General features: G+C 42.5%; 45 protein-coding genes and 1 pseudogene. 25 read left to right on the forward strand and 21 right to left on the reverse strand.

The features are described 5' to 3' along the window. Positions 1–173: 173 nt before the first annotated feature. A complete protein-coding gene (locus EYW48_RS16495) occupies positions 174–785 on the reverse strand; it encodes a glutathione S-transferase (protein ID WP_171981142.1) in 612 nt (203 codons plus the stop codon). 105 nt (positions 786–890) lie between these two features. Between EYW48_RS16495 and EYW48_RS16500 the strand changes: the two genes are divergently transcribed. Continuing rightward, on the forward strand, positions 891–1,478 hold the full coding sequence (locus EYW48_RS16500; protein ID WP_171981143.1) for a TetR/AcrR family transcriptional regulator: 588 nt from the start codon (positions 891–893) through the stop codon (positions 1,476–1,478). Continuing rightward, positions 1,472–1,864, forward strand: coding sequence for a PPC domain-containing DNA-binding protein (locus EYW48_RS16505; RefSeq protein WP_053312069.1), 393 nt, complete (start codon positions 1,472–1,474; stop codon positions 1,862–1,864). Before EYW48_RS16500 ends, EYW48_RS16505 begins: the two co-directional genes overlap by 7 nt. Positions 1,865–2,264: 400 nt before the next feature. Here EYW48_RS16505 and EYW48_RS16510 read toward each other — a convergent pair. The 3 genes and pseudogenes from EYW48_RS16510 to EYW48_RS16520 form a co-directional block, all read right to left on the reverse strand. Further along, positions 2,265–2,946 (reverse strand): annotated as a pseudogene (locus tag EYW48_RS16510) (EAL domain-containing protein). A gap of 223 nt (positions 2,947–3,169) precedes the next feature. Continuing rightward, positions 3,170–3,685: a lipocalin family protein gene (locus EYW48_RS16515; RefSeq protein WP_176314026.1), complete on the reverse strand. Its 516-nt coding sequence runs from the start codon at positions 3,683–3,685 to the stop codon at positions 3,170–3,172. A gap of 129 nt (positions 3,686–3,814) precedes the next feature. Beyond that, the gene (locus EYW48_RS16520; protein ID WP_176314027.1) at positions 3,815–4,258 is read right to left on the reverse strand and encodes a MarR family transcriptional regulator; all 444 of its coding nucleotides are present in this window, start codon (positions 4,256–4,258) and stop codon (positions 3,815–3,817) included. Between the two features lie 145 nt (positions 4,259–4,403). Between EYW48_RS16520 and EYW48_RS16525 the strand changes: the two genes are divergently transcribed. From EYW48_RS16525 to EYW48_RS16540, 4 genes are all read left to right on the forward strand, one after another. After that, entirely contained in the window at positions 4,404–4,826 is a 423-nt protein-coding gene (locus tag EYW48_RS16525; protein ID WP_053312065.1) for an organic hydroperoxide resistance protein, read from the forward strand. A 235-nt stretch (positions 4,827–5,061) separates the two neighbouring features. After that, positions 5,062–5,658: a hypothetical protein gene (locus EYW48_RS16530; RefSeq protein WP_176314028.1), complete on the forward strand. Its 597-nt coding sequence runs from the start codon at positions 5,062–5,064 to the stop codon at positions 5,656–5,658. Positions 5,659–5,841: 183 nt separating this feature from the next. Continuing rightward, complete coding sequence (locus EYW48_RS16535) at positions 5,842–7,464, forward strand: ABC-F family ATPase (protein WP_277432691.1); 1,623 nt, start codon at positions 5,842–5,844, stop codon at positions 7,462–7,464. A 167-nt stretch (positions 7,465–7,631) separates the two neighbouring features. Next, complete coding sequence (locus EYW48_RS16540) at positions 7,632–7,964, forward strand: PBPRA1643 family SWIM/SEC-C metal-binding motif protein (protein WP_176247063.1); 333 nt, start codon at positions 7,632–7,634, stop codon at positions 7,962–7,964. Between the two features lie 275 nt (positions 7,965–8,239). On the opposite strand, the gene EYW48_RS16545 is transcribed toward EYW48_RS16540, so the two are convergent. After that, on the reverse strand, positions 8,240–8,488 hold the full coding sequence (locus EYW48_RS16545; protein ID WP_171981150.1) for a DUF3297 family protein: 249 nt from the start codon (positions 8,486–8,488) through the stop codon (positions 8,240–8,242). 326 nt (positions 8,489–8,814) lie between these two features. Between EYW48_RS16545 and EYW48_RS16550 the strand changes: the two genes are divergently transcribed. After that, positions 8,815–9,873 (forward strand): GGDEF domain-containing protein, encoded by a 1,059-nt coding sequence (locus tag EYW48_RS16550; protein WP_274676314.1) that lies wholly within the window; start codon positions 8,815–8,817, stop codon positions 9,871–9,873. A gap of 88 nt (positions 9,874–9,961) precedes the next feature. On the opposite strand, the gene EYW48_RS16555 is transcribed toward EYW48_RS16550, so the two are convergent. After that, positions 9,962–10,948, reverse strand: a complete 987-nt coding sequence (locus tag EYW48_RS16555; protein WP_171981151.1) for a diguanylate cyclase — start codon at positions 10,946–10,948, stop codon at positions 9,962–9,964. 136 nt (positions 10,949–11,084) lie between these two features. Between EYW48_RS16555 and EYW48_RS16560 the strand changes: the two genes are divergently transcribed. After that, positions 11,085–11,522: a DUF3069 domain-containing protein gene (locus EYW48_RS16560; protein ID WP_277432692.1), complete on the forward strand. Its 438-nt coding sequence runs from the start codon at positions 11,085–11,087 to the stop codon at positions 11,520–11,522. 95 nt (positions 11,523–11,617) lie between these two features. Here the strand turns inward: EYW48_RS16560 and modC are convergent, their stop codons facing one another. From modC to EYW48_RS16585, 5 genes are all read right to left on the reverse strand, one after another. Then, positions 11,618–12,724, reverse strand: a complete 1,107-nt coding sequence (gene modC / locus EYW48_RS16565; RefSeq protein WP_277432693.1) for a molybdenum ABC transporter ATP-binding protein ModC — start codon at positions 12,722–12,724, stop codon at positions 11,618–11,620. Continuing rightward, positions 12,724–13,422, reverse strand: a complete 699-nt coding sequence (gene modB / locus EYW48_RS16570) for a molybdate ABC transporter permease subunit (protein ID WP_141652922.1) — start codon at positions 13,420–13,422, stop codon at positions 12,724–12,726. The genes modC and modB overlap by 1 nt, the downstream gene beginning before the upstream one ends. Next, complete coding sequence (gene modA, locus EYW48_RS16575; protein ID WP_176314065.1) at positions 13,403–14,176, reverse strand: molybdate ABC transporter substrate-binding protein; 774 nt, start codon at positions 14,174–14,176, stop codon at positions 13,403–13,405. Before modA ends, modB begins: the two co-directional genes overlap by 20 nt. A 28-nt stretch (positions 14,177–14,204) precedes the next feature. Beyond that, complete coding sequence (locus EYW48_RS16580) at positions 14,205–15,647, reverse strand: cobyric acid synthase (RefSeq protein ID WP_171981154.1); 1,443 nt, start codon at positions 15,645–15,647, stop codon at positions 14,205–14,207. 380 nt (positions 15,648–16,027) lie between these two features. Continuing rightward, positions 16,028–16,909, reverse strand: coding sequence for a LysR substrate-binding domain-containing protein (locus EYW48_RS16585; protein WP_053312057.1), 882 nt, complete (start codon positions 16,907–16,909; stop codon positions 16,028–16,030). A 178-nt stretch (positions 16,910–17,087) separates the two neighbouring features. Between EYW48_RS16585 and nagE the strand changes: the two genes are divergently transcribed. Further along, on the forward strand, positions 17,088–18,554 hold the full coding sequence (nagE, locus tag EYW48_RS16590) for an N-acetylglucosamine-specific PTS transporter subunit IIBC (protein WP_053312056.1): 1,467 nt from the start codon (positions 17,088–17,090) through the stop codon (positions 18,552–18,554). 207 nt (positions 18,555–18,761) lie between these two features. Here nagE and EYW48_RS16595 read toward each other — a convergent pair whose 3' ends face one another. Further along, positions 18,762–18,896 carry a hypothetical protein gene (locus EYW48_RS16595; protein WP_255199811.1) on the reverse strand — a complete coding sequence of 45 codons (135 nt, stop codon included), beginning with the start codon at positions 18,894–18,896 and terminating at the stop codon, positions 18,762–18,764. Positions 18,897–19,053: 157 nt separating this feature from the next. On the opposite strand from EYW48_RS16595, the gene EYW48_RS16600 reads away from it, so the two are divergent. The 4 genes from EYW48_RS16600 (at position 19,054) to glgC (ending at position 23,565) form a co-directional block, all read left to right on the forward strand. Further along, positions 19,054–19,431, forward strand: coding sequence for a NirD/YgiW/YdeI family stress tolerance protein (locus tag EYW48_RS16600; RefSeq protein ID WP_171981318.1), 378 nt, complete (start codon positions 19,054–19,056; stop codon positions 19,429–19,431). A gap of 135 nt (positions 19,432–19,566) precedes the next feature. Beyond that, on the forward strand, positions 19,567–20,091 hold the full coding sequence (locus tag EYW48_RS16605) for a hypothetical protein (RefSeq protein ID WP_171981317.1): 525 nt from the start codon (positions 19,567–19,569) through the stop codon (positions 20,089–20,091). 179 nt (positions 20,092–20,270) lie between these two features. Further along, on the forward strand, positions 20,271–22,175 hold the full coding sequence (locus EYW48_RS16610) for a diguanylate cyclase (RefSeq protein ID WP_171981316.1): 1,905 nt from the start codon (positions 20,271–20,273) through the stop codon (positions 22,173–22,175). A gap of 145 nt (positions 22,176–22,320) precedes the next feature. Next, complete coding sequence (gene glgC / locus EYW48_RS16615; RefSeq protein ID WP_255091656.1) at positions 22,321–23,565, forward strand: glucose-1-phosphate adenylyltransferase; 1,245 nt, start codon at positions 22,321–22,323, stop codon at positions 23,563–23,565. 72 nt (positions 23,566–23,637) lie between these two features. Here the strand turns inward: glgC and EYW48_RS16620 are convergent, their stop codons facing one another. The 4 genes from EYW48_RS16620 to EYW48_RS16635 form a co-directional block, all read right to left on the reverse strand. Then, positions 23,638–26,793, reverse strand: coding sequence for a glycosyl hydrolase family 18 protein (locus EYW48_RS16620; RefSeq protein WP_277432694.1), 3,156 nt, complete (start codon positions 26,791–26,793; stop codon positions 23,638–23,640). Between the two features lie 286 nt (positions 26,794–27,079). Continuing rightward, a complete protein-coding gene (locus EYW48_RS16625; protein WP_274677409.1) occupies positions 27,080–28,081 on the reverse strand; it encodes a trypsin-like serine protease in 1,002 nt (333 codons plus the stop codon). Positions 28,082–28,157: 76 nt separating this feature from the next. Further along, positions 28,158–29,291: a glycine cleavage system aminomethyltransferase GcvT gene (gene gcvT / locus EYW48_RS16630; protein ID WP_274683875.1), complete on the reverse strand. Its 1,134-nt coding sequence runs from the start codon at positions 29,289–29,291 to the stop codon at positions 28,158–28,160. 289 nt (positions 29,292–29,580) lie between these two features. After that, positions 29,581–30,204 carry an XRE family transcriptional regulator gene (locus tag EYW48_RS16635; RefSeq protein ID WP_171981311.1) on the reverse strand — a complete coding sequence of 208 codons (624 nt, stop codon included), beginning with the start codon at positions 30,202–30,204 and terminating at the stop codon, positions 29,581–29,583. Positions 30,205–30,600: 396 nt separating this feature from the next. Here EYW48_RS16635 and EYW48_RS16640 point away from each other — a divergent pair, with 396 nt between their 5' ends. The 3 genes from EYW48_RS16640 (at position 30,601) to gcvP (ending at position 35,304) form a co-directional block, all read left to right on the forward strand. After that, positions 30,601–31,908 (forward strand): serine hydroxymethyltransferase, encoded by a 1,308-nt coding sequence (locus EYW48_RS16640; RefSeq protein WP_274677410.1) that lies wholly within the window; start codon positions 30,601–30,603, stop codon positions 31,906–31,908. Positions 31,909–31,961: 53 nt separating this feature from the next. Beyond that, positions 31,962–32,342 carry a glycine cleavage system protein GcvH gene (gene gcvH / locus EYW48_RS16645; protein ID WP_053312046.1) on the forward strand — a complete coding sequence of 127 codons (381 nt, stop codon included), beginning with the start codon at positions 31,962–31,964 and terminating at the stop codon, positions 32,340–32,342. Between the two features lie 82 nt (positions 32,343–32,424). Then, on the forward strand, positions 32,425–35,304 hold the full coding sequence (gene gcvP, locus EYW48_RS16650) for an aminomethyl-transferring glycine dehydrogenase (protein ID WP_277432695.1): 2,880 nt from the start codon (positions 32,425–32,427) through the stop codon (positions 35,302–35,304). A gap of 422 nt (positions 35,305–35,726) precedes the next feature. Here the strand turns inward: gcvP and EYW48_RS16655 are convergent, their stop codons facing one another. After that, on the reverse strand, positions 35,727–36,728 hold the full coding sequence (locus EYW48_RS16655; RefSeq protein ID WP_053312044.1) for a DMT family transporter: 1,002 nt from the start codon (positions 36,726–36,728) through the stop codon (positions 35,727–35,729). A gap of 91 nt (positions 36,729–36,819) precedes the next feature. Here EYW48_RS16655 and EYW48_RS16660 point away from each other — a divergent pair, with 91 nt between their 5' ends. Continuing rightward, entirely contained in the window at positions 36,820–37,746 is a 927-nt protein-coding gene (locus tag EYW48_RS16660; RefSeq protein WP_053312043.1) for a LysR substrate-binding domain-containing protein, read from the forward strand. 301 nt (positions 37,747–38,047) lie between these two features. Then, positions 38,048–38,842 carry a siderophore-interacting protein gene (locus EYW48_RS16665; RefSeq protein ID WP_274678857.1) on the forward strand — a complete coding sequence of 265 codons (795 nt, stop codon included), beginning with the start codon at positions 38,048–38,050 and terminating at the stop codon, positions 38,840–38,842. A 34-nt stretch (positions 38,843–38,876) separates the two neighbouring features. Here the strand turns inward: EYW48_RS16665 and phnR are convergent, their stop codons facing one another. Together phnR and yjjG are read right to left on the reverse strand one after the other, a co-directional pair. Further along, positions 38,877–39,581: a phosphonate utilization transcriptional regulator PhnR gene (gene phnR / locus EYW48_RS16670; RefSeq protein WP_261918688.1), complete on the reverse strand. Its 705-nt coding sequence runs from the start codon at positions 39,579–39,581 to the stop codon at positions 38,877–38,879. A gap of 135 nt (positions 39,582–39,716) precedes the next feature. After that, complete coding sequence (gene yjjG, locus EYW48_RS16675) at positions 39,717–40,391, reverse strand: pyrimidine 5'-nucleotidase (protein WP_168524621.1); 675 nt, start codon at positions 40,389–40,391, stop codon at positions 39,717–39,719. Positions 40,392–40,645: 254 nt separating this feature from the next. On the opposite strand from yjjG, the gene EYW48_RS16680 reads away from it, so the two are divergent. Both EYW48_RS16680 and msrB read left to right on the forward strand, forming a co-directional pair. Next, positions 40,646–42,394 carry a formate--tetrahydrofolate ligase gene (locus EYW48_RS16680; RefSeq protein ID WP_171980402.1) on the forward strand — a complete coding sequence of 583 codons (1,749 nt, stop codon included), beginning with the start codon at positions 40,646–40,648 and terminating at the stop codon, positions 42,392–42,394. 136 nt (positions 42,395–42,530) lie between these two features. Then, entirely contained in the window at positions 42,531–43,664 is a 1,134-nt protein-coding gene (gene msrB / locus EYW48_RS16685; RefSeq protein WP_274671853.1) for a peptide-methionine (R)-S-oxide reductase MsrB, read from the forward strand. 81 nt (positions 43,665–43,745) lie between these two features. Here the strand turns inward: msrB and folE are convergent, their stop codons facing one another. Further along, the gene (gene folE, locus EYW48_RS16690) at positions 43,746–44,399 is read right to left on the reverse strand and encodes a GTP cyclohydrolase I FolE (protein ID WP_053312037.1); all 654 of its coding nucleotides are present in this window, start codon (positions 44,397–44,399) and stop codon (positions 43,746–43,748) included. Between the two features lie 152 nt (positions 44,400–44,551). Between folE and moeA the strand changes: the two genes are divergently transcribed. From moeA to EYW48_RS16705, 3 genes are all read left to right on the forward strand, one after another. After that, a complete protein-coding gene (gene moeA / locus EYW48_RS16695; RefSeq protein WP_277432696.1) occupies positions 44,552–45,787 on the forward strand; it encodes a molybdopterin molybdotransferase MoeA in 1,236 nt (411 codons plus the stop codon). A gap of 8 nt (positions 45,788–45,795) precedes the next feature. Then, positions 45,796–46,557, forward strand: coding sequence for a molybdopterin-synthase adenylyltransferase MoeB (moeB, locus tag EYW48_RS16700; protein WP_171980405.1), 762 nt, complete (start codon positions 45,796–45,798; stop codon positions 46,555–46,557). Positions 46,558–46,696: 139 nt separating this feature from the next. Further along, positions 46,697–47,527, forward strand: coding sequence for a sulfurtransferase (locus EYW48_RS16705; RefSeq protein ID WP_277432697.1), 831 nt, complete (start codon positions 46,697–46,699; stop codon positions 47,525–47,527). Positions 47,528–47,601: 74 nt separating this feature from the next. On the opposite strand, the gene EYW48_RS16710 is transcribed toward EYW48_RS16705, so the two are convergent. After that, positions 47,602–48,600, reverse strand: a complete 999-nt coding sequence (locus tag EYW48_RS16710) for a sugar-binding transcriptional regulator (protein WP_168524617.1) — start codon at positions 48,598–48,600, stop codon at positions 47,602–47,604. Between the two features lie 457 nt (positions 48,601–49,057). Between EYW48_RS16710 and tal the strand changes: the two genes are divergently transcribed. Continuing rightward, a complete protein-coding gene (tal, locus tag EYW48_RS16715) occupies positions 49,058–50,008 on the forward strand; it encodes a transaldolase (protein WP_053312033.1) in 951 nt (316 codons plus the stop codon). A gap of 78 nt (positions 50,009–50,086) precedes the next feature. Then, positions 50,087–51,833, forward strand: a 1,747-nt coding sequence (tkt, locus tag EYW48_RS16720) for a transketolase (RefSeq protein ID WP_277432698.1), incomplete at its 3' end; no start/stop codon positions are given.

Consider the following 51,833-nt stretch of genomic DNA (forward strand, 5'->3'; position numbering starts at 1 on the left):
GGCGGTGAGTCAATGAGAAAACTGGCGCAATCCGATCACTTAGAGTAAAAATAGGAAGAGAGAAAAACGGCAGGATCAGGTGATCGGAATAAACCGAAACGAGCGATCGCAATCACCGAAATACGCATCGCACACAAAAGTGACAATGTCACACAATCCGATTACTCTATCGCTTACTGAAAGGATGGACGCTGATTCAACACTTCAAACCAACGGGCAATGTTTGGGTAGGTCTCTAACACATTAAGTTCCAGTGCTTTTTCTGCAAAACCTACGAATATAAATGCCGTTATATCCACGATAGTAAATCTTTCAGTCGCTACATAATCTGAATCAGATAAACGCTGGTCTAAAATAGGTAAAAATGACGCAACTCGATGCTTACTTTCATACCCCCACTCGGATACGCAAGTTTCACGGTCTTGATAAATTCCCGATATATTACGGAATGCTTGAAATGCTGCGTAAATGCCTTGAAATTCAACAACTCGGTGCCACATTTCTACTTGGGCTTTATCTAATGCGCTGTCGCCAAATAAGGATGAATCATTTTCTTTAATCGAATCAAAATATCGACAAATCGCCACGCTTTCGCAAATAGTCTCACCACTATCTAGCTCTAATAATGGCACCTTACCGTTTACACTCTTCTGTAAGAATTCTGCAGACAAGTTATCTCCTTCTCTGACATTCACTTGCTCTCGAGGGACGTCTAAGCCTAACTCTTTAAGAAATATGCTTACTCGTCGACAGCTTGGTGTTGGCGCAAACTCATACAGTTTCATCTAATATCCTTTTAATTACTTTTTCAGAACGTTCGTTTAGGTTAGACTCTACTCGTTTTATAAACGATCAGTCAAGAATGTTTTTTGTTTTAAGAAGTGTGGTATATGGCACGTAAAAGTAATTTTGATAGAGATGAGAAACTGCTCGCGGCAATGCATCTGTTTTGGCAAAAAGGTTATGCTAATACTGCGATTTCAGACTTAGTAGACACGCTGAAAATTAATCGGTTTAGCCTCTACAATACTTACGGAGATAAACAAAAACTCTATTACGAGGCGATCGATAAGTATCTAGAATCAGTATCTCTTCCCCCAATCAATGTGCTCAATCAACCCACGGCATCAATGCCAGAACTTGAGCTGTTTTTAAAAAACTTTGCTCATTTACAAAGGCTAAATAGCTGCGGATGCTTTATGCAAAATGCCGTGATTGAGCATGCAGGCGAAGACGATTATGTTTTGCAAAAAAGCAAAGAACTGTTTGATGGCTTACTTGTGGTTATTACCAATGCCCTGAAAAATGCGCAAAATGAACAACAACTCCCCCATTCCTTACCCGCGAAACACATCGCGCATTTAATACTGGTACAAATGCAAGGTATGCGGGTTATGGGCAAAGCGCAACGTCATGAGGATTTGGAAAACGCTTTAGATGCGTTGTTAGCGCTATTGAGAGGAAATACAGCATGTTAAAAGTGACAGCATCACGACTAACTCGAGGGCATGATCTCAAGCAGTCTATTGCTGCATTGGTGAAAGAGCACAAGATCCAGGCAGGTAATATTGCTTCATGTGTAGGATGTTTATCTGAGTTAAAAATTCGGCTAGCTGATGGCCAATCGACCCTGTATCTAGCAGAGCCATTTGAGATCATCTCATTAGGCGGCACTCTAACCAATGAGCATTTGCATCTGCACATTGCGGTATCAGACAGCAAAGGAAAAATGATTGGAGGTCATCTTTTAGATGGTTGTATTGTAAATACAACGGCAGAATTGATATTACATTCATATCCCAACCTCGTATTCGATAGAGAGTTCGATCCCTCAACACACTACAGTGAGTTGGTGATAAGGTGACAGAATAATTGATGAGGGAAATAACCAATCATTGACACATTATCAACAAGAGTTACAAGCGATGACTTCCTCATATCAAACAAATTATGCAGCTCGCAAAACTGACCGTATCGTTATGACTATTCATATGCAGCAAGCGTACATCAGCCCTTAGAGTGAGTTGGATACATTGCCCATTTGAATGAATTTGATATCTACGATGCGTTTTAGAAAGTGTGGTCACCACAAACGGCTGTAAATATTCGTCCATCGACAAACTAACTTTCTCTCATCGACAAAAAAGCCCAATCCTATTGGTGGCAACTGGGCTTTTTTCTGCATGAATCAAATAACAATGTAAGCTACGTTCTTTCTCATCAATGATAGAGAGCAACATCAACCATCGTACCCTCTTTATAATTCAAGCAAATGTTACCTCAGGTAACGATTCAAAACCTGGTTTAGCAAAAAAGTACCCTTGCATTAAATCTACGCCAGCTTCCATTAACCAAACGAATTCTTCTCTTTTTTCAATACCTTCGGTCAGTGGGGTTATATTTAGATCGCTGAATATTGCTAAGCAATGCTTAACAATGGATTGACGTGTTTTATCTTGATGTATATCGCGCACCAGTCCCATGTCTAATTTAATAATATCCGTTTGGAAATCAGCAAGTAGATTAAGTCCAGAATAACCAGAGCCAAAATCATCAGTCGCTGTTTTAAAACCAAGCGAGTGATAATATTCTATCACTCGTTTGACATGAGAACTGTCTTCGATTTTTTCCACTTCGGTGAACTCAAACATGATTTTTTTCGGTTGGGAAATTATACCGTTTCGCTGCTTCCAACGTTGTGCGAATACAGCGTTCAGGCTTGTAGATAGCGTTGGGCAGAAAATTAATACTAAGTATTGAATCAATACCCAGCTTTGACGCCAGTGCTATCGCTTTAACTCGGCATTGTTGATCAAACACATAGCGATTATCATCATTCACTTGAGAAATAACCGAATAAGCTGATTCGTTATTTAATCCACGCACCAGAGCCTCATAGCCAAAAATGGCTTGAGTTCTACAATTCACTATCGGTTGAAAAGCCATCGTAAAATCAAAGCCTAAATGGCCTGCTTCAAAGCAATTACTGCAAAACGCTCTTTCACATTCTACTTGCTGTTCATCCATTATACTGACCTTATAGTTATGTTATAGAATAAAGCCTAGTAGACGCTGATAATTTATTCAACTAACAGATATATTTAGAGAAAAATCATTTAATTTTCCGTTTATCCTAGCCTTCACATCGCTCATTTAAGACAAAACTCACTTACTTATGATCAACAAAAATGATGCTTGAAGTATCAAAACCACGCTCTTGGGACATATCGATAAATTTCTCAATCACTTCAGGTTCTACAGATGGTGTTCTTGCCAAAAGCCACAAATAATCTGTATTGGGACCAGAAATGAACGCATATTGATAATCCTTCTCATCCAATTCAAATACAACATATGAACCATAAAATGGTCCAAAAAAAGAGACTTTTAGGTAGCCTTCTGAATTACTATTTACAAAATAGGCTTTACCTTCAGCCTCTTGCCATTCGTTGTCAGCTTGAGAAAACCCACGATTCAGCACCAGGACACCACCATCGCTTTTAAGGTTGTACTCTGCTGTTACCTGAGTCAGTCCCCTTTCAAAAGAGTGATCAAGCCTAGCAATCTCATACCATTTACCTAAATAGTTATCGAGCTCAAAATTGGCTACCGGCTTTACCGAGTCTGGCATACCTAAGCAGCCACTAAGTACTAGTGTACTAATCATTAATAATATTTTCTTCAAGCTACCATCTCCTATTAAATATCATTGACAGAGAGCAAGCATTAAATACATACCACTGCATTGCCACACTACCGATGGTTTGATTTTTGAATATAACAACTTACTATGAAAACGAGTGAGTAAGTGAAATCAAGCAGTGAGATTTGCAAGTAATTTTTCGCAGTCGCTTTTCAGTTTTATAAGTTCTTCAATATTCATCTTAGACATCCCCATCATCTCTACAGGTATTGTTTTTGCTTTTTCACGTAATTCTGTACCCTGCTCAGTGACTGAGATAATTCTAATCCGTTCGTCTTCTTGGCTACGAGTTCGGCTTACATACCCTTTCGTTTCCAAACGTTTTAGCAATGGCGTCAAAGTCCCTGAATCTAGGTGTATCCTACGACCTAGCTGTTTTACATTGATTGACTGTTCTTCCCAGAGCACCATCATCACTATGTACTGCAAGTATGTCAGATCAAGTGTTTTCAGTAGCGGTTGATATGCCCTTCCCATTGCATTAGAAGCACTGTAAAGCGCAAAACAGACTTGATTATCCAAACTTAGATACTCGTTTTGTGTTGATGTTTCCATCTCTATTACTCACAACAAACATTAATTGTGCACAATATACTTGCACACTCTCAAACTTTCAATTAATATCACCCCAACAAAGATTGTGCACAATATAATTGCTAGCAATTTTAAATATATCAATATTACAAAAGGAAGAACAATCATGGCAGCACTTTACACCACATCAGCAACCGCATTAGCAGGTCGTAACGGCCAAGTTACTACCGATGACAATAAATTATCTTTGGCCTTGAGCTACCCGAAAGAAATGGGGGGAACTGGAGAAGCTACTAACCCAGAACAGTTATTTGCTGCTGGTTACTCAGCGTGTTTTTCAAACGCGATCTTGCATGTTGCACGTGAAATGAAAGTAGCCATTAAATCAGCACCAACAACCGCAACTATTGGTATTGGTCCAAACGATAAGGGGGGGTTCGCCTTAACAGTTAGCCTATCTGTCGAATTGGAATTAGATCAAGAACAAGCTATCGCTTTAGTTAATACCGCTCATCAGGTTTGTCCTTACTCAAACGCGGTACGTGGAAATATCGATGTACAGCTAACGGTGAACGGCGTAACACTTTGATTAAATGAGAACATGTAGAAAGAAGGCTCCGAATATTATTCTGGTCTTCTTTCTATTTGATAACGATACACTCTGTATAGCATTTTTTACTAATAGCCCCACTCGCATTTTATGCACTTAATCTTATACCTTTACATATAAGCGTTAACAAATCATCACCTATAGCTTTCCCTGCCTGCAACTTCAAGTTATTTGGGTATATACTCATTTTGGGGTTAGTAATGAGCCAATTTTTATGCAACGGGAAACCACCTATGTAATAACGTCAATGTTTGTCGTTTTAGTCATATCTTTCGATGCTAGAGGTGAGTTATGTAGCGAACAGGTTTGGAACCAGACGATAAGTTCACAACACAGAGTGGATGATTGGTATAATCGACACGCTGAATCATTTAATGATTTATTGCTGATTTACAAGCAGCACATCTTCTTGCATAAAGAGTTTACACAAGATGAACTACATGCCCTTTGGCACCCATCAAAAATCGTATTCAATGAAAAGCTAGAAAGCCATATTTTGGCGACGCAGAACATGCAGCTCTCTCTTACGAAGGAACACTTAGAGTTAGAAAAAGGCTATACTGTTGTTACTCAACAGGAACAACAATGGCGCTCATTGAATGAACACTGCACGCAGTCAGGTTCAAAAATAAATGCTCATTCAAGTATGCGTTACGTTGTATCAAACCAATCCCTAAAAACAGATATTGAAACGCTAATCAGCAAAATCGACACACTTAAAATAATCTATAAACAAGAAGAAATGGTGCTGCTTAATTCAAGGGATCAAGACGCTCCACTCTCTATGCCAATGGAAAGAATTGACCATTGATTTACGACCCTCTCTAAATTGATCTAACTGAGTCAACTGCAGAAAATTTGAGTCGTTACTTTTTCGTGACCCGCATCTCACATCTGTCATTTGCTTAATAAGTCTGTATAATCCGCCAGCTATTCATTCTTTCTTTAAATTTTGTTGATTTGGCATCACACAAACCGTGATAGACCAATCTTAATGCCTAGGAATATTTCGTTGATATCTACCGCTAACATCACCATGCAATTCGGCGCCGAGCCTTTATTTGAAAACATTTCTGCTAAATTTGGTAACGGTAACCGTTACGGTTTAATTGGAGCCAATGGATGTGGTAAATCAACGTTCATGAAAATTCTTAGTGGCGCGTTAGCGCCAAGTTCAGGTAACGTTTCTATTACTCCTGGACTAAAATTGGGCGTGTTAAGCCAAGATCAGTTTGCATTTGAGCAATACAACGTAATCGATGTAGTGATCATGGGAGACCGTAAGCTTTGGGAAATCAAACAAGAGCGTGACAGAATTTACTCTCTGCCTGAAATGAGTGAAGCTGATGGCATGAAAGTCGCCGAACTAGAAAGCGAATTTGCTGAAATGGACGGCTACACAGCAGAAAGTCGCGCGGGTGATATTTTGCTGCAAGCTGGCATTGAAGAAGAGTTCCATTTTGGCCTGATGCAACAAGTTGCTCCTGGTTGGAAACTGCGCGTACTGCTTGCTCAAGCACTTTTTGCCAATCCAGATATCCTGCTGTTAGATGAACCGACCAACAACTTGGATATTCATACCATCAATTGGCTGGAAGAAGAGCTAAATCAGCGTAAATGTACAATGATCATTATTTCGCACGATCGCCACTTCTTGAATTCAGTTTGCACTCATATGGCAGATATCGATTACGGTGAGTTACGTATCTACCCTGGTAACTACGAATATTTCCTTGAAGCATCGGGCTTGATTCGTGAGCAATTGTTAGCGAGCAATGCGAAAAAAACAGCAGAAATTAATGAACTACAGGATTTCGTCAACCGCTTTGGTGCGAACGCATCAAAAGCAAAACAAGCAAGTTCTCGTGCTAAGAAGATGGATAAAATCAAACTCGATGAAGTCAAATCAAGTAGCAGAATTAGCCCATCGATCGATTTTGGTGAAGGTAAAAAGTTGTATCGCCAAGCTCTAGAACTGCGAGATTTAGGTCATGCATTTGGTGACGAATTATTATTTGAAAACGGAAATTTATTGCTTGAGGCTGGCACTCGTTTAGCGGTAATTGGCGAAAATGGTGTTGGTAAAACCACCTTATTACACTGCCTCGTTAAAGAATTAGAACAAACTCATGGTACAGTTAAATGGTCTGACAATGCGTCTATCGGCTACTGTCCTCAAGATAGTACAGCTGATTTCGATAATGATTTAAGCATCTTCGATTGGATCTCACAATGGCGCACAGCCAAACATGATGACTTGATGGTGCGAGGCATTTTAGGCCGCTTACTATTCACCGCTGACGATGCTAATAAAAAAGCAAAGAACTGCTCCGGTGGTGAAAAGAATCGCTTATTGTTTGGTAAGCTGATGATGCAAGATATCAATGTGCTGGTCATGGATGAACCGACCAACCACATGGATATTGAAGCCATTGAAGCGCTAAATAACGCGCTTAAAGTTTACAAAGGCACACTGGTTTTTGTCAGCCATGACCGTGAATTTGTTTCTTCTCTTGCTACCTCAATTATTGATGTAAGAGACAAGCAACTGGTTCATTTTCAAGGTACATATGATGAATACCTTTCTCATCAACTAAAAATGTTGACGGTAGCCTAAGTAACCTATTTAACTAAAAACATTAACAAAACGCCATTGACCACATAGAAGATCAATGGCGTTTCTTATATCTAATGTGCAATGTACGATGCTTTATATCTGTACTCACTATGACTGTATATAATCATCATGTCAGGCCAATCGCCTTAAATATTAATGAGTAAACAATGTCTAAATTATTTTTCAAAGGTCGTATAGAAACGCGTCAAAACCATGTTCTTTCTGGCTACAATGTAAACCGTGACATTAAAGCTGGAACTGAAGAATCTCCGATTTCTGTAGTCGTAAAGACTGAAGAGCGAAAAGCCGAAATTGAAAAACTCGTCTCTGAACATTCAATTATTGCCAATATTGTTGTTGATGCTGGGAGAGAGGAAAATACCGTTGAGCTAGATACACTGCTTAATAAACCCAAAACGATTACGTTTGAAAAGACCCCTAACCGTAATGATCCATGTATTTGTGGTAGTGGCAAAAAATATAAGAAATGCTGCGCTTAAATTATACCTTTCCTATTTGAAGTGGCTGCGGCGTTTGCTGGCTACCTTTGCGCAGACTTCCATCAATAGCAGATATTTTCCGCTCTAAAAATGCAATACATGATGTACAAAAAGCTCATGTATTGCATATATCCCCTTTCTACTTGAAGCCGCAACGGTGTTGGCTACGCTTGCTCACCCCACTCGTATAGTTTATCTATGCTCATGGGCATTCACTCACTTGTCGCCTACCTGCAACTCCAAGTGGTTTGGGTATAGATAGCCGTAAATTCTACTTATTTATAGAAAGCTTCTACTTCACCTTTCAGTTTGATCAACATTGGTTGACCGAAACGATCTTTCGCTTTCGGTGAAGGAATTTTTACCCAACCTTCACTGATGCAGTATTCTTCAACGTCTGTACGTTCTTTACCGTTAAGACGAATACCAATATGGTGCTCAAAGCACTCTGCCACGTGATATGGACTGCGAGGGTTGCCAGCAAGGTGATCTGGTAAAGCTGGTTTAGCGTTAGTGTCGCTCATATTCATAACCTGAAGTATGTAAAAAGTGCGCTATTGTAGACTGAACTGCACCAGCAATACTAGACACTTAACTAAGCGACATTTTGTTGTTCAACGTTGACTGGGCTTAGAAACCTAAGAGCACTGTGTCTTCGAGTCCGATTAGAATCAACCTCTATGCACTCGAAGATCGCTTGGTTGCCATTCTGGTATCCATAAACCGCCTTGAATACTCCTATGACCGTGCCAATGTGCAGACCTCGGTGCTTTTTCTAGCTATGAGCTTTATCGTTGGCTATGGTTTTTATCTTTTACCTTAAGGTATAGTGTCTCCAGTATGAATAAAGGTGACGAAAACCATTGTGCTTAGTTATGGATTAGAAAAATGGCTTGGTATAAGCCATACCGATAAAGACTTTAGAGAAAGTTCATTTGTTTTTATTTCTCTTACTGTATTAACATCGATCTTGGCTTTTTTTGTTTACTACAATACGATTATTGTGCCAAACCAATTGTTAGCCATCATTCAATCGATAGGAATAGGCTTGTGCTTTCTAAGCTATTTTTTCTTATGGCAGAGTCGAAATTCTAAAATTGCTGCAACCATTATGGTCTCGGTGATGACGACGATAAGTCTGCTATTCATTGTTGGCACTGGCCACAGTGAATTTGCTTTGGCTTTCTCTTTTTTAACACCCATTGTGGCGATTTTTGTTCTTGGCTACAAAATTGGTTCAGTATTCAGCCTCGTTAATTTTGTTATTGTTGCCTACATTTGCCTGACCGAGATGCATCACTGGCTCCCTGTTTCATTTGATACCATCAGTTTTATTCATTTAACAATTATCTATTTATTCCTATTTTCAATTGCTTATTTCTACGATTCTGGTCGAAAACAGACCATGGCACAGTTAGAAGAGTCTAATCGTCAATTATATATCCTCTCTCATACCGACGTGTTGACCCAATTATTTAACCGTCGCCATATGGAAGCATTGCTGCAAAAGCAGCATATTCAGTGGATTGCGATTGTCGATATTGATGATTTTAAATGGATTAATGATCAATGCGGGCACGATATTGGAGATCAAGTATTGGTGAAAACGGCTCGTTTACTGGAGGAGAATATTAAAGACGTTGCTCAAGTAGGCCGTTGGGGGGGAGAAGAGTTTTTAATTGCCTTCACCATCACTGACTACAAGACGGTAGAGCATCATATTCAAAGACTTCACCAATCTATTGCACAGCACAACTTCGGTATTAGACGCTCAGTTACAGTAAGCAGCGGAATAGCACTTCATCAAGAGGCGCTAAAAACCACTACTTTTCGTCGTGCAGATGAAGCGCTGTATCAAGCGAAAAAATCAGGAAAAAACTGTTTTCGCGTTGCTATTGGGTCTAAATGACATAAAACCTAATTAACTCTGTTTAATGTTCAGAACCCTGCTGTGCACCATTTTTAATTCAAGAATAGAGCCCATCGGTGGGTAAATATTACGTTGCCGATAGACTTAGCAATTTGTCGGTAACATCAGCGACGATAAAGCGGTTTCTTCCTTGATGTTTAGCTTGGTATAAAGCTTCATCGGCTAAGCAATAAATCGATACAATTGATTCATTTCCCTTCGGGATGAACGTTATAACACCCTGTGAAACCGTGACATGATCTGTTGTTTGACTATAAGCGTGAGGATAGTGGATATTTTCAACTTCCTGTTGAATACGCTGAGCGGCAATTTGGGCCTGCTCAATGTCTGCATGACCAATTAATACCACAAACTCTTCACCGCCATAGCGACCCACATATTCACCGGTACGGGAAAATAACTCATTCACCATTTGCGCTAGAGTGATAAGGCACTTATCACCCTCAATGTGGCCATAGTTATCGTTAAACGGTTTAAAATGATCAACATCTAACAAAATCATCGTGATAGGAAATTGGTATCGACCATGTAGGCTAATCATCTCTTTAAGCTTGTCATCCATAAAACGTCGGTTAAAAACTTGAGTTAGCCCATCCTCATTGGCTTGCTGTTGCAATACTTTGTTGAGCTCTTCGAGTTTCACTGTCGCATGCTTCAATTCTCGTCGCATATTTGCTATACGCTGCATAGCGATCAATTTAGAATTGAGCACCAATTTATCCACCGGTTTGGTGAGGTAATCATCGCCACCAACATCGATAGCTTTGGCGATTATCGACGGCTCATCATGGCCACTAAGGAAAATGATTGGCACCCATTCATGATATTGCTTACGAATTTTTTGCGATACCTCAAAACCATCCATCTCTGGCATTGAGATATCAAGCAACACTAACTCGGGATCAAATTGAGAATAGATATCCAAAGCCTCTTGACCACTACTCACCGCTTCAACGCAATGACCCAACTGCTTGAGACGAATAGCGAGCTGCATTCTATCGAGTTGTACATCATCAACCAGCAAGATCCTCATTGAAGAACCCGAACTTTTCATCAAAACTCCACCTGTTTTCATCTATGTGCCTACGTATAACACAGATTTATCTGCTTTTATCGATTAATTTTGCGCACAATATTGACTTTTCGCCATAAATTTTTAGCATGTCATTTTACCCTAAAGAGATACCTTCATGTCTGAAGTAACCCAAACCGAGCAACCTGTAGTGGACTTAGAAACCATTTCACCAGAACTGCGTCAAGTAATCGAATTTGACCAAGTACCAGAAGCGATGTACTACATGGTGACGTCTATACATGAAGTATCTGAAGAAGCAGTACGTGAATCTTGGAATTCTCTACCTGCCAGTGCCCAAAACGTATTGGATAATTTTGAACAATTCCATGCGTTAATTTCTGTCAGCCAAGCTTTTGCTGGTGTTAATCTGATGGAAGAATTTCCAACACTGAACTTACCAAAAGAGATGAGTGACCAGGACAAAGAAGAATACCGCACGCAACTTCTTGACCAAGTGCTGCACAACTGCGTTAAAGACATGGTTAAGCAGATCAAGAAAGCACGCCGAGATCCAATCCTAAAGCGTGACTTTAAAGAAGTATTTGCAAAATAAGTACTTGAAGTTTAATTCAATGAACCAAAGCCGTCATTCATATTGACGGCTTTTTACTTTGTCCTGTAGGTAAGGACATCTATGTGAGATTACACTTAGTGAGTAAAGACAATATCGCGTTGAGATACACTCACCCCCTTAATTTGCACAAAAACATCAGTTCCAATTTCCAGTTGCAGTTCATCGAGCGCCCACTCCGTTATTGTGGCCCATAAATAGCATTGTTCGGCCAACTCTAGTTGTATTGCGACACTTTTTTTACTAGCACCTTGTTGCTGCTTTTCAATTTGACTCACCTTCGCAGATAGAATATTACGAATAGAAGAACGACTGGGCTTATCAAGCGTTACTGAAACATCATTGGCACGTATTTGCAGCCGAACTGAGGAACCAATTTCGCCTTCAACATGCTGAACCCACAGCTTAACCGTGTCAGCCAATTCAACTTGTGTGAGTGCATAGTGCTGATTTTGCTGGCAAATATGCGCGGAAAACAAACTACTTTGTTCAGAGAAGGATTGCCATGGCCGCATGTGACTTGATGACCACACTTGTTCAATATCCCCACTTGTCACCACCTTACCTTGCTCAATAACCACCAGATGATCCGCCAAACGTAAAATTTCATTCATACTATGGGTGACATAAAGAATGGGCAATTTTACTTTTTTCGCCAACTCTTCCAAGAACGGCATCACCTCTCTTTTACGCGGAAGATCAAGCGAGGCCAGTGGCTCATCCATCAGCAACACATCCGGCTTAGATAACAATGCACGGCCTATTGCCACGCGTTGTTTTTCTCCCCCGGAGAGATCATGCGGGTAACGCTCAAGCAAATTGTCTAATGCCAACAGTTTGGTGATAACGGCGAAATAGCCGGCATCATTCACTTTGACGCCATAGTTTAAGTTACCTTTGACGCTATAGTGTGGAAACAAACGCGCCTCTTGGAACACATAACCAATTTTACGCTGTTCAACGGGAAGGTTAATGCCCTTATTACTGCTATAAACTAAGTGTCCATTGATCTCAATTTCACCATCATCTGGTTCAACTAAGCCACTGATGGCATTGATTAACGATGTTTTACCAGCTCCTGAACGGCCAAAAATAGCGCAAATTCCTGACCCGGGAAGGGTGAGGTCAACATTTAACTTAACTTCACCTAAGTACTTATTAAATCGAACCTTTAGTTGACTCACTATGGTGCCCCCAAACGCAGTTTCATTTTGCGGCTAACCCACTCTGAAACAGACAAAGATGCTAAAGCGATCGCTATCGATATCATGCACAATCTCGCCGCTTCCATTTCTGCTCCTGGAGTTTCTAGAAAGTTATACATAGCCAATGGTAGGGTTTGTGTCTCACCAGGAATATTAGAAACGAAGCTAATAGTGGCACCAAATTCCCCTAAACTACGGGCAAAAGAGAGCATGGTACCCGTTATTATTCCCGGTAACGTCAATGGTAAAGTAATGGTGACAAAAACTTTAAACGGTGAGGCGCCAAGCGTTCGCGCCGCTTGCTCTAATTTAGGGTCAACACTTTCTAAACTGAGTCGAATTGCTCTAACCATTAACGGTAATGCGACCACAACACAAGCCAATACTGCACCTCGCCAACTAAAACTAAAGCTAATACCAAACCATTTATCGAGCCATTGCCCGATAACTCCTTGCTTCCCCATACTTATCAGCAATAAATAGCCAATGACAACTGGTGGTAAAACTAGTGGCAAATGAACTAAGCTGTCTAGCGCACTTCTACCCCAGAATTGCTTTCTCGCGAGTATCCACGCCAACAATAAACCCAGAGGCAATAACCAAACCACGCTGTAAAGCGCCACTTTTAAGCTTAATTGTAAGGCGAGCCATTCATATTCAGAGAGCAAACTTTTCATTTCCTATCGCTACGCGAAAGCCATGCTTTTGCAGTATTTGTTTTACTTCATCGCTTTGCAGATACCGCACAAGCATATCGACGCCCTCTTTGCTGGTGATTCTGACCAGAGGATAATGAATAGCGCTGTGCAATTGTGGGTCAAATTCATGGATCACTTTTACTTTGTTACTCATTAGTGCATCGGTTTTATAAACGATTCCTAAATCAGCTTCTTGCCGTTCCACTAGAGCAAGAACGAGTCGCACATTATTGGTTTGGGCTAACTTTGACGACAATGCCGACCAGACATTCAACTCGGTTAACGCTTCTTTAGCATACATGCCTGCAGGAACCGACATTACGTTACCCACAGCCAAGCGAGAGCCGTCAAGCGCACTCAACCAAGCATTGACATCATGAGCAGCCAATGTACTCAGTGGCGATGAATTGGACGCGATCAACACCAACTGGTTCCCCGCCAGTAAAGAGACATCATGGCGATCAATCACGTTCTTTTTAATCAAATGTGTCACCCATTTATCGTTAGCTGAGATAAAAATATCGGCGGGAGCACCTTGTTCAATTTGACGCGCCAATGCCGCAGAACCAGCATAAACAGGAACTAATTCTACATCCGATTGCATTTGATAAGAGTCAATCAGTTCATTCACTGCATTAGTCATCGACGAAGCAGCGTAAATCGTGATTTTTTCTTGCGCTAGTACATTGGCGCAGCAAAAGAGTGCCGACGCTAACGCGATTATTTTTCTCATTTTAGTGTGCCTATTTATCTGATTACATTCACAAATCTGGCCACAATAGTGCTAAATCTAAATGCTCTTCAATTGCATCTGCAATACGGTCAATCGCCTGCTCTTTTTGTGCAACATGATCATAATACTGGATACTTCGTGCCCCCGCCCAGCGACAAATCAGATCTGTGGCGTCAAAACTATCGAAAATACCATGTAAATAAGTGCCCATCACTTGCTGGCAGTCACTGTGCAAACCATCGGTTTTTCCTGAACTCAAGTTTATGATGGCTGACGAAGGCGCAGCAATAGGAGTGGAGCGTCCAACGTGGATTTCATAACCCGACACCTGTGCTTTTCCTTGCGGCAAAATTAGTTCACCTTGCACATTGGTGAGCTGCTTTTCAGCGGTCAATTCCGTGGTCATATCTAATAACCCGAGCGCTTTACTTTCTCCTGGCAGACCTTCAACACCGAATGGGTCACTAATCGTATGGCCAAGCATTTGATAGCCGCCACAAATACCTAGTACTTTGCCGCCAAACCTTAAATGACGCTTTATATCAACATCCCAACCTTGTGTACGAAGGTAATCAAGATCCGCACGCACCGACTTACTTCCCGGCAGGATGATCAAATCCGCCTTGTCTAGTCGCTCCCCTTTTCCGACATAGCGTAAATCAATATCTGAGTTTAAACGCAGCGCATCAAAATCGGTATGGTTACTAATGCGAGTGAAGACAGGCACCACCACACGCAGTTTTACATCCTCATTTAAAACTTGGCTATTGGTGATTGCATCTTCAGCTTCTAAGTCAAACCCGTGCAAATATGGCAACACGCCAATGACCGGTTTACCTGTTTTTTCTTCGAGCCAATCCAGGCCTGATTGGAGTAAGGTAAGGTCGCCACGAAAGCGGTTAATCACAAAACCTTGTACGCGGTTTTGTTCCGATTCAGATAAAAGAGCCAATGTGCCGTATAGATGGGCAAAGACGCCACCTCTATCAATATCAGCAACAATAATCACCGGCACACCAGCAGCTTCTGCAAACCCCATATTCGCAATATCATTTTCACGTAGATTAATTTCTGCCGGGCTACCTGCACCTTCAATCATGACACTTTGGTACTCATGACGCAGCCGTGCAAAAGAATCTAAAACGGTGTCCATCGCCACTTTTTTATAATCGTGGTAGCTGGTCGCTTCCATATTTGATAGAGCTCGACCTTGCAAAATGACTTGTGCACCAGTATCCGAGTTAGGCTTAAGCAGTACAGGGTTCATATGGACCGAAGGCTCAATTCCACACGCTTGGGCTTGTACCGCTTGAGCTCGACCGATTTCACCACCGTCAGGCGTTACGGCGCTGTTTAATGCCATGTTCTGTGGCTTGAATGGGGCAACCTTTACCCCTTTACGTAACAATACACGGCACAAACCCGCCACTAAGACACTTTTCCCAGCATCAGACGTCGTACCTTGAACCATTAAATATTTATTTTTCAACAAATTAAAATACCACCAATACAGAAAGGAGAAAGTGATTGCTAGGCATACAAAAATCAAAGGTGATCACCTTCAATGACTTCAAAACATTTGGTACAAATTTTGGTACATGGGAAAAGTAGTATCCCAGATCAGCAATAATAACCTATGTTTATATAATGCTAATAGGAAAAAGCCGTTACATCACTCACTGGTGGTTTAATTAACTATACAACCAGCAGAACAACACCTAGTAACTCTAGCTTTTCACTGCGGCCTTAGCTGGAGTTAATCACGTGCAGAATCAACAACAAAAAAAGCGCCATTTAAGTAACCGTAAACCTTTTGCTTAACCCGACGTTTTAGACGATGTAAGAGCAAAATTAACTAAGTTGGTCCTCTATCCAGTCAATAAAGGTTCTTATCTTAGGCCTTTTTTCTGACCCAAGTGGGCAAAGAAGATCATACCCTCTGTTTGTTGACATACTTGGCAATGGTGACACAAGCTCCCCGGCTTCAATTAACTCTTTTACAAAATGATACCGTCCCATTGCTAAACCAACGGATTGTTGTGCTGCAAGAATATCTAACCCTCGGTGGCTCATACGATAAAACTGCTCATAGATATCGACATCCAACCTCATATGTTGCATCCACCTTTCCCACACATTAGATCCGTATCCATGAATAAAATTAACTCTATTTAAAGCCTCGGTTCCTTGTTCAAATAGCTGGTGCTCTTTCGCATATTGGCGCGAACAGACCGGGATGTATTTTTCCCCAAATAATCGCTGACAATACATATCACTGTAGTCACCCGAACCAAAATAAATTGCTACATCAATTTCATCATTCAAAAAATCTTGTTGACCTTCTTGAGCCATGACATTCACATTAAATTTAGGGTATTTCTTTTTAAAGTCATGCAACCTAGGGACCAGCCAACCAGTTGCAAAGCCTGGTGACGTTGCAATGGAGATTTCCCCACTCAAATCACTGGCGTTAATTTCATCGATTTCAGTAAATATTGAGTTCAGCGACTTAGCTACTGTGGTTTGAAAGCGTTTTCCCTCAGATGTTAGTTCCAGATTTCTCGTTCTTCGAACAAAGAGACTAAAACCCAACTCATTTTCTAACACTCTAATTCTGTGACTTACCGCACCTTGAGTTAAATGAAGTTGCTCGGCAGTTTGAGTAAAACTTAATGTTTTTGCCGCAACGATGAAGGTGTGTACATTTTTTAGTAATAGTTGGTGATTAGCCATTTTCTTAATTCATTAAATATTTTAATTCATACTACTGTTTTTTTCGTTTGTTCGCACCACAAAATAAGCTTCAAATAGACTAAATGAAGGATTTGTCAGAGATGTTTCACTTTTAATATGACCATCTGTGATACGACACAATAAAAATTTTATTACATAATTATTTTTAGGGGCAAACATGAATATACTTGGGTATATGCAAAAAGTGGGTAAGGCACTAATGGTGCCAGTGGCAACATTACCAGCGGCTGCAATTCTTATGGGAATCGGCTATTGGCTCGATCCTGTTGGCTGGGGGTCAGAGAGTATTGTTGCTGCATTCTTAATTAAATCTGGTGGCGCTATCATCGATAACATGGCGGTTCTGTTTGCCGTTGGCGTATCATTTGGCTTAAGCAAAGACAAAAATGGTTCGGCAGCACTTTCTGGATTTGTCTGCTTTTTAGTCGTCACGACTCTGCTTGCGCCTGGTTCTGTTGCTCAACTGATCGGGGTTGAAGCTAATGATGTCCCTGCTGCTTTTGGAAAAATCAGTAACCAGTTCATTGGTATTCTTATTGGTATAATTTCTGCCGAGATTTACAACCGTTATTCCTCTGTCGAACTTCCTCAGGCATTAGCCTTTTTTAGCGGTAAACGCTTAGTTCCTATTCTTACTTCTATCGCGGGTATGGTGCTTTCTTTCGCACTGTTGTACATCTGGCCTGTGATTTACGATGCATTAATTCAATTTGGTATCAAACTAGAAAGTATGGGAGCAATCGGTGCTGGACTGTTTGGTTTCTTTAACCGTTTGTTCCTCTCTGTCGGTATGCACCATGCACTGTACCCTGTGTTCTGGTTTGATGTGGTAGGTATAAATGATATTCCAAACTTCCTTGGCGGCGCACAATCTATAGCAAATGGAACGGCTGTCATTGGTAAAACAGGTATGTATCAAGCTGGATTTTTCCCAGTTATGATGTTTGGCCTTCCTGCTGCTGCTCTAGCCATGTATCACTGTGCTGACGCTAAAAACAAAAGTCAAGTATTTGCAATTATGATTGCTGCGGCGATGGCGTCATTCTTTACGGGCATCACTGAGCCTTTAGAATTTAGCTTCATGTTTTTAGCTCCTGCACTCTACCTAGTGCATGCTATTTTAACGGGCCTTTCTTTGTACATTGCAGCCAGTATGGAATGGATGGCTGGTTTTGGGTTCTCTGCTGGATTTGTCGACTTTGTATTGTCAAGCCAAAACCCTCTTGCTAACAAATGGTACATGCTGATCCCTCAAGGTCTTGTGTTCTTTGCGATTTACTACACCATATTTCGATTTGCTATCATCAAGTTCAACTTACCTACTCCAGGCCGTGGAGAGCAAATGGAAGACGAACAAGCCGTGCTGAAGATCGAAGGTTTAAGTGAACTAACACAAAATTATATCGAAGCTATCGGTGGTGCCGACAACATTCTAGAAGTCGATAACTGTATTACACGCCTACGTTTGACGGTAAAAGATTCATCGCTTGCAGATTCTGACAAACTGAAGAAATTAGGTGCAGCTGGTGTAGTTAAAATAGGTAAAGGTGGCCTGCAGGTTATCATCGGGCTAGGCAAAGTTGATAAAGTCGCTGAGCAAATGAAAATAGCGCTAGCTAACTAATCGAAAACCCTTGCTCAAAAGAATTTGTGATGGTTTCACCGCCATCACATCCCCCCCGAAGTGCGGAAACGGCTAGTCACCGAATCTGCACTTCATTTTGGAAAATCAATCGCTAGTCCTTTCATCAATTAACTGACTAAATAGCAACCAACTTAAACGCTAGGAGTGCTAACGCTATCACGGTGTATGTTTCAACCAGTGTTTTATCTACTCTACCATTTTGAGCCTTATAATGAGGTAACCTTTACCCTTTAATACGCGGCACAAACCTGCCACCAAGACACTTTTGCCTGCATCTGACGTCGTGCCTTGCACCATTAAAGACTTTAATGTCGATTCCATACGAACTCTATTCAATAAATTTGACATCAATCATACCGCCACAGCCACACTTCACTCAACAAGATGAATGGAATATTAATACCGCCCTCAGTTCTCATTCAAAATCAACATGTTCTAATCACATCATCAAAACAGTAAACCGATAAAGGAATTGATAATGAAACATACAACTCTAGCTTTAGCCGCTTCGATGATGATTGCTCCCATTTTTGCTTTCGCAGGTGATCATCATAAAAACCAAAATAACACCGCCATTAACTACAGTGGGCCCATTGAATTAACTTCAGTAGAATCATTACTGCAAGACACCAGCATGTTTACCGAAAAGCACGTTGTGGTTGAAGGGCAGTTAATTCGTCAAATCCGCCACGACAAGTTTATCTTTAGCGATGGTAAAGGAGAGATTCAAGTCGAATTGGATGATGATATTCACTTGGCAGCACCTATTAATGCAGAAACTAAAGTGCGCTTGTTTGGAGAGTATGAAGGCGGTCGCACCCCTGAAATCGAAGTTGATCAATTGCAAATACTCTAGAGCCTCTTAGATTCACCACTTCTCGTGTTTGATAAATAACAATAAGACGCTAATTTTTAATAAAATGGCCTGTAATTTGCAGGCCATTGCTGTATCTTAACTCCTTTGTTTTACATCATTCAGGACGAAGCGTACATGTATAAAAAAGCGTACTCACTGAGCCTAGTCGGGTTGGCATCTGTTCTTTCTTTTTCAGCGCAAGCAAATAATTTTAGTTACAACTTTTTTGAAGTGAGAACCGCAGTAAACCCTGAATCTTCTGGCGTCGAATTCAGTACCTTATTGACTGAAAATACACACATTATCGCTCGTTATGATTCTCGGTTTGACGGCGATTGGGATGCCGCAGGTGGTATCGGTTTTAATGGCCCAATCAATCAATTTGCCGATGTATTCGGACAGTTGCTTGTTCACCATATAAAGCAGACCGCTGAAGAAGGTGGAGATAGCGGAACCCAAATGGAATTTAATATTGGCAGTCGTATCTGGTTATCAAACCAACTCGAAGCTAATGTTAAACTTGGGAAAAATGATGAACGTTCCGTATTTGGTGCGGGTATACGTTTCCATTCTACCGAGCAATTATCACTCAGTGCAGAAACCAAAAACAATGGCGTTTATGGCCCTCAAATAACCATGAGTGTCCGTTTCCAATTTTAAATCAGATTAGTGCGCCTTTTATTTGGTGCGCTAGTCTTTTCTTTATTACTTTAAATTCACTCGTTTTGCAGTCAATCACTAACCGCCAAATTTGACCTACTCCACGAACTGAGAAATATGGAAGCGACATCTCAAATAGTAACGCTATACTATGCACTCAATAACTTATGCGTACCGTTATGTTTCGTTCATTATATAAATATTTAGCCCAATGGTTACTTGTCTGTGCCGTATTAGGGATTGTGCCTCTGCTTTACTTTGTGCATGAATTCGACAAAACCCAGCAACAGACTTTGCAGTTGATCGAACAAAAAAACCATTCCCAATTGGAATACCATAAGCACGAATTGCTTGCTGCGATCAGCAACGTTTATAAATCGACTGAAGTCCTTTCTACCAATGGCATGCTATATAATGCACTGCGTGATCCAACAGAACTCAATATTGAAGCCTTGCAAGATCTCTGGGTACTCAGCACCAGAGTACAAAATCTATACTCATGCTTAAGGCTTTTTGATGCATCAGGTAACGAGCTGGTTCGAGTCAATCAGCAAAACGATGTTACCGAAGTTGTACCCCATGACCGCCTACAAAACAAATCACATCGTGACTATTTTCAATATGCGCAAAGTCTGCCGCCAAATCAAATCAGTGTATTTGGCATTAGCCAAAAGATGGAGAATAGTCAATTAGTCTCTCCCAAGCAGCTTGTCTTTAGAATTATTGCGCCCATTGATTTTGATGGCAAAAGACAAGGCTATTTCACTGCCAATTTAAGTATTGAACATCTTTATAAAAGACTGGCTTATAATTTAGATACCTTAGTGCGTCCTGACATTATTGCGCGAGATGGTACTTATATACACGCAGAAGATCCAACGCTGCTATTAAGTGATGATCCTGTCGATTTTCATTCCACCAATATAAGTGAACTAGCACCGAAATTATGGCGGGCAATGCAACTTTACCATTCCGGCAATATCACAGATAACGGTACTGGATACAGCTTTATTTCAGTTCCACTGCAAAGTGCATTTCCCGGCATGGATCATCTCTATTTACTCCGCACATTAGATGTACAAACCATAAACCAGTTAGTTAATGAACAACACATGACAATACGGTTCCAATCGATCGTTGTGGCACTATTGGTGATGTTTATCTCTGGCTTGTGTGTTCGTTGGAATGCGCACCACGATAAAAACAGTATTGAAAGTAAATTAGCTAGAGCAGCGATGAATGGTATGTCAGCTATGGTCATTACTGATCGCAATAACCGAATCATTAAAGTTAACCACGAATTTACACGAATTAGTGGCTATACATTAGCAGAGGTAAGAGGAAAACAACCTTCCGTTTTTTCTTCTGGTAGACACAACCAAGAGTTCTACATGAATATGTGGAAAGTTCTTCAAGATGAAGGAATATGGGAAGGCGAAGTCGTTAACAAACGTAAAGATGGTTCGTTACAAACGGAAATCCTTCGGATTCAAACCATTCGAGATACGCTTGGCATTATTCAATTTTACGTTGCCTCGTTTGTCGATATCAGCCATCGCAAAGAGTTAGAAGATAGACTGCGCGAACTTAGTGAAAAAGATTCATTAACCAACATTTGGAATCGCCGAAAATTCGACCAAGAAATTCGTTCGGAATGCATGCGCGTCAAACGTTATCCACACAGTGAACAGTCATGCCTTGCTATTATCGATATCGATCACTTCAAAAGAATCAATGATAAGCTCGGGCATGCTGAAGGCGATAAAATCATACGTTCCGTTGCCCAACAATTGAAAGAACACCTAAGAGAAACCGATTTTCTTGCTCGAATTGGCGGAGAAGAATTTGCCATTATTATGCCGCACACCCGCCTAGAAGAAGCAGAATTGGTCATGCACCGCCTGCGCGTTGCTGTGCACTTAAACCATAAAAAAGAAGTGTCAATCAGCGGAGGGGTAACTGACATTACCGAGAGACCTGAAGAAGTGTATAAGCGAGCAGACATTGCTTTGTATGAGTCAAAAACGTCGGGTCGTAACCTCGTTTCTGTTTTAGCAAGCATTGAAATGGATCAATTCGCTTAGCATACTCAGTGCACACTCAAAATAGTGCGCCTCAAAAAAATATTGCTCTAATTTTGTGCAATAATACGTTATTAGATTTTTAACCTATTGTTTAGACTCGCTTTCCATTGTGGCTCGAAAATTGTACTACTCTCTATGATGGAATATGAATTGCACACATTTAGGGAGAAATAAGATGCAAGACACATTAACAGTCGTGTTAGCGGGCGGTATGGGCTCACGACTATCCCCCCTCACCGATGATCGAGCAAAACCTGCAGTACCCTTTGGTGGAAAATATAGAATTATTGATTTCACACTCACTAATTGCCTCCATTCCGGATTACGTCAAATATTAGTTCTCACCCAATACAAATCTCACTCATTACAAAAGCATTTGCGTGATGGTTGGTCAATTTTCAACCCAGAACTTGGCGAATTCATTACGGTGGTTCCCCCACAAATGCGTAAAGGAGGGAAATGGTACGAAGGAACAGCTGACGCGATATACCACAATATGTGGTTGCTCTCGCGTAGTGATGCTAAGCACGTTGTGGTTCTTTCTGGTGACCATATTTACCGCATGGATTACGCAGCGATGTTAGAGGAGCATAAGAAATCTGGAGCAGCATTGACCATTGCTTGTATGGATGTACCAAGGCATGAAGCTTCGGCTTTCGGCGTAATGAGTGTCAGTGAAGAACTCAAGATCACTTCATTTTTCGAAAAACCGAGCGATCCTCCGCCAATGCCCAATAACCCAAATCGCAGTTTGGTTTCAATGGGGATATACATCTTCGACATGGAAACATTAAAAAGCGCCTTACACTATGACTCTGAACTAGAACACTCTAGCCATGATTTTGGTAAAGACATAATCCCGAAATTAATTGAAACTGGCTCTGTTTATGCCTATGAATTTTGTGGGGATCATGGCCGAGTGGCGAAAGACTGCTATTGGCGTGACGTAGGCACAATTGATTCCTTTTACGATGCCAATATGGATTTACTTGAACCCGTTCCACCGATGAACTTGTATCAAAAGAACTGGGCAATTCGCACCTACGAAGCACAATACCCCCCCGCTCGTACTGTATCTTCTGCCACCGGTAACGAGGGTATTTTTATCAACTCCATTATTGCCAACGGTGTAGTCAACTCTGGCGGTTCAGTCCAGCACTCTATTGTATCTTCTAATGTAAGAATTGATGATGGTGCGACTGTTGTTGACAGCATTTTATTCGATGATGTACAGGTAGGAGCTGGATGTGAGCTGACCAACTGCATTATTGATAAGCATGTAAAAGTGCCACCGAATACAAAAATAGGACTGAACCGCGCAGAAGATGCACAGCGTTTTCATATCTCGGAGAAAGGTATCGTAGTAGTACCGGAAAGTTATCAGTTCTGAAAAAAACAACTAAAAAGCAAAGCCTTAGCAAATACTAAGGCTTTATTATTACTTTACTCTATATCATAAAATTTAAGGGCAGGTTGTTTCATCCCAGAACCAGTTTGATTGCGTTGGTGACTCCCATACTCCTGGGTTATTTTTCGCAATAAAACATTTGCCGTCATAAATGACCACATCTCCCGACTTCACTTGCGTTGAACCTGGAATCCATTCGATGACATTGCTAGGATCAGTACTGCCACCACCAGTCTCTCCTCCTGTTTCGCCACCAGTTCCACCTGAAGAAAGATCAGCGACAGGTAAATCCGGTTGTTCAAATTTAAAGGCGTAATCAACACCGCTAATATTCACGCTGTAATTTGCAGGGCCAGAGATTGGCAAGTAATACACCATATCAAGCTCGTATATGCCACCGGCAGGCAACGATTTCCAACTTGGTAAACTAAACGCTACACGGTGCATAGTTCCATCTAAACCACCAATGTTATTGGCACGAGTATGCCCTGACGCTATTACTTTCAAACCACCACCAGATTGGTCTTTAGCATTATCAGGAGCAGAAACCGGGATATCAAATTGGAATTCAGTGCCACCAGATATCTCTTGTCCGGTATTATTGGTGAAGGTGATTTTAGGGTTAATAGGATAATTTTGATCGCCAACTTTAAACCCACCAATCGCAACCGTGATATCAACGCTTTCGTTGGCAATAGCCGTGGTCGTCAATTGATTTCCATATGGTGTTGCTGACTTAAACTTCTCATAAATGGCTTTGGTCATGGTATTACCCATATGATACTCACCATTGCCCGAGGTACACGCTTGCTCCGTTGTATCGATACTGGTTCTATTGCCGTTAACATCAAGCATGTAACAGCTATAATCTCCCGCCAACTCCCAGAACATAATACCGCCAATCTCTTTGTCAATAACGTAATCGGCCTTAACGTTAATCGATTCTTTATCCTCCGTTGACAAGAACACACCTTTTTCTGCATTCCACAACCAAGGAGCAACGGCAACACTGTCATAGTGACGCGTATAAGAACCAACAAATTTATCATCAGGGTCATTAACTGGGTCAAGCTTGTAAGCTTCAGCATAAGAACCCCAAATTCCTTTTTCTAGGTTTTTTGCATGCCACATCGGGTTCGAACCTGCGCCCATTTCATTACCTTTCGGGTCTGTGTCATGCCACATATTGTCAATACCAACCGCTCCGTGTCCGCAGTTGTTTTTCTCACCTTCACCGGTACCTGGTGCACACTCTGCTTGGTTTGGTAATGCCGCACGTCCCCAAAGACCATTATCCCCGCCCGTCACGCCTTGCCAACCTCGGGTATAATAAGGAACACCAATATTAATACGACCAGCCGGCATTGAACCGCGGAAATAGTGATAAGCCCAATCAGTATTCAGATAACCAATACCACCATACTGAGCCGTACCATAAACGTTCCACTGCGTCAGTTCAGAGTCTTTACCTGTGTCATACAGTGCAGCGTTATGGCCTACGTGATCATTCCACGCACCATGTAAGTCGTAAGACATGATGTTCACGTAATCTAAATATTTAGTTACATCAAAGGTTTCCATACCACGTAATAGATAACCAGAAGAAGGCGCTGCAATGGTTAACATATAATGGTGATCATCTAACGCTGAAGCTTCATCTAATTTTTGACGTAATACTTTCATCAACTCTTGGTAGGACGCCCACAAATAGGTTCGGCGAGGTTCCATTATCGCTTTATCGTCAGGATTACCTGCGCCAGCCATTGAAGTTGGGTATTCGTAATCGATGTCTACGCCATCAAATTGATATTTGCGGATCATCTCAACAGCCGAAGTGGCAAACTTTTCAATACCTGCATGGTTGATAGAACCGTCTGCATTAGTTGTCATGGCATAGAAACCACCATCCGCAATACGACTACCATCCGTATCGAAATGACCACCAGTTTCAGCCCAGCCGCCAATTGAAATCAGTGTTTTCACATCGTGTTTCTTTTTGGCGGTCGCTAGCGCCCCAAAGTGTCCTTTGAAACCTAAACTTGGGTCAATTTCAACGCCAGGCCATTCTTTACCCACCGCGGCATTGTTGGGGTCATTCACATCACCAACATTCACTTTGCCATCCGAGCCAATGCTAACAAACGCATAATTAATGTGGGTCAGTTGCTCCCATGGGATATCTTTCACCAGGTAAGAGGTTTGCTCATTATCACCAGCGCGCCAACTGGTGAAATAACCAATCACACGACGAGGGTGATCAGCGCCCATTTTTTCTCTACCCTCGTCGTCGTAGACAGAGCAATAAGGGACATTGACCCCTTCAGTTTGATATAACCCATCAGGGCGACAATTGCTGGCTGTTGGTGCACCTTTGACCGTTAGTGTGGTTGAATTTGAATCCGTGGTTGCGCCTAAATTATCTGTAGCGCGGGCAAATACTGCCAAGCTTCCCGCTTTAGTTGTAACGTAATCTAACGAATAAGGCGCTGTTGCTGCGCTACCGACTAGAGTCCCTGCAACAAAGAAATCAACCTTATCAACGCTACCATCAATGTCAGCAGCCGTTGCAGTTAAAGTAACAGCGCCCCCAACATCAACTGACGTTGCTGAAATGATCATATCAACGCTTGGCGGTTGGTTACCCGGTAGTTGTGATTCTTCCACCGTTAGTGTCACCGCACTTTTCGCGCTCGCCTCCCCTTTATCATCTACGGCGATCACGCTGACCTCATGAGATCCAGCGATGGCTGTCCAAGAGGTACGGTAAGGTGCCGAAGTTACGATAGCAACTATCGCCCCATCAACAGAAAATTCAACGTGCGCAATACTACCATCACTGTCAGTTGCATCAGCGCTAAGTAAAACGACATCACCGTTAGCCACTACATCGCTAGCTAGTGGAGAGGTTAAGTTGGTCGTTGGTAATTTATTGACATCACCACCGGAAGTTGCACAACTACCTAGCACTTTCCATTGTGCATAGTCCCCCGAAAAATTGGATGGATCATTACCTTGTGTCCAGTAATTTGCTTGGTAGGCCACACCTTGGTGTTGTACTTGCTTGCCACCGGTGTATATCGTACTGGCATCCCACGCAGCAATGAGGTCGCAATCCATCGCTGCGTAGCTATTGAAGGCCATTAAACAAGAGGCGGTCAAAGTGCTAAGAGTAAACACTCTCGATGTCACTTTTCTCTTTGGTAGGTTCATCGCTATTCTTTCCTTAATTTATTGTTTCATTGGAAAAATCCATAAAAAAATTAAATATGGACTTAAATTCTCATGTAAAACAACTCTAGAATAGCTTGCTAATTAAGCACTCGAATTTGTTCAAATATCCAAAATCACTCGCAATAAGTCGCCACTACACTGCAAATAAAACATAGTTATTTTGCATCAACAACTAATAATTGATGAATTAAACATATAAATAAAGCGGCCTAGGCCGCTCAAAAAATAGAGACTATTATTCTATCTTCTCTGGTTCAAACAATATCTAAAACCAACGTCGACGCAATAATGTGCTGAATACCAACAGCAATGACCACCAACCTAAAGATCCACCACCAGAATCTGAACTTGGTGGATTTAAATAAGCTTGTCGTTTGGCTTCAGTAGCAACGAACTTCGGTGATTCACTACCATTCATCACACTATCAATCCAATCAGCATAATCATGAATTTCAGTAAACACCGATGTCGCGCCAATCGAAGATGATGGGTCACCACATCGAGTCGCAGGACCAAAACTGGTTAGTCCAACTTGGATGTATTCGCTGCCATGTGACCAAAATAAAGGACCACCTGAATCACCTTGGCAAGTGGCGTTTTCAAGACCAGTCAAACCACTGATCACACCTTGCATGCATAAATTGGTGGCAGTGGTCGATTCATAATTACACAAATTATTCGGTACAAAGGTTAAGTTGGTTTGTAGCAGTAATGTATTATTATCAACATTAGAAGAAGTATCGCCGTGCCCTACCGCGACAAATTGTTCACTAGATGAGCGGTAGGTTGCATCAGCGCCAGCATCAGGGCGTTTTAAATAGTTAACAGATGAAACGGTTGTCAGTGGTGTTTCCAGTTTTAGAATCGCAATATCATCTAATAGCGTCGTATTGTTATACGTTGACGGATAATAAATCGCAGCGACTTTGCCTTTTTCCAATATATTATTGGGGAAATCACGTTCATCTTGCAGTTGTGGCACGACGGATGTAAAAAGCTGGGCTTTCTCATTGCCGTAAATACAATGTGCAGCCGTTAATACATATTGATTGCTCAGTAATGAAGCGCCACAGTAACTAGCGATTCCATAAACCTGAGTATAATCAATTTGATCAAAAAACAGACTTGCCATGGATGGAAAGGTTGTCACATCTGCATACGAGCCATTAACGATATAGGGCTTTACATCAACAGCGCAAACATTGCTCGAAACGGCGAGTGAAGAAAAAAGTACTACCCACTTATTCATAATGTCATTCCTTATCATTAAGAATTTAGATAGTACTTAAGATTCCATAAATAGCACAGATTTTTATTACGCGACTATTTAAATTCTGTATGCGTTAACCTCGGTAATAACGCTGTGGAACAAACGGCATTTTTTCTACGGCCATTGGCAGCATTTTACCACGTACTTGAGCAAATACCTGCGTACCAATTGCTGCTAAATCAGCGCGCAAATAAGCCATTGAAACAGGTTTACCCGCCGTTGGGCCAGCAGTACCGCTGGTTACAATACCCACTTTATTGTTTTCAGCGTCAAATAGCTCTGCACCTTCACGTACAGGGGCTTTGGTTAGACCGATTAACCCAACACGTTTACGCGAAACATCTTTAGTTTCAATCTGCTTTAATATGATATCAGCCCCAGGGAAGCCACCAGCGCGTTCACCATCGGCGCGGCGAACTTTACTGATACCCCACAATAAGCTTGCCTCAACTGGTGTGGTGGTTGTGTCGAGATCATGCCCGTAAAGGCAGAGACCACATTCAAGACGTAGTGAATCACGTGCACCAAGGCCGATCCACTCTACTTCGTCATAAGCCGTTAATTGACGAGCAAGACGCTGTGCTTGCTCAGCTGGAACAGAGATCTCGTAGCCATCTTCACCGGTATAACCACTACGGCTAACAATGCATTCAACACCGTCTAAATCCAAAATTTTCACATCCATAAATAGCATAGAGGCAACTTGCGGCTGAATACGTGCTAGCACTTCAGCCGCTTTCGGACCTTGAAGCGCTAAAAGAGCACGATCTTCAATAATTTCCAGTTCTACACCTTGAGGTAAATTAGCTTGTAAATGAGCAATGTCTTGCTCTTTACAGGCGGCATTCACCACAACAAACAGATGGTCGCCTAAATTAGCCACCATCAAGTCATCCATGATCCCGCCTTGTTCATTAGTAAAAAAAGCATAACGCTGCTTGCCCGCTGGCAGGTCAATAATATCAACCGGTACCAATGCTTCTAAGGCTTTTGCTGAATCAGCACCACGTAAACGCAACTGGCCCATATGAGAGACATCAAACAAACCAGCCGCTTCACGCGTATGCAAATGCTCTTTTTTAACACCAAGCGGATATTGCACAGGCATATCATAGCCAGCAAATGGCACCATTTTTGCGCCGACTTCATTGTGCAGAGCATGTAACGGTGTAGTAAGTAATGTTTGATTTGCATTATCTTGAGTCATTTTTGTCTCCATTTAAGCCGACCCTGCGGGGAGTTTTACGCCTCATCAAGGCAAACTGCTCCACATGAAAGAAACTCTGTTTCCAATAGTGAACAAGAATGCGCTCGATTGATGGGATTCACAAGTTCAAAACTGGGCCAATTGGCAAAATTAACAACTTAATCACAATTTAGAAGAAAAAAGAAAGGCGCTTCATTGAGCAATAGTTGCTCCACGAAACGCCTTTTTTAGCAGACGAGCGCAAAAGCAACCGTTTGCTTTTACTATAGGAAACTTGATCTTTTCTTAGTTATTTAGCTGTTACCCACAAAATTAACGCATCATCGTCACTGACAGAGACCAACATGTGCCCCATGTTAGCATCATAATAAACACTGTCACCTTCGGCTAAACGCACTGGTTCATAAAATTCACTGTAAAATAAAACGTCACCAGAGAGAATGAGTAAAAACTCCTCACCGTCGTGTCGAACCCAGTCACTGTATTCTTCAAATGCTCTTGCTCGCACTCGACTTTTGAACGGCATCATCTTTTTATTCGAAAGCTGTGTTGCCAACAATTCATGTTCGTAAGTGGGCGTAGGATGTGGCTTACCTTCACCGCAACGAGAAATATCCCTCCGCCCTGTAGCAAGGATTTTCTTAGGTGGTTCAAAGAGTTGAGGCATATCTATTTGCAAACCATGCGCAAGTTTTTGCATCGCTTGAAAGGTTGGTGATATCTGTTCGTTTTCGATCTTGCTTAATGTTGAACGGGCAAGCCCGGTGCGCTGGCTAGCCTCTTCTAAGGTAATACCCAGTTTGGCGCGAATGTCTTTGATTCGCTGACCAAGCTTTAATGGCTCTATGGTTTGCTCACCGCTTTCTTTGGCAAGTGTGAGTGATGGGTACTCATCATAAATGTCTTCAGACATGCTTTCCCTCGATTATCATTTCTTCCTGATCACGAAAATCATTGTGGCATGAAGCAGCCATCCGGTTAAAGGACTACATCAAAATAAAGCGTGCTCTCGCTAACAAAATAAGAAACCGAGTTTCCTATAGGAAATTTTTCATTGATTGTTCATAACTCAGAGAGTATGTTACTGACTTGTTAGATGAAGAGATGCTATTTACCGCTCGCTATCGTGAAGGACTTAACAATATTTGAGTGGTTTTTACCCCGAATAATTGGGGAACGTAATAAGAGTTTAGGGATAACTAAACACCCTGTTTTCTCACCACCCTACACAGCCGTTGAGTAAAGCAGCCATCAAAAAGGAACAACGAATACAATAACTATTCGTTGGATTATTGGAAGGTCATCTACCATGAATGCAAACACGAATAAAACTTACCAAAATCACAGCCTTGAGAGTTTCTTCTCAACCAACTTAGCGGCAACCGATGATGCCGTTTTTGCCGGTATTCAAGCCGAATACACACGCCAGAATGAACAAATTGAGCTTATCGCTTCTGAAAACATTGTTTCAAAAGCGGTTATGCAAGCCCAAGGAACATGCCTTACCAATAAATACGCGGAAGGCTACCCTGGCCGCCGTTATTATGGTGGCTGTGAACATGTTGATACCGTAGAGACAATTGCCATCGAACGCGCTAAATCGCTTTTTAATTGCCAATACGCAAACGTTCAACCCCATTCTGGCGCTCAAGCTAACGGGGCCGTAAAACTTGCACTGCTCCAGCCGGGTGACACTATTATGGGCATGTCTTTGGATGCAGGTGGCCACTTAACGCATGGTGCTAGACCTGCTTTGTCGGGTAAATGGTTTAATGCTATTCAATACGGAGTTGATCGTGAAACGCTAGAAATCAATTACGAAGACGTACGTGCACTGGCACAACAGCATAAACCTAAAATGATCATTGCAGGTGGTTCGGCCATTCCTCGTGTCATCGATTTTGCTAAATTCCGCGACATTGCCGATGAAGTCGATGCCATCTTAATGGTCGATATGGCGCACATTGCAGGTTTAGTCGCAACCGGTGCACACCCTAGCCCATTACCTCATGCTCACGTTGTCACCACCACAACCCATAAAACACTGCGCGGCCCACGTGGTGGGATGATCCTCACCAACAGCGAAGAGATCATCAAAAAAATCAATTCAGCCGTTTTTCCAGGTCTGCAAGGTGGTCCACTAATGCACGTTATCGCCGCTAAAGCAGTCGCTTTTGGTGAAGCATTGGGACCTGAATTTAACAGCTATATCGATTCAGTGATCGACAACGCAAAAGTTCTCGCTGAAGTGTTGCAAACTCGCGGTTGTGACATTGTGACTGGCGGAACTGATACGCACTTGATGCTCGTAGACCTACGTCCTAAAGGCTTGAAAGGTAACGTGGCAGAGCAAGCTCTTGAGCGTGCGGGGATCACATGTAACAAAAACGGCATCCCCTTTGATACTGAAAAGCCTATGATTACTTCGGGTATTCGTTTAGGTACACCAGCAGGAACCAGCCGTGGTTTTGGTCGTGAAGAATTCAAACTCATTGGGCAGTGGATTGGCGATGTGCTAGATGGTCTTGTTGATAGTCCAGAAGGTAATGCACAAGTGGAACAACAGGTTCGCAAACAAGTGAAAATGTTGTGCCAACGCTTCCCACTTTACCAGTAACACTTTCAAATTAAACACAAGTTTCAAATCAATACTTTTTTGGAGATTAAGCAATGGACAATACACTGAAGTTTGCAGAAAGCCACGAATGGGTGCGCGACAACGGTGACGGCACAGTAACAATCGGTATTTCTGAGCATGCACAAGAAATGCTTGGCGATGTTGTGTTTGTTGACCTACCAGAAGTGGATGCTGAGATTGACGCTGGCGACAGCTTTTCTCTTGTCGAATCAGTGAAAGCCGCTTCAGACATTTATGCGCCTATTACCGGTGTTATCGTTGAAATCAATGAAGAGCTAGGAGATAGCCCTGAACTGATCAACGAAGAACCATATGAAGGTGGCTGGATTGTAAAAGTGAAAATGTCTGACCCTTCTGAACTTGACGATCTAAAAGATGCAGAAGAGTACTTAAGCTCTATCGAAGAAGACTAAACAGCCCATCACAAATCAAAGCTGCCCAGTATGGGTGGCTTTTTTTTAAGGTCACAACAGACCTTATGAGAAGGTAAAGGAAATGACTGAATTACTTCACAGCACACTACTTAATGAATTGAGTACCCAAAATGAGTTTGTTGCACGCCACAACGGACCGAACGCTGATGATCAACAAAAAATGCTCAACACAATTAATGCCGAAAGCCTTGATGCATTAATTACGCAAACCGTTCCTAAACAAATTCGTTTAGAAGCACCAATGTCGCTTGCCGCTCCACAAAGTGAAGCAGACATGCTGACAGCCATGAAAGTATTTGCTAAGCAAAACCAAGTCAAACGTACGTTCATTGGTCAAGGCTACTACAACACATTTACGCCTAACGTTATTTTACGCAATGTGCTGGAAAACCCAGGTTGGTACACCGCCTATACGCCATACCAACCAGAAATCTCCCAAGGTCGTTTAGAATCGCTACTCAATTACCAGCAAATGGTGATGGATTTAACGGCCATGGATATTGCCAACGCCTCACTGCTCGACGAAGCAACTGCGGCAGCAGAAGCCATGACACTCTGTAAGCGTGCAGGCAAAAGTAAAAGCAATGTCTTTTTTGTTGCCAACGATGTTCACCCTCAAACCATTGAGGTGGTGAAAACGCGCGCTGAATTTATTGGCTTTGAAGTACAAATTGGTGATCTCGATTCACTACCTGAACAAGATGTGTTCGGCGCACTACTACAATACCCAAATACCACCGGAGAAGTGCGCGACTTAACCGATATCATTGCCAAAGCACAAGCAAACAAGACGCTGGTCACCGTTGCTACAGACCTACTGGCAAGCACACTATTGAAACCAGCAGGTGAGATGGGCGCTGATGTCGTGATTGGCTCAGCACAACGTTTTGGCGTGCCAATGGGCTACGGCGGCCCACACGCTGCATTTATGGCAACACGTGAAGCACACAAACGTACCATGCCAGGCCGCGTGATTGGTGTTTCGATTGATGCAAAAGGCAACCAAGCTTTGCGCATGGCAATGCAAACTCGTGAACAGCATATTCGACGCGAAAAAGCGACCTCGAACATCTGTACGGCACAAGCACTACTGGCCAATATGGCGTCATTCTACGCGGTGTATCACGGCGCTGAAGGGCTACGTACTATTGCTCGTCGTACCCATCATATGACAGCAATTCTTGCAGCCGGCCTAACCAAAACAGGTTATGAACTCACTAACAACAGCTTTTTTGATACCATCACCATCAACACGGGTGATAATACTGAAACGCTTTATATCAAAGCTCAACAAGCCGATATTAACCTTCGCAAATTGAACGGTAAGTTAGGTATCAGCTTAGATGAAACCACAACCATCGCAGATATTGATGCACTATTTGCAATCTTTAACGTTGAAGAGGCCGTTAATGCCTTATCAACCGAAATTGCGGCTAACGAATTTGCAGCGATCCCTGAAGGGTGCCGTCGCCACTCTGAGTTTCTCACTCATCCTGTTTTTAATACGCATCATAGCGAAACACAAATGATGCGTTATCTAAAACAGCTTGAAAATAAAGACTTTTCACTGACACACGGTATGATCCCACTCGGCAGTTGCACCATGAAGCTGAATGCGGCGGCAGAAATGATTCCAGTGACATGGCCAGAATTTGGAGACATCCACCCATTTGCTCCGAAAGATCAAGCGGCAGGTTATGCCGCACTGGCAAAAGATCTGAAAGAAAAACTGTGTGAAATTACCGGTTACGACGCTTTCTCATTGCAACCAAACTCTGGCGCATCTGGTGAGTACGCAGGTCTAATTGCGATTCAACGCTACCACCAAAGCCGCGGCGAAGGTCACCGTAACGTCTGCTTAATTCCAAGTTCTGCACACGGTACTAACCCTGCGACAGCTTCTATGGTGTCAATGAAAGTGGTTGTGGTTAAGTGTGATGAAGAAGGCAACATCGACATCGACGACCTAGCAGCGAAAATCGAGAAGCACAAAGACAACCTATCAAGCATTATGATCACTTACCCTTCTACGCACGGCGTTTACGAAGAGAAAGTGAAAGAAGTGTGTGAAATGGTTCATGCTGCTGGCGGTCAGGTTTACCTAGACGGCGCTAACATGAACGCGCAGGTTGGTCTCACCAACCCAGGTTTCATTGGTTCTGATGTTTCTCACCTTAACCTACATAAAACCTTCTGCATTCCTCACGGCGGCGGCGGCCCTGGCATGGGACCTATTGGTGTTAAAGCTCACCTAGCCCCTTTCCTTCCTGGTCATATTGAAGGTGGTGTCGAAGGTGAAGATCACGCAGTGTCAGCCGCGGATCTCGGCAGTGCTTCTATTTTACCTATCTCATGGGCGTATATTGCCATGATGGGTGCTGAAGGTTTAACTGATGCCACCAAAGTTGCGATTTTGAATGCTAACTATGTGATGGAAAGATTACGTCCTCACTACCCTGTGCTTTACCGTGGAACCAATGGACGCGTAGCGCACGAATGCATCATTGATATTCGCCCACTGAAAGAAGAAACCGGTATTAGCGAAGAAGATATTGCAAAACGTTTAATGGACTACGGCTTCCACGCCCCAACGATGTCATTCCCAGTCGCGGGTACATTGATGGTAGAGCCAACGGAGTCAGAAGACCTAGCAGAGCTTGATCGCTTCTGTGACGCGATGATCGCCATTCGTGAAGAAATGAATAAAGTGAAGTCGGGTGAATGGCCGTTGGAAGACAACCCACTAGTCAATGCGCCTCACACGCAAGCGGATCTTTCTAGTGATGAATGGGCACATCCATATTCACGAGAAGTAGCTTGTTTCCCTTCTCGTCAAACAAAAGCATCAAAATACTGGCCAACCGTAAACCGTGTCGATAACGTTTACGGAGACCGTAATTTGATCTGCTCTTGCCCGAGCATTGAGAACTATCAAGACTAATTGATTGTTTGATCACAGATAACCAAGTTGGAAACTGTGATAACCGAGTTGGAAACCGATAACTAAATTGGAAACTAACTTGAATAACAAAAGGCGAACCATTTGGTTCGCCTTTTCTAATCTTGGACAATTCAATTGGTATAGAGCGCTTTATTTCTATACGCTAGACTCGAAATATACATATCCCTTTAACTCCAGATACAATGAAAGAAGCAAATCAAGTTAAGCCGAGAAAGAAACGACAATCTTACTCAATGTCAGACGCTCAAGCGTTCTCGGAAAAGGTTAATCGGTTTGTGAAAATGATAGACTCTCGTCAACCAAAGGGTTGTGATTTAGGGATGACAATAAAAAGCAAGACCTGGCCCTGATTGTTTTTAAACAATAAACACGCTCATTGTTCTAGACGTCAGGCTCAATGATCAACTTTTAGCGGCAATGCCCGCAACACTCGCAGTGCTTAGCAATTTCTGCTGGACTTTCGCTTTACTATGTCTTTTAGCTAATAACGTGTTGCTTACGCTCGCCACGATAATCAAATTAATTCCAATAAGCTGCTGAGTAGAAAACACATCATCAAAGAACAAGCCCTGCCAAAGTGCGCTAAACAGCATGTTAGTAAAGATAAGTGGTGCCAACTGGGAACCGCTGTCTGCCAACTTATATGCTTTGGAACGGAAGATTTGTGTATTAATGGTAAACAGCGCCAGTCCGAGAGCTACGAGAGCAATCCACCGCAAGTCACCAAAAGACAACAGCTCCAATAAGGTGCTTTTGTCTGCACTCTCAAGCACATTCGGTATTGTTGATACTGCTGTGAACAAGAGCATTGGTATTACAATAATTGCCGCAACTAAGAAGGTCCACGCGTTAAGCTCTGCTGGTGTCAGACTTGTTTTGGACGCTCGGTAAAAGCTCACTTGCGAACCAGAGTTAAACATCCCTGAAAGAAGTCCAAGCAAAAGCGCAGGTCTAAAGAAGCCCAAACCAAGTTCAAACTGCGACCAATCCCCAGCCATCATCACTACGCCGATAAAAGTGATCACTAAACAGACTATCGTCGTTGTATGAATCTTGGTTTCAAATATTAATTTTTCTAACAACGGAATAAACAAAGGGCCAGTACTAAACAACACCACTCCTTCAACAAGCGTTAAGGTTTGCAGTGACGTAAGGAAACACCACTGACATGCCACTATAAAGATCGCTCGCATCACCAAAGGTCTCCACATTTCTCGCGTCGGTTTGTTAATTTTGTAAAAGGCCAGAAAAAGAAATAGAAGCAGACTGGGTAACAAAAAACGAACAAAACTGAGTAACGAAGTGGACATCGCTTCAGATAGATACTTGGCCATCAAACCACTTAAAGACAAACTGAATGTCGACAACAACATGAAAATCGTCGCCTTGGTAATATCAGACATAATTATCACCTCCTATGACATCTATTTTAGAAGCGTGACGTGATCAAAAATAGCGAGTAATATTAACCACAACTGTAAGGAAAACTTACCGATGAAAAAGCTCATCCCACTCAAATCCGTTTATGCTTTCATTGCTGTTGCTGAAACTGGCAGTATGACCGATGCTGCACGCGCCTTGTATGTTAGTCATTCTGCAGTAAGTCAAGCCATAAAATCGTTGGAGCAACTGGTCAACAAACCGCTGTTTCAACGAGTTGGTCGTCGGGTCGTTCTTAATGCCGCAGGTAAGCGATATTATCGAAAGGTCGCACCAGCACTTGAGCAAGTGATAGAGGCGACCGAAGAACTCGCTAGAACGCCTAACGACCACCGCATTACCCTCAACATGGTAAATTCACTCGCCATGCATTGGTGGATCCCACGAGTTCCCGACTTCCAAGCGTTCGCTCCTTCTCTGGATATCCGTATTTCTACGTTAACTGGCCCTTTCGATATAGAGCAGGAAGGCGTCGATATCGCCCTCGTGCATGGCAAGCCAAATGAGTGGGAACAATATTACAGCGAAAAACTGGGCGACGATGATCTGGTATTGGTGTGCAGCCCTGCCCTATTGAAAAACCAGTATGAATTAAGCGTTAAGCAACTCGTCAAACAAAACTCAACCATTGGCGTTTTTAACCTAAGGCGACAACATGACTGGCAAGTGTGGTGCGACCACCACCAAATCCCAATGCCCACATTCCATAGCAACCTGACATTCGACGTATCCATTCAAGCGGTACAAGCTGCAGTCCGTTCATTAGGCATGCTGGTTACGCATCGCTTATTTGTGAAAGATGACATCAGCCACGGCATGCTAGTTGAGCTTGGCGAACCCGTAGCTAACCCACACCAAGATTTCTACTTTGTTTGTCCCAAAAACAAATTAAAACAAGAAAGTGTACTAAAACTGAGAGCATGGTTGAGGCGTGAATTCACATGCTCAGAGACAACGCTGCGCGATGATGCTCAAAAATAAGGCCAAACTATCAATCAAAAGCCACATGCAGGGGCATATATGGTCCCGATGGTTTTCCTCTAAAGAAAAGATTGCATGAGGAACTAGTTTCTAACTTGGTTATTTTTTAGGAGTATTCCAGATGGTTGATTTAGAAACTAACCTGAAAAAAGCCTTTGATTCTTAGAGGCTTTTTCTATTCATATATGACGATTCATTTAATAAAAGTAAATTAACGTAAATGATATCCATTATCATTGATAAGTAGTGCAACTCAGGATATGGTGACAAGATAATTAATCTAAATGATGGTATCAGCCCAATGCTAGAGAAAGAAAAAAAGCCAACTCGAAACTTCTACTCACTCACAGTCATTCAATCTCAACAAATTTCACCGTCTATGCAACGCATTACTTTACAGAGCGATGATATTGCACACTTTGGTAGCGAAAGCGAAGGCGGCTATATAAAATTACTGTTCACCGATCATGGTGATACGAATATCTCCTCAATTTCACCGCAACAGCGTCCAGTTATGCGTACTTATACAATTCAGCACTTCAACGCCGAAAATAATAGTATTGAGGTTGATTTTGTTCGTCATATTACTAAAGACTTACAATGCGGTTTTGCAGCAAGATGGGCGATAACGACAAAGGTTGGAGACACCATATCCATTGCAGGGCCAGGCAAAAGCCAAGGCATTAATACGGCTGGTGATTGGTTTTTCCTCGTCGCTGATATGACAGCGATTCCAGCCCTAGCCTCGCAAATTAAATTATTGCCTAATAATGCCAAAGGATATGTTGTGATTGAGGTTGACCACATTGATGACAAGCGTGAATTGGCTGTCCCCGAAGCGATTGAAATTGATTGGGTAGTTAAAGATCAAACATCCAATTTAACGCAATCCGTTATTTCTAAGCCTTGGATCGGCGACAACGCTTCGGTTTGGTGTGCTTGTGAATTTGATACCATGCGCTCACTTCGTCAGTATTTCCGTAATGAGAAAGAAGTAGAAAAAGAAAACATTTACATTAGTAGTTATTGGAAACAAGGCGTCAGTGAAGATGGGCATAAACAACTAAAACAAGATGATGCCAAAACTCAGTCATAACCTCATGGTAAAAGCTAAAATTATTGATACAAGGTTAGCCAATCAGTTTTACTGATGATTCAATACAGATAGCATCATGTCGCCAATATTCGATACAGCCATCAATTACCTCTCCTTGTTGGTTGTAATTGACTCGCTTAATAACCATTGCCGGTGTTCCTGAGGTTGCTCGCAAAGCGTGGGCGATATTGCCAAGCAATGAACTTGTCGTCATCTTGTAGCTGATACTATGATATTCAACACCGAAGGTTTCTTTATACAAACTTGTCAGTGATGGGGATAAATCTAAGCCTAGCAAATTAGGGAATTTATCAGGACAAACGTAATTTGTTACGTAAGCGACCGGACGATCTTCTAGATAGCGTACCCGTTCAATCTGATAGATATCTGAAAAAGGTTTTAATGCTAATAGCGCTGTTGCTTGCTTATTGGCCAGTACCGCTTTCGAATGAAGAAGTTGAGTTTTGGGTTGACGATTTTGTGCTAATGCTAGTTTGGTAAAGCTTAAAGATTGCGCTGGGTCGTAACGCAATGGCTGTGGTGAGATAAACCAGCCACGGCGATCCTCGCGATAAATCTTACCTTCTGCTTCAAGTAATGACAGTGCCTCACGTAGGGTTACGCGGGTAGTATCAAATGACTCTGCCAGTTTCCGTTCCGCAGGAAGCTTCTGACGTGGTGTCAGCATACCTGTCTCAATTTGCTCAACAATCACATCTTTGATTTTTACGTACTGCACCGAGAATCCCTTGCTTTATGTACGGCGGTTATACCTGTCGGATTACATAACTTGCCAAAATAAAGGTGCTTGATTAGCTCAACCACCTGAAAACTAAGCCATACCATCAACAGACGATCTTATCATTTAGCGCTATTACGCGATAAGAATTTCTTTAAGCTCATGCAATGAGCGCACATTATAATGTGGTTCTATACCATCAATATCAGAATGGCCAACGGTATTGAGCCAACAGGTTTCAATGCCAAATTTAAGGCCACCAAGAATATCGGAATGCGGGTTATCCCCCACCATCAGTACTTTACTCTTGCAAGGGTTACCCATTTTTTCTAACGCATGAGCAAAAATTCCGTTATCAGGTTTGGCTATACCCACTTCTTCGGAAATAATTACATGCTCAAAGTAATCCGTCATACCTGTTCTCTGCAAACGAATCGCTTGTAACTCTGTAAAACCATTGGTGATGATACCAAGTTTTGCCTTACCTGTTAGTGCTTCTAGTAACTCTTTAGCACCAGGTAATGGCGTGCAAATATCTGCCATAGCTTCAAGAAATGCACTATTAAGATCAGCTGTCGTGGTTTGCAGTTTTTCGGCCCAAGCTTGAAAGCGAATATGCTTGAGATCGGCTGCATTAATCACTCCATTTTGATAATCAACCCAAAGAGGTTTATTTACCTCTTGGTACTTGGCAAAGTCAATTTCATCAAAAATCACTCCCTTGCGTTCAAACATTAGCTGCATACCTTTGAAGGCGTCGAAATGAAACAAAGTCTCGTCAGCGTCAAATAAAATCCAATCGTATTTCATGGTATATCCCTTAGTAACTTGCGCGCAGTGTAAATTGTTTTTGAATCTACGACAAACTGAACAATACTCCGTTACTTCGGATATCAATAGATACGTAAAACCAGAAGCTTAAGTTGATCAAAATCAGCATTGCGTTAGAATTTAGCATCAATCGAATATTCGACCACCCATAATACTTTACAACAAACATTTTGACGTTAGTATCGCGACGCAAACGTTTTCCTCACCTATTAATGACTTCCGATGAGGGTTTTATGCTGCCAGACATTGAAATTTGCCGTGCAACAAAATTGACACAGATTGATGCTATTGCCGCTAAGGCAGGCCTAGATCCGACTGAATTCCATAGCCAAGGACGTTTTAAGGCTAAAGTTTCTCTTTCTTGCTTAGATAGACTTCACACTCATCCTGAAGGTAAATTGGTTGTTGTTACCGCCATCACTCCAACCCCCTTGGGCGAAGGTAAAACAGTCACCACTATTGGTCTATCACAAGGGATCGCGAAATTAGATCACTCTGTCATGGCATGTATTCGCCAACCTTCTATGGGGCCAATCTTTGGTGTGAAAGGCGGAGCCGCTGGCGGTGGTTATTCTCAAGTTGCCCCAATGGAAGAGTTAAATTTACATCTAACCGGTGACATTCACGCAGTTACGGCTGCGCATAACCTCGCCGCTGCAGCAATAGATGCGCGGATTTATCACGAGCAGCGATTAGGTTATGAAGATTTTGAACAACGTACGGGCATGAACGCACTGAAGATCGACGTAAACAAAGTCGCCTGGAAACGCGTCATGGATCATAATGATCGTGCACTTAGGATGGTCACAGTCGGTCAAAATGAAAGCGGTAAAACCATCAATGGTTATGAGCGGCAAGATGGGTTTGATATCTCTGCCGCATCAGAGCTGATGGCCATTCTCGCCTTAGCGGAAGACTTGCGTGATTTACGCCAACGTATTGGACGTATCGTGGTTGCTTATAATTTAAATGGTGACCCTGTAACCACAGAAGACTTGCAAGTAGCTGGCGCAATGACCGTTAGTATGAAAGAAGCGATTGAACCAACGCTCATGCAAACTTTAGAAGGTGTCCCTACCCTTATTCATGCTGGTCCTTTCGCCAATATCGCCCATGGCAATTCGTCAATTATTGCGGATGACATTGCTACGCGACTTGCTGAATTCACCGTCACTGAAGGTGGCTTTGGTTCAGACATGGGCTTTGAGAAAGCGTGTAATATTAAAGCGGCAACATCAGGGAAAGCACCTGATTGCGCAGTCATTGTAGCGACATTACGTGGGCTAAAAGCTAACTCTGGTTTGTATGAACTTCGCCCCGGACAAGCTGTTCCTGACTCGCTATTTGAACCAGATCAAGCTGCACTCATGGCTGGCTTTGATAATCTCAAATGGCATATCAACAACGTCAATAAATATGGTGTTCCTGCGGTGGTGGCTATCAATCGCTTTCCACAAGATACTCTGGAAGAAATCGAACAACTAACCGCTCTGATTCAAGCCTTACCGAACAACGTTGAAGTAGCATTGAGCGAAGGTTTTGCGCTCGGTGGAGAAGGTACAACAGATCTTGCAAACAAAGTGATCGAACAATGTCGCAAGCCAAATCAATTTACTCCTCTCTATCGCTCGCAAGATTCGATTGAAACCAAACTCAACGCAGTGGCTCAAAAAGGGTATGGTGCAGCGGGAATTACATTAAGTGAGGTAGCCAAAGCACAAATGCGTGCATTCCAAGCTCACGGTTATGGTCATTTAGCGGTTTGTTTGGCCAAAACTCCTTTATCTATTTCTACCAATGCAGCCATTAAAGGTGCTCCAAAAGAGTTTGATGTTCCTATTCGAGAACTTAGATTATGCGCAGGTGCTGGTTTTATTTATGCACTATGCGGCAATGTTATGACCATGCCAGGACTCCCTGACAAACCCGCCTTTATGGCATTGGATATTGATCAGCACGGCAATATCATCGGTCTTAATTAATCACTAAGTTAGCTTCTGGAAAGTCCCCCATTTGCAGAAGCTTTCAATAAAATTAACTATTTTTATCTCTGTGCTGTAAGTTTTTGCACTTTTTACCGTTCTTTACGTATATCAATAAAAAAAAGTAAGGTCGGTTATGAAACGTTTTACTCCCATCTTTATCTCGATAGCGTTATTCGTTCCTATCGTTTTTTCACTGTTTAGTCAGGCAGAGACTAAACCACAGAAAATGCCCAGCATTGGTAACGTCGATGTCGCCACACTCGCTGGCGGGTGTTTTTGGTGTACAGAATCTGATCTTGAGAAACTCAACGGCGTGATCAATGTCGTATCAGGTTATGCCGGCGGATCAGTGGAAAACCCGACCTATAAACAAGTTTCATCGGGTAAATCCGGCCATATTGAAGTGGTGCAAGTAACGTTTGATCCTCAAATCGTCAGCTATGAGCAGGTATTGGATCATTTTTTCCGTCATATTGATCCGACCGATGACAAAGGGTCATTTGTCGATAGAGGCCCACAATATCGCCCTGCGATTTTCTATCACAATGCAATGCAGAAGCAGACAGCAGAAACCTTCATGGCTGACATCGATAAGCTCGGTATCTATAAAAAACCGCTGAAAACGGAACTCATCCAATATGCTACATTCTGGCCGGCAGAAGATTACCACCAAGATTTTTATAAAAAGAGCAAAGTGCGGTACAACTACTATCGCTACGCATCTGGGCGTGACCAATATTTAGATGAAATTTTTGGTGAAGATCGTAATGAAAATCCAAAGACATTACGTCAATTAATTGATGCAAATAAATCGGAGGCAAGCCTTAAAGTCTATACCAAACCTTCTGACAAGGAGATTCGCGCCAAACTGACTGACCTTCAATACTACGTCACCCAAGAAGAAGGCACCGAGCGCGCTTTTAATAATGAGTATTGGGATAACAAAGCCGAGGGTATTTATGTTGATATTGTCACTGGTGAACCGCTGTTTTCTTCAACCGACAAATACAAATCTGGCACTGGTTGGCCAAGTTTTACTAAACCAATAAATGAAGCGTATATTGCAACGAAGACTGATTTCCGCTTAGTTTATTCAAGAACAGAAGTCAGAAGCCGTTTTGGTGATTCTCATTTAGGGCACGTATTTGACGATGGTCCTGCCCCAACCGGGTTACGCTATTGTATGAATTCTGCGGCAATGCGCTTTGTTGCAAAAAATGACATGCAAGCTCAAGGTTATAGTGAGTATCTTGCTTTGTTTGAATAAACGTTGAAATTCAATATTGGTCAGATACGTAAAAAGCCCCGAAAACTATTTCGGGGCTTTTTATTGAAATCAATGGGACACTTATCGTAAGCCGTGAAGAAATTCCGCACGAGTAGCAGGATTTGACTTAAAAATACCACCCAATGCCGTCGTCGTCGTTTCACTGGTTGCGTCCATAACACCGCGTGATTTAACGCAGTAATGCGTTGCATCAATAGTTACCGCTACATCATCAGATTCAAGTAAGGTTTGCAATGCCACCAGAATTTGTTGTGTCATTCGCTCTTGAACTTGTGGACGTTGAGCAAAAAAACGCACAATACGATTGATTTTTGAAAGTCCAATAATCTTGCCGCGCGGAATGTAAGCAACAGCGGCCTTACCATCGATCGTTACCAGGTGATGCTCACAAGTGCTGGTTACGGTGATATCTTTCACGCGAACCATTTCACTTACATTCATCTTGTTTTCAATGACAGTAATTTTGGGAAAGTTTTGGTAATCCAAACCCGAAAAAACTTCATCAACATACATTTTTGCAATGCGATGCGGGGTTTCTTCGAGGCTATCATCAGTCAGGTCAAGACCAAGCAGTGTCAGGATCTCACGCATATGGTGTTCAATTTTTTCTTTCTTCTCTTCACGAGTTACCGCATTAGGACACATTGGCGTCTCTAAACCGCGGCTCTCTAGCGCATCTTTAACCAACTTTGCTGATTCGCTAAGACCTAACATTCCGATTCCTCTTACTTTTACCCCTTTCGGATGGCAGACAAGGATACTCGGAATTTTGAATAATTACACCCATATTTTATGGATGGTCATTCTTACCAAAAGACAATCTATGATAAGGTTATTGAAAAGAAAAACGACAATAGGATTCTAAAATGGGCTGCTGTGATGCTCCGGGCTTAATGCCTATCGAAGACGCGATGGACACAATGTTAGCGCGAATCAAACCAATTCAAGTGACACTGCAACTTCCATTAGCTGAAGCTCTTGGCTACGTATTGGCAGAAGATGTGCTTTCGCCTATTTTTGTCCCGCCTTTTGATAATTCAGCCATGGATGGGTATGCGATACGCTTGAGTGATTTAGCAAATAATCAAATACTACCATTGGCAGGAAAATCTTTTGCTGGCGCTCCCTTTGAAGGTGAATGGCCTGTCAATACCTGTATCAGAATCATGACGGGAGCGAAGATCCCACCTGGATGCGACGCAGTCGTTATGCAAGAAAATACCGATGTCACTGATGCAGGTATTGTCTTCAAACAATCGGACATCAAGCCACAAAACAATATTCGCCCGACCGGTGATGACATTAAGCAAGGTGATCTTGTTTTAGCGAAAGGTGCTCGTTTAACACCACGTGATATTCCCATGATCGCCACACTCGGCATTAGCCACATTACCGTTTTTCGCAAACCCAGAGTTGCCTTTTTCTCAACTGGTGATGAGCTCAAACCGCTAGGGGAGTCTTTAACTGACGGACAAATATACGACAGTAATCGCTACGGGATTAAACCTCTAATTGAGAACTTTGGTTGTGAAGCGATTGACCTTGGCATCATCCCCGATTGCCCTGCAACATTAAAAGCAACGTTCGAAAAAGCCCAAAACTTAGCGGATGTGGTCGTGACATCTGGTGGTGTGAGTGTCGGCGAAGCCGATTACACCAAAGATATTTTGCAGGAACTTGGCGAGATAGGCTTCTGGAAACTGGCGATTAAGCCGGGCAAACCATTTGCGTTTGGTGAGCTTAGTAATGCTTGGTTTTGTGGTCTTCCAGGTAACCCGGTGTCAGCAGTACTAACTATGTACGTATTAGTACAACCGATGCTCGCTAAATTGGCGGGACATAGCAAATGGCAAGCACCAGAATCTATCCCAGCCATCACGAAAACGGCATTCAAAAAATCGCCAGGCCGCACAGATTACCAGCGTGGTATCTACTCGATTGAAAATGGCAAATTCGTTGTTGAAACAACCGGTAATCAGAGCTCTGGTGCATTTCGCTCCATGAGTTTAGCCAATTGCTTTGTAGTATTAGAACGCGAACGTGGACGAGTGGAAGTGGGTGAAAGCGTGAATATCCAACTTTTTAATTCCAGCTTGTATTAGGAGCGTTTGTGGATATTTTATCTGATGCAGAAATGTTGCGTTACAACCGACAGATCATTCTCAAGCAATTTGATTTTGAAGGCCAAGAAGCATTGAAACAAAGTTCTGTACTCATTGTTGGTGCTGGCGGTTTGGGCTGCGCATCAAGCCAATATTTAGCAACGGCTGGCGTTGGCAGTATAACCCTCGTCGATGATGACGTCGTGGAACTCTCTAATCTACAACGACAAGTGTTGCATACAGACAACGACATTGGCCGAAAAAAGGTCGATTCCGCTGCAGATTCATTACGAACTCTCAATCCATTTTTGGCGGTAAATACCGTTGATCAACGCTTAAATGACGAGCAGCTTGACACACTTATTGGGCAGCACACTCTGGTGTTGGATGCCTCTGATAATGTAGAGACTCGCAACCAACTCAATCGCCTTTGTTACCGAACTCGAACACCGTTGGTTTCTGGTGCCGCAATTCGAATGGAAGGACAAGTCAGTGTATTTACATACGAACACGCTGACGAACCTTGTTATCAATGTTTGAGTGCTTTGTTTAGCAATACGGCACTTACTTGTGTAGAAGCTGGCGTCATGGCACCTGTAGTGGGAATCATTGGCGCAGTACAAGCGATGGAAGCGATTAAAGTTATCGCGCACTATGGACAACCTAAACAAGGTAAAATATTGATGTTCGATGCGCTCTCTATGAGCTGGCGCGAGATGAAACTGATGAAATTAGCGACATGCAGCGTGTGTCAGAACTCTGATCAATAACGATTAAACATGCTCGACGCCTTTTAACTACAAGGTGTTGAGCATTTTATTTTATCATCCCTTCTAAATAGCATTTCTTTTCTGCAAATTAATGAGTAAGTTAAAGCTTCTTCAAACAACAGGTCAGGATGAGCGCAATATGTCTCCATTGGTTTCCCCAAGCTGGTTAAATCAACGTTTAGCCGATGAACGCATCGTAATTCTAGATGCAAGTATTGATTTTCAAATTCCCAGTGAAACTGAAAAAGACACCGTACACACTATTCCCAATGCGCGACGTTTTGATTATGACAAAGTATTTTGTGACCTCAGCGCAACACTGCCACACATGATGCCTAACGAAGAACATTTCAATTCACAAGCGCAAGCATTAGGGATCAATAACGATTCGATCATTGTTGTTTATGATAATAGCGGGACATTTGCCTCTCCACGAGCGTGGTGGATGCTAAAAGCGATGGGTCATCAAGAGGTTTACGTACTCGATGGCGGGCTGACGGAATGGAAAATGTGTGGTCTTCCGCTGGCAATGGAATACTCACAACCTAAAATTACCGGTAACTTTTCGGGGAAACTGAATCAACACTATTTTGTCGACGCCGATTATGTGTTGCAACAGATAGATAATGAAACCAGTCAAATAATTGATGCACGCTCTAAAGCCCGTTTTAATGCCCAAGTGGCTGAACCTCGCGCTGGCATTCGAAGTGGGCACATCCCAAATTCAGCCTGCCTACCTTTTGCTGAGTTGATGATTGAACACAAAATGAAATGCATCAATGAATTAGAGCCTATTTTGAAGCAGGTGCTAAAAAGCGAACGTTCTGAATATCTTTTCAGCTGCGGCTCTGGTGTCACTGCTTGTATCGTGTTGCTTGCTGCGCATATGTGTGGTTATGAGCATTTAGCTGTCTATGATGGTTCTTGGACTGAATGGGGACAAAACGAAGCACTACCCATTAGCCAATAAAGAAGTCGTTTCCCCCGGAAAAATTCGGGGGGAATATAACTTTTTATAAACCAAGCGTGTCACTTCCAGAAAAACTAACTTTTCCCTACACCAAGTTGCATTTGTTCATCTAGGTTTAAAACGGTGAGCGCATTGCTAACACTGGTAGCAATCACATCAATGGCACCAGTACGTAGTGCGCCAAGTAACGCCAGTGGTTTACTGTTTTCAGCGGCAATAGCGATCACTTCTGCAATAGGACGAAACTCGTCAATACCCAAACCAATCACGCGGTCGCTCATTACGGTATTAGCGGCCTTACCATGAATATCAAAGAAATCGTATCCTGCAAAATCTCCAACGACTCCTTGCTGTAGGCGCGATTGAACGACTTCATCTGCCGTAAACCAACCTAAATCAACCATGTAGCTGTTTTCACTCATGTCACCAATTCCGACCAACGCAATATCTGCTTTACGTGCTAAATCAAGCGTTTGCTTAACGGTTGCATTTTGCATAAAGGCTAATTTTTGTTCTCGGTTTTCAGCATAAGCTGGCGCATACAATGTTTCAGAACTACCGCCATATTTTTTCGCCAACTGACGACAAATGTGGTCCGCGTTGAACATACCGCCTCGCGGATGGATACCGCCAATACTGCAAACAAATTTGCAGTCTCTAGGTGTAATAACACCAATATGATGCGCGACAGCGGAAACATTTCGTCCTTGGCCAACGGTAACTACCATGCCATTTTTTAATGTGTTAGTGAGATAATTCGATACTAACCCCGATACTTGCTGACGTTGCTGCTCTTCACTAGGTTGATCTAATGCAACCAAGGCGCGTTTAACGCCGAATCGTTCAATCAAACGTTGCTCTATCTTTGCGCTAAACACTGGGTGATATTTTACGGTAATTTCAACAATGCCTTCATCTCGGGCTTGTTTCAGCATCCGCCCTACTTTGGCACGTGAAATCGCAAATTTTTTCGAGATCTCTTCTTGAGTCGCGCCATCTTGGTAATAAGCAACGGATATTTCAGTGAGTAGATCGGTGTTTTCTATCGAAATATCTTGGTTTGAAGTTGTCATAATCGTTCTCGTGATCAACATTGCCAGCAGAATACAAAAATTTGAGCATCCGCTCATTGACCTAGCATATGTTACAGCGCACCCACATTGCAACTTTTGCTCATCGCCATTACATTTTCTCACACCCAAATAAATGTTATTTATGACTAAGCAAAGCTTGCTCTAACCTAAGCAAACGTTTATTTCACTACACCTCACTTCAGCCGCAAAAAAATAGTTGATTGACATCACCATAACCCTAGAAGATCGATTGACTTTCCTCGTAGATCAGATAAATATGGGCACATCATTTACTCAACGAACGATCAAATGTTCAAAGCAAATGTTCGGTCGCTGAAATTAATTGAGTTTGTGGAAAGGTTTTACGTAAAAGCGTGACTAAACTATCCACCGACCCGCTTGCAAATGCCCAGCTAATCAAAATGCTGGCGAAGCCCAAAGACATAGGATGATCGATATGAGCAATAAATTAGAGCAACTTCGTAAACTGACTACTGTTGTCGCTGACACTGGCGAAATTGACGCAATAAAAAAATACCAACCAGAAGACGCAACAACGAACCCATCTCTAATTCTTAAAGCCGCTCAAATTGCCGAGTATGCACCATTAATCGATGCCTCTATCGAATACGCAAAAAGCCAAAGTTCAGACAAAGCACAACAAGTTCAAGACACTTGTGACATGCTTGCCGTTAACATCGGTAAAGAAATCCTAAAAACCATTCCTGGCCGTATTTCTACTGAGGTAGATGCTCGCCTATCTTACGATATGGAAGGCAGTGTTGCTAAAGCACGTCAATTGATCAAAATGTACAATGATGCAGGTATCACCAACGACCGTATCTTGATCAAACTGGCTTCTACTTGGGAAGGCATCCGCGCAGCAGAAATTCTTGAGAAAGAAGGCATCAACTGTAACTTAACGCTTCTTTTCTCTTTCGCTCAAGCGCGTGCATGTGCTGAAGCTGGCGTGTTCCTTATTTCTCCATTTGTTGGTCGCATCATGGACTGGTACAAAGCAAAAGAAGGCCGTGATTTTGAAGCTCAAGAAGATCCAGGCGTAATCTCTGTAACGGATATCTACAACTACTACAAAGAGCACGGCTACAACACAGTGGTAATGGGTGCTAGCTTCCGTAACATTGGCGAAATCCTAGAGCTTGCTGGCTGTGACCGTCTAACTATCGCTCCTGCTCTACTTGCAGAGCTTGAAGCGGCCGAAGGCGAAGTGGTTGAGAAACTAGTTGACTCTAAAGGTTCTAAAGAACGCCCAGCAGCAATGACTCACGCTGAGTTCCTATGGGAACACAACCAAGATGCAATGGCCGTAGAAAAACTAGCGGAAGGTATTCGCAACTTCGCTATTGACCAAGGCAAGCTTGAAACTATGATTGCGGCTAAACTGTAATCAGTTATAAGAATTAAAATTAGGGGAACGAATAACGTTCCCCTCTCATTTCTAAATCGACTATTTTTGGTAATTATTATGGATCGTAAACAACTGGCAAATGCAATTCGTGCCCTTAGCATGGATGGTGTACAACAAGCTAATTCAGGCCATCCTGGCGCACCGATGGGTATGGCAGACATTGCTGAAGTACTTTGGCGTTCTCACCTAAACCACAACCCACAAAACCCACAGTGGGCAGACCGTGACCGTTTCGTTCTTTCCAACGGCCATGGCTCAATGTTGATTTACTCTTTGCTGCATCTAAGCGGTTACGAGTTATCGATCGATGATCTGAAAAACTTCCGTCAGTTGCATTCAAAAACCCCAGGCCACCCTGAATATGGTTACGCACCAGGCATTGAAACGACTACGGGTCCACTAGGCCAGGGTATTACTAACGCAGTTGGTATGGCAATGGCTGAGAAAGCGCTAGCTGCACAATTTAATAAAGAAGGCCACGACATCGTTGACCACTTCACTTATGTATTCATGGGTGATGGCTGCTTGATGGAAGGTATTTCCCATGAAGCTTGTTCTTTAGCGGGTACGTTAGGTCTTGGCAAGCTGGTTGCTTTCTGGGATGACAATGGCATTTCTATTGATGGCCATGTTGAAGGTTGGTTCTCTGACGATACACCTAAACGTTTTGAAGCGTATGGTTGGCACGTTATTCCTGCGGTTGATGGCCACGATGCAGAGGCTATCAATGCGGCGATTGAAGCGGCGAAGGCTGAAACTGGTCGCCCAACTTTGATTTGTACTAAAACGATTATCGGTTTTGGTTCTCCAAACAAATCAGGTTCACACGACTGTCACGGTGCACCACTAGGCCATGATGAAATCAAAGCAGCAAAAGAATTTTTAGGTTGGGAACACGGTGCGTTCGAAATTCCGCAAGAAATCTACTCAGAATGGTCAGCGAAAGAAGCTGGCACAACTAAGGAAGCAGCGTGGGATGAGAAATTTGCAGCTTATGAAGCAGCATACCCAGAGCTTGCCGCTGAATTTAAACGCCGCGTAAATGGTGAATTACCAGCGCAGTGGGAAGAAAAAGCCAGCGCAATTATTGCCGACTTGCAAGCTAACCCTGCCAATATTGCATCACGTAAAGCGTCACAAAATGCGCTTGAAGCCTTTGGTGCAATGCTACCAGAATTTATGGGCGGCTCTGCTGACTTAGCACCTTCTAACCTTACTATGTGGTCTGGTTCTAAATCACTGACGGCGGAAGATTTCTCGGGTAACTACATTCACTACGGTGTGCGTGAATTCGGTATGACTGCCATCATGAACGGTATTGCACTTCATGGCGGTTTCGTTCCTTACGGCGCAACGTTCCTAATGTTTATGGAATACGCACGTAATGCAATGCGCATGGCCGCTCTGATGAAAATTCAGAACATTCAAGTGTACACGCACGACTCTATCGGCTTGGGTGAAGATGGCCCTACCCACCAACCGGTTGAGCAAATTGCTTCACTGCGTTTAACACCAAACATGAGCACATGGCGTCCATGTGACCAGGTGGAATCAGCAGTAGCTTGGAAACTGGCGATTGAGCGTAAAGATGGCCCATCTGCGCTTATCTTCTCTCGTCAAAACCTAGCACAGCAAGAGCGTACTGCTGAGCAAGTGGCTAACATTGCTAAGGGGGGGTACATCCTGAAAGACAGCGATGGTAAGCCTGAGCTAATCCTAATTGCGACAGGTTCAGAAGTTGAGCTAGCAGTGAAAGCCGCAGAGCAACTAACCGCAGAAGGTAAGAAAGTACGCGTGGTATCGA

It is taken from the genome of Vibrio sp. 1180_3 (assembly GCF_029478545.1).
Lineage (GTDB): Bacteria > Pseudomonadota > Gammaproteobacteria > Enterobacterales > Vibrionaceae > Vibrio > Vibrio aestuarianus.

What these genes read in the sequence shown, in the direction of transcription:
- EYW48_RS16625 (WP_274677409.1), bottom strand. Translation starts at nt 28,081, where the DNA reads ATGATAAGGAATGACATTATGAATAAGTGGGTAGTACTTTTTTCTTCA.
- EYW48_RS16655 (WP_053312044.1), bottom strand. Translation starts at nt 36,728, where the DNA reads ATGTCTGATATTACCAAGGCGACGATTTTCATGTTGTTGTCGACATTC.
- EYW48_RS16635 (WP_171981311.1), bottom strand. Translation starts at nt 30,204, where the DNA reads ATGTCTGAAGACATTTATGATGAGTACCCATCACTCACACTTGCCAAA.
- EYW48_RS16710 (WP_168524617.1), bottom strand. Translation starts at nt 48,600, where the DNA reads ATGACAACTTCAAACCAAGATATTTCGATAGAAAACACCGATCTACTC.
- EYW48_RS16525 (WP_053312065.1), top strand. Translation starts at nt 4,404, where the DNA reads ATGGCAGCACTTTACACCACATCAGCAACCGCATTAGCAGGTCGTAAC.
- moeA (WP_277432696.1), top strand. Translation starts at nt 44,552, where the DNA reads ATGGGCTGCTGTGATGCTCCGGGCTTAATGCCTATCGAAGACGCGATG.
- EYW48_RS16620 (WP_277432694.1), bottom strand. Translation starts at nt 26,793, where the DNA reads ATGAACCTACCAAAGAGAAAAGTGACATCGAGAGTGTTTACTCTTAGC.
- EYW48_RS16605 (WP_171981317.1), top strand. Translation starts at nt 19,567, where the DNA reads ATGTATAAAAAAGCGTACTCACTGAGCCTAGTCGGGTTGGCATCTGTT.
- EYW48_RS16520 (WP_176314027.1), bottom strand. Translation starts at nt 4,258, where the DNA reads ATGGAAACATCAACACAAAACGAGTATCTAAGTTTGGATAATCAAGTC.
- yjjG (WP_168524621.1), bottom strand. Translation starts at nt 40,391, where the DNA reads ATGAAATACGATTGGATTTTATTTGACGCTGACGAGACTTTGTTTCAT.
- EYW48_RS16600 (WP_171981318.1), top strand. Translation starts at nt 19,054, where the DNA reads ATGAAACATACAACTCTAGCTTTAGCCGCTTCGATGATGATTGCTCCC.
- EYW48_RS16560 (WP_277432692.1), top strand. Translation starts at nt 11,085, where the DNA reads ATGTCTGAAGTAACCCAAACCGAGCAACCTGTAGTGGACTTAGAAACC.
- EYW48_RS16640 (WP_274677410.1), top strand. Translation starts at nt 30,601, where the DNA reads ATGAATGCAAACACGAATAAAACTTACCAAAATCACAGCCTTGAGAGT.
- gcvH (WP_053312046.1), top strand. Translation starts at nt 31,962, where the DNA reads ATGGACAATACACTGAAGTTTGCAGAAAGCCACGAATGGGTGCGCGAC.
- EYW48_RS16530 (WP_176314028.1), top strand. Translation starts at nt 5,062, where the DNA reads ATGCAACGGGAAACCACCTATGTAATAACGTCAATGTTTGTCGTTTTA.
- EYW48_RS16555 (WP_171981151.1), bottom strand. Translation starts at nt 10,948, where the DNA reads ATGAAAAGTTCGGGTTCTTCAATGAGGATCTTGCTGGTTGATGATGTA.
- EYW48_RS16665 (WP_274678857.1), top strand. Translation starts at nt 38,048, where the DNA reads ATGCTAGAGAAAGAAAAAAAGCCAACTCGAAACTTCTACTCACTCACA.
- EYW48_RS16580 (WP_171981154.1), bottom strand. Translation starts at nt 15,647, where the DNA reads ATGGTTCAAGGTACGACGTCTGATGCTGGGAAAAGTGTCTTAGTGGCG.
- EYW48_RS16595 (WP_255199811.1), bottom strand. Translation starts at nt 18,896, where the DNA reads ATGGAATCGACATTAAAGTCTTTAATGGTGCAAGGCACGACGTCAGAT.
- modB (WP_141652922.1), bottom strand. Translation starts at nt 13,422, where the DNA reads ATGAAAAGTTTGCTCTCTGAATATGAATGGCTCGCCTTACAATTAAGC.
- EYW48_RS16680 (WP_171980402.1), top strand. Translation starts at nt 40,646, where the DNA reads ATGCTGCCAGACATTGAAATTTGCCGTGCAACAAAATTGACACAGATT.
- tal (WP_053312033.1), top strand. Translation starts at nt 49,058, where the DNA reads ATGAGCAATAAATTAGAGCAACTTCGTAAACTGACTACTGTTGTCGCT.
- gcvT (WP_274683875.1), bottom strand. Translation starts at nt 29,291, where the DNA reads ATGACTCAAGATAATGCAAATCAAACATTACTTACTACACCGTTACAT.
- EYW48_RS16505 (WP_053312069.1), top strand. Translation starts at nt 1,472, where the DNA reads ATGTTAAAAGTGACAGCATCACGACTAACTCGAGGGCATGATCTCAAG.
- EYW48_RS16585 (WP_053312057.1), bottom strand. Translation starts at nt 16,909, where the DNA reads ATGGCTAATCACCAACTATTACTAAAAAATGTACACACCTTCATCGTT.
- EYW48_RS16705 (WP_277432697.1), top strand. Translation starts at nt 46,697, where the DNA reads ATGTCTCCATTGGTTTCCCCAAGCTGGTTAAATCAACGTTTAGCCGAT.
- folE (WP_053312037.1), bottom strand. Translation starts at nt 44,399, where the DNA reads ATGTTAGGTCTTAGCGAATCAGCAAAGTTGGTTAAAGATGCGCTAGAG.
- modA (WP_176314065.1), bottom strand. Translation starts at nt 14,176, where the DNA reads ATGAGAAAAATAATCGCGTTAGCGTCGGCACTCTTTTGCTGCGCCAAT.
- EYW48_RS16610 (WP_171981316.1), top strand. Translation starts at nt 20,271, where the DNA reads ATGTTTCGTTCATTATATAAATATTTAGCCCAATGGTTACTTGTCTGT.
- EYW48_RS16535 (WP_277432691.1), top strand. Translation starts at nt 5,842, where the DNA reads ATGCCTAGGAATATTTCGTTGATATCTACCGCTAACATCACCATGCAA.
- EYW48_RS16545 (WP_171981150.1), bottom strand. Translation starts at nt 8,488, where the DNA reads ATGAGCGACACTAACGCTAAACCAGCTTTACCAGATCACCTTGCTGGC.
- EYW48_RS16495 (WP_171981142.1), bottom strand. Translation starts at nt 785, where the DNA reads ATGAAACTGTATGAGTTTGCGCCAACACCAAGCTGTCGACGAGTAAGC.
- EYW48_RS16660 (WP_053312043.1), top strand. Translation starts at nt 36,820, where the DNA reads ATGAAAAAGCTCATCCCACTCAAATCCGTTTATGCTTTCATTGCTGTT.
- EYW48_RS16500 (WP_171981143.1), top strand. Translation starts at nt 891, where the DNA reads ATGGCACGTAAAAGTAATTTTGATAGAGATGAGAAACTGCTCGCGGCA.
- EYW48_RS16540 (WP_176247063.1), top strand. Translation starts at nt 7,632, where the DNA reads ATGTCTAAATTATTTTTCAAAGGTCGTATAGAAACGCGTCAAAACCAT.
- msrB (WP_274671853.1), top strand. Translation starts at nt 42,531, where the DNA reads ATGAAACGTTTTACTCCCATCTTTATCTCGATAGCGTTATTCGTTCCT.
- gcvP (WP_277432695.1), top strand. Translation starts at nt 32,425, where the DNA reads ATGACTGAATTACTTCACAGCACACTACTTAATGAATTGAGTACCCAA.
- glgC (WP_255091656.1), top strand. Translation starts at nt 22,321, where the DNA reads ATGAATTGCACACATTTAGGGAGAAATAAGATGCAAGACACATTAACA.
- nagE (WP_053312056.1), top strand. Translation starts at nt 17,088, where the DNA reads ATGAATATACTTGGGTATATGCAAAAAGTGGGTAAGGCACTAATGGTG.